Annotated in this window: 47 protein-coding genes and 1 riboswitch (1 of these 48 cut by a window edge); of the genes, 23 read left to right on the top strand and 24 right to left on the bottom strand. The window is 68.2% G+C overall.

The window, feature by feature from the left end:
* Positions 1-332 precede the first annotated feature (332 nt).
* Together sepH and ABLE92_RS11455 are read left to right on the top strand one after the other, a co-directional pair.
* On the top strand, positions 333-1451 hold the full coding sequence (gene sepH / locus ABLE92_RS11460; protein ID WP_348804872.1) for a septation protein SepH: 1119 nt from the start codon (positions 333-335) through the stop codon (positions 1449-1451).
* Between the two features lie 9 nt (positions 1452-1460).
* A complete protein-coding gene (locus tag ABLE92_RS11455) occupies positions 1461-2261 on the top strand; it encodes a DUF6928 family protein (RefSeq protein WP_348804871.1) in 801 nt (266 codons plus the stop codon).
* A gap of 12 nt (positions 2262-2273) precedes the next feature.
* Here ABLE92_RS11455 and ABLE92_RS11450 read toward each other — a convergent pair whose 3' ends face one another.
* Positions 2274-2645: a DUF2537 domain-containing protein gene (locus tag ABLE92_RS11450; protein WP_348804870.1), complete on the bottom strand. Its 372-nt coding sequence runs from the start codon at positions 2643-2645 to the stop codon at positions 2274-2276.
* On the bottom strand, positions 2642-3481 hold the full coding sequence (locus ABLE92_RS11445; protein WP_348804892.1) for a TrmH family RNA methyltransferase: 840 nt from the start codon (positions 3479-3481) through the stop codon (positions 2642-2644). Before ABLE92_RS11445 ends, ABLE92_RS11450 begins: the two co-directional genes overlap by 4 nt.
* Positions 3482-3634: 153 nt before the next feature.
* On the opposite strand from ABLE92_RS11445, the gene ABLE92_RS11440 reads away from it, so the two are divergent.
* Positions 3635-4876 (top strand): GNAT family N-acetyltransferase, encoded by a 1242-nt coding sequence (locus tag ABLE92_RS11440; protein ID WP_348804869.1) that lies wholly within the window; start codon positions 3635-3637, stop codon positions 4874-4876.
* Positions 4877-4890: 14 nt separating this feature from the next.
* Here the strand turns inward: ABLE92_RS11440 and ABLE92_RS11435 are convergent, their stop codons facing one another.
* Both ABLE92_RS11435 and ABLE92_RS11430 read right to left on the bottom strand, forming a co-directional pair.
* On the bottom strand, positions 4891-5268 hold the full coding sequence (locus ABLE92_RS11435; RefSeq protein WP_348804891.1) for a MarR family transcriptional regulator: 378 nt from the start codon (positions 5266-5268) through the stop codon (positions 4891-4893).
* Positions 5269-5431: 163 nt separating this feature from the next.
* Positions 5432-6817: an NCS2 family permease gene (locus ABLE92_RS11430; protein ID WP_425476186.1), complete on the bottom strand. Its 1386-nt coding sequence runs from the start codon at positions 6815-6817 to the stop codon at positions 5432-5434.
* A 196-nt stretch (positions 6818-7013) separates the two neighbouring features.
* Between ABLE92_RS11430 and ABLE92_RS11425 the strand changes: the two genes are divergently transcribed.
* Entirely contained in the window at positions 7014-7262 is a 249-nt protein-coding gene (locus ABLE92_RS11425) for a DUF2530 domain-containing protein (RefSeq protein WP_348804867.1), read from the top strand.
* 24 nt (positions 7263-7286) lie between these two features.
* Here the strand turns inward: ABLE92_RS11425 and ABLE92_RS11420 are convergent, their stop codons facing one another.
* The 4 genes from ABLE92_RS11420 to ABLE92_RS11405 all read right to left on the bottom strand — a co-directional run bounded on the left by ABLE92_RS11420 (position 7287) and on the right by ABLE92_RS11405 (position 9591).
* Positions 7287-8585, bottom strand: a complete 1299-nt coding sequence (locus ABLE92_RS11420) for an alpha-amylase family protein (RefSeq protein WP_348804866.1) — start codon at positions 8583-8585, stop codon at positions 7287-7289.
* A 10-nt stretch (positions 8586-8595) separates the two neighbouring features.
* Positions 8596-8865, bottom strand: a complete 270-nt coding sequence (locus ABLE92_RS11415) for an LmrA/YxaF family transcription factor (protein WP_425476183.1) — start codon at positions 8863-8865, stop codon at positions 8596-8598.
* Positions 8866-8947: 82 nt separating this feature from the next.
* A complete protein-coding gene (locus tag ABLE92_RS11410; RefSeq protein WP_348804865.1) occupies positions 8948-9367 on the bottom strand; it encodes a type II toxin-antitoxin system VapC family toxin in 420 nt (139 codons plus the stop codon).
* Entirely contained in the window at positions 9364-9591 is a 228-nt protein-coding gene (locus tag ABLE92_RS11405) for a FitA-like ribbon-helix-helix domain-containing protein (RefSeq protein WP_348804864.1), read from the bottom strand. Before ABLE92_RS11405 ends, ABLE92_RS11410 begins: the two co-directional genes overlap by 4 nt.
* Before the next feature lie 215 nt (positions 9592-9806).
* Here ABLE92_RS11405 and ABLE92_RS11400 point away from each other — a divergent pair, with 215 nt between their 5' ends.
* The 6 genes from ABLE92_RS11400 (at position 9807) to ABLE92_RS11375 (ending at position 16284) form a co-directional block, all read left to right on the top strand.
* Entirely contained in the window at positions 9807-10598 is a 792-nt protein-coding gene (locus ABLE92_RS11400) for an enoyl-CoA hydratase-related protein (protein ID WP_348804863.1), read from the top strand.
* Positions 10599-10631: 33 nt separating this feature from the next.
* On the top strand, positions 10632-11381 hold the full coding sequence (locus tag ABLE92_RS11395) for an SDR family NAD(P)-dependent oxidoreductase (protein WP_348804862.1): 750 nt from the start codon (positions 10632-10634) through the stop codon (positions 11379-11381).
* 36 nt (positions 11382-11417) lie between these two features.
* Positions 11418-13100: a class I adenylate-forming enzyme family protein gene (locus ABLE92_RS11390; protein ID WP_348804861.1), complete on the top strand. Its 1683-nt coding sequence runs from the start codon at positions 11418-11420 to the stop codon at positions 13098-13100.
* A complete protein-coding gene (locus ABLE92_RS11385) occupies positions 13097-14320 on the top strand; it encodes an acyl-CoA dehydrogenase family protein (protein WP_348804860.1) in 1224 nt (407 codons plus the stop codon). The genes ABLE92_RS11390 and ABLE92_RS11385 overlap by 4 nt, the downstream gene beginning before the upstream one ends.
* Before the next feature lie 79 nt (positions 14321-14399).
* Complete coding sequence (locus tag ABLE92_RS11380; RefSeq protein WP_348804859.1) at positions 14400-15545, top strand: acyl-CoA dehydrogenase family protein; 1146 nt, start codon at positions 14400-14402, stop codon at positions 15543-15545.
* A gap of 67 nt (positions 15546-15612) precedes the next feature.
* Positions 15613-16284: a TetR/AcrR family transcriptional regulator gene (locus tag ABLE92_RS11375; RefSeq protein WP_348804858.1), complete on the top strand. Its 672-nt coding sequence runs from the start codon at positions 15613-15615 to the stop codon at positions 16282-16284.
* A gap of 19 nt (positions 16285-16303) precedes the next feature.
* Here the strand turns inward: ABLE92_RS11375 and ABLE92_RS11370 are convergent, their stop codons facing one another.
* From ABLE92_RS11370 to ABLE92_RS11355, 4 genes are all read right to left on the bottom strand, one after another.
* A complete protein-coding gene (locus tag ABLE92_RS11370; protein ID WP_348804857.1) occupies positions 16304-16909 on the bottom strand; it encodes a hypothetical protein in 606 nt (201 codons plus the stop codon).
* 120 nt (positions 16910-17029) lie between these two features.
* Positions 17030-19432, bottom strand: a complete 2403-nt coding sequence (locus tag ABLE92_RS11365; RefSeq protein WP_348804856.1) for an outer membrane protein assembly factor BamB family protein — start codon at positions 19430-19432, stop codon at positions 17030-17032.
* Positions 19433-19618: 186 nt separating this feature from the next.
* Entirely contained in the window at positions 19619-20197 is a 579-nt protein-coding gene (locus tag ABLE92_RS11360) for a phosphatase PAP2 family protein (protein ID WP_348804855.1), read from the bottom strand.
* A gap of 18 nt (positions 20198-20215) precedes the next feature.
* A complete protein-coding gene (locus ABLE92_RS11355) occupies positions 20216-21358 on the bottom strand; it encodes an acyl-CoA dehydrogenase family protein (RefSeq protein WP_348804854.1) in 1143 nt (380 codons plus the stop codon).
* Positions 21359-21455: 97 nt separating this feature from the next.
* On the opposite strand from ABLE92_RS11355, the gene ABLE92_RS11350 reads away from it, so the two are divergent.
* Entirely contained in the window at positions 21456-22040 is a 585-nt protein-coding gene (locus ABLE92_RS11350; protein ID WP_348804853.1) for a TetR/AcrR family transcriptional regulator, read from the top strand.
* Here the strand turns inward: ABLE92_RS11350 and ABLE92_RS11345 are convergent, their stop codons facing one another.
* Positions 22041-24755: a sacsin N-terminal ATP-binding-like domain-containing protein gene (locus tag ABLE92_RS11345; RefSeq protein WP_348804852.1), complete on the bottom strand. Its 2715-nt coding sequence runs from the start codon at positions 24753-24755 to the stop codon at positions 22041-22043.
* A 110-nt stretch (positions 24756-24865) separates the two neighbouring features.
* On the bottom strand, positions 24866-25660 hold the full coding sequence (locus tag ABLE92_RS11340) for a DUF3027 domain-containing protein (RefSeq protein WP_348804851.1): 795 nt from the start codon (positions 25658-25660) through the stop codon (positions 24866-24868).
* A 108-nt stretch (positions 25661-25768) separates the two neighbouring features.
* On the opposite strand from ABLE92_RS11340, the gene ABLE92_RS11335 reads away from it, so the two are divergent.
* A complete protein-coding gene (locus ABLE92_RS11335; RefSeq protein ID WP_348804850.1) occupies positions 25769-27760 on the top strand; it encodes an MFS transporter in 1992 nt (663 codons plus the stop codon).
* Between the two features lie 3 nt (positions 27761-27763).
* Positions 27764-28300 carry a DUF2771 family protein gene (locus ABLE92_RS11330; RefSeq protein WP_348804849.1) on the top strand — a complete coding sequence of 179 codons (537 nt, stop codon included), beginning with the start codon at positions 27764-27766 and terminating at the stop codon, positions 28298-28300.
* A gap of 304 nt (positions 28301-28604) precedes the next feature.
* Here the strand turns inward: ABLE92_RS11330 and ABLE92_RS11325 are convergent, their stop codons facing one another.
* Complete coding sequence (locus ABLE92_RS11325; protein ID WP_348804890.1) at positions 28605-29030, bottom strand: cold-shock protein; 426 nt, start codon at positions 29028-29030, stop codon at positions 28605-28607.
* Between the two features lie 159 nt (positions 29031-29189).
* Here ABLE92_RS11325 and ABLE92_RS11320 point away from each other — a divergent pair, with 159 nt between their 5' ends.
* The 5 genes from ABLE92_RS11320 (at position 29190) to ABLE92_RS11300 (ending at position 32359) form a co-directional block, all read left to right on the top strand.
* Complete coding sequence (locus tag ABLE92_RS11320) at positions 29190-29399, top strand: hypothetical protein (protein ID WP_348804848.1); 210 nt, start codon at positions 29190-29192, stop codon at positions 29397-29399.
* Positions 29400-29433: 34 nt separating this feature from the next.
* Positions 29434-29970, top strand: coding sequence for a flavin reductase family protein (locus ABLE92_RS11315; protein ID WP_348804889.1), 537 nt, complete (start codon positions 29434-29436; stop codon positions 29968-29970).
* Complete coding sequence (gene moaA / locus ABLE92_RS11310; protein WP_348804847.1) at positions 29970-31055, top strand: GTP 3',8-cyclase MoaA; 1086 nt, start codon at positions 29970-29972, stop codon at positions 31053-31055. Before ABLE92_RS11315 ends, moaA begins: the two co-directional genes overlap by 1 nt.
* A gap of 3 nt (positions 31056-31058) precedes the next feature.
* Entirely contained in the window at positions 31059-31307 is a 249-nt protein-coding gene (locus ABLE92_RS11305; RefSeq protein ID WP_348804846.1) for a MoaD/ThiS family protein, read from the top strand.
* A gap of 260 nt (positions 31308-31567) precedes the next feature.
* Positions 31568-31738: riboswitch (cyclic di-AMP (ydaO/yuaA leader) on the top strand.
* Positions 31739-31744: 6 nt separating this feature from the next.
* On the top strand, positions 31745-32359 hold the full coding sequence (locus ABLE92_RS11300; protein ID WP_348804845.1) for a transglycosylase family protein: 615 nt from the start codon (positions 31745-31747) through the stop codon (positions 32357-32359).
* 111 nt (positions 32360-32470) lie between these two features.
* Here ABLE92_RS11300 and ABLE92_RS11295 read toward each other — a convergent pair whose 3' ends face one another.
* The 4 genes from ABLE92_RS11295 to ABLE92_RS11280 are packed head-to-tail and all read right to left on the bottom strand — an operon-like array spanning position 32471 to position 34198.
* Complete coding sequence (locus tag ABLE92_RS11295; RefSeq protein WP_348804844.1) at positions 32471-32905, bottom strand: molybdenum cofactor biosynthesis protein MoaE; 435 nt, start codon at positions 32903-32905, stop codon at positions 32471-32473.
* Positions 32906-33385, bottom strand: coding sequence for a MogA/MoaB family molybdenum cofactor biosynthesis protein (locus ABLE92_RS11290; RefSeq protein ID WP_348804843.1), 480 nt, complete (start codon positions 33383-33385; stop codon positions 32906-32908).
* A complete protein-coding gene (moaC, locus tag ABLE92_RS11285; RefSeq protein ID WP_348804842.1) occupies positions 33382-33975 on the bottom strand; it encodes a cyclic pyranopterin monophosphate synthase MoaC in 594 nt (197 codons plus the stop codon). Before moaC ends, ABLE92_RS11290 begins: the two co-directional genes overlap by 4 nt.
* A gap of 4 nt (positions 33976-33979) precedes the next feature.
* Entirely contained in the window at positions 33980-34198 is a 219-nt protein-coding gene (locus ABLE92_RS11280) for a hypothetical protein (RefSeq protein ID WP_348804841.1), read from the bottom strand.
* 153 nt (positions 34199-34351) lie between these two features.
* Between ABLE92_RS11280 and ABLE92_RS11275 the strand changes: the two genes are divergently transcribed.
* The 4 genes from ABLE92_RS11275 to ABLE92_RS11260 all read left to right on the top strand — a co-directional run bounded on the left by ABLE92_RS11275 (position 34352) and on the right by ABLE92_RS11260 (position 42299).
* Positions 34352-36787: a protein kinase domain-containing protein gene (locus ABLE92_RS11275; RefSeq protein WP_348804840.1), complete on the top strand. Its 2436-nt coding sequence runs from the start codon at positions 34352-34354 to the stop codon at positions 36785-36787.
* A 59-nt stretch (positions 36788-36846) separates the two neighbouring features.
* A complete protein-coding gene (locus ABLE92_RS11270; RefSeq protein ID WP_348804839.1) occupies positions 36847-39165 on the top strand; it encodes a helicase-associated domain-containing protein in 2319 nt (772 codons plus the stop codon).
* Positions 39166-39291: 126 nt separating this feature from the next.
* Entirely contained in the window at positions 39292-40488 is a 1197-nt protein-coding gene (locus ABLE92_RS11265; protein WP_348804838.1) for an RtcB family protein, read from the top strand.
* Between the two features lie 143 nt (positions 40489-40631).
* Positions 40632-42299: a DNA repair helicase XPB gene (locus tag ABLE92_RS11260; RefSeq protein WP_348804837.1), complete on the top strand. Its 1668-nt coding sequence runs from the start codon at positions 40632-40634 to the stop codon at positions 42297-42299.
* A 44-nt stretch (positions 42300-42343) separates the two neighbouring features.
* Here the strand turns inward: ABLE92_RS11260 and ABLE92_RS11255 are convergent, their stop codons facing one another.
* From ABLE92_RS11255 to ABLE92_RS11245, 3 genes are all read right to left on the bottom strand, one after another.
* Positions 42344-44152 (bottom strand): serine/threonine-protein kinase, encoded by a 1809-nt coding sequence (locus ABLE92_RS11255; RefSeq protein WP_348804836.1) that lies wholly within the window; start codon positions 44150-44152, stop codon positions 42344-42346.
* A 69-nt stretch (positions 44153-44221) separates the two neighbouring features.
* Positions 44222-44827: a pyridine nucleotide-disulfide oxidoreductase gene (locus ABLE92_RS11250; RefSeq protein WP_348804835.1), complete on the bottom strand. Its 606-nt coding sequence runs from the start codon at positions 44825-44827 to the stop codon at positions 44222-44224.
* A gap of 93 nt (positions 44828-44920) precedes the next feature.
* On the bottom strand, positions 44921-45469 hold the full coding sequence (locus ABLE92_RS11245) for an LppU/SCO3897 family protein (RefSeq protein WP_348804834.1): 549 nt from the start codon (positions 45467-45469) through the stop codon (positions 44921-44923).
* Positions 45470-45542: 73 nt separating this feature from the next.
* Between ABLE92_RS11245 and ABLE92_RS11240 the strand changes: the two genes are divergently transcribed.
* A complete protein-coding gene (locus ABLE92_RS11240; RefSeq protein ID WP_348804833.1) occupies positions 45543-46709 on the top strand; it encodes a pyridoxal phosphate-dependent aminotransferase in 1167 nt (388 codons plus the stop codon).
* Positions 46710-46716: 7 nt separating this feature from the next.
* Here the strand turns inward: ABLE92_RS11240 and ABLE92_RS11235 are convergent, their stop codons facing one another.
* Both ABLE92_RS11235 and ABLE92_RS11230 read right to left on the bottom strand, forming a co-directional pair.
* Positions 46717-47727: an NADP-dependent oxidoreductase gene (locus ABLE92_RS11235; protein ID WP_348804832.1), complete on the bottom strand. Its 1011-nt coding sequence runs from the start codon at positions 47725-47727 to the stop codon at positions 46717-46719.
* 30 nt (positions 47728-47757) lie between these two features.
* Positions 47758-47766 carry the end of a DUF1304 domain-containing protein gene (locus ABLE92_RS11230; protein ID WP_348804831.1) on the bottom strand. The gene runs 384 nt beyond the window's last position, so 9 of the gene's 393 nt are visible here — the last part of the coding sequence; its start codon lies beyond the right edge, outside the window — the gene reads right to left on this strand; the stop codon is at positions 47758-47760.

The following is a 47766-nucleotide window of genomic DNA, read 5'->3' as shown; positions in this document are numbered from 1 at the left end:
CGTTTCCACCAACCACCCACAGTCAAACGACCGCAGCAACGCGTCGCCATCAACCTGCACCACCAACCCACCGCATAACACAACAAAATCGGGAACTGACTCACCACAGCTTGACACTCACCGGTCAGCGTCGGCGGGAGCGCTGTCAACGCTGAGGTGAGCGCTGTCAGCGTCGGCGAGAGCGCCGTCGACGGGCAAGAGCGCTGTCAACGCGCACGTGAGCGCTGTCAAGCTGAACTGCGAATATCCCGCGTGTCCCGCGGTGTGCGCGTGTCGCGGTGGTCTACCCTGGCTCCAATGCCCGCACTCGTGGTCAACCAGAGGAGGAGCAGATGCGCGAGCTCCGAGTGGTCGGCGTCGGCGCCGACGGCTCCCAGGTCATCTGCCAGGATGCCGAGTCGGGTGAGAAGTTCACGATTGCCGCGGATGAACGGTTGCGCGCCGCCGCACGTGGCGACCTCTCCCGACTCGGTCAGATAGAGATCGAGATGACCAGCACGTTGCGTCCTCGCGAGATCCAATCACGGATCCGCGCCGGCGCAACCGTCGCCGAGGTCGCCGCGATCGCCGGGGTCGGCGTCGACAAGATCGAGCGCTTCGCCCATCCCGTGCTGCTCGAACGTTCCCGTGCCGCCGAACTCGCCGGGCAATCCCATCCGATCCGCCACGACGGTCCGGCCGCGGCCACGCTCGGCGAGGTCGTCGCCGAATCGTTGGTCGCGTTCGCACAGAACCCGCACGAGGTCTCCTGGGACGCCTGGAAGGGTGAGGACGGCTACTGGGCGGTGCAGGTGTCCTGGCATGTCGGGCACTCCGAGCACCGCGCGCACTGGCGCTACCTGCCCGGTTCGCACGGCGGTACCGCCGAACCCCTCGACGATCTCGCCGAGGAGCTCACCCACCCAGAACTCATCGAACCGCGTCGTCGGCTCACCCCGGTGGCCGCACCGCCGATCGCGCCCACCGTCGACTTCGACGACACCGGGCGTGAGCAGGTCACCTTCGACGCCGATTCCCTCATCGGCGAACAGACCACCCGGCGTGATCCGCAACGTGCACCGTTCGACCAATTCGGCACCTACGCACTCGACTTCGAGGCGTCGCCTCACGAGGCCAGGACGGGTGACTCCACGCGCCCCGAGGTGTCGCGCGAACCGGAGATCGTCGAGGCCGAGGTCGTCGAGATCGATCACACCGAAATCGACCGCACCGAGACCGTCGAGACGGCCACCGGCAACACCGAACCCGCCGACACCGCGATCAACCACACCGGGCCCGACCAGACCGGGACCGACCACACCGGCGCCCACGAGGCACCAGAACCCGAACCGGAACCTGCGCCACCGGCCCCCACCCCGGTGGATGCGCCGCGGCGCCGTAAGTCGCGGAAACCAGCGGTACCCGCCTGGGAGGACGTCCTCCTCGGCGTCCGAAGCCATCCGAACAACTAGAGGGGGACGATGTCGGCGCGCGCTGTCACACTGTGGTTCATCGACACCGACGATCCGGCCGCGATGATCCGCGCCGGCCTCGTCAACGACGTCACCGCGGCGGGGCGCCTGGCAACGGCCCTCTATGGCGATGCGACGCTGCTCCCGGTGATCGACACGGATCTGGCTTCGGCGATGACGGCCGACGACTCACACGTCTACGTCGGCCACTACGGCCCGCTGAGCGTGATCTCCTGCTCACTGTTCGCCACCGAACGGCCGGACGATCTCACCCGCACCATCGTCGGTATCCAGCCGAGCGCGGCCGCGGTCCTGCTCTACACCGACCCGGAAACCGGTACCGGGACGTTCGCGCGGTGGGAGAACGGGACCTTGAAGCGGTCGTTCTCGGCGACCCCGGTCGATCTCTTCGACGATCAGGGCCTGCCGGAGCCGTTCGAGCGACCCTTCTGGGCCGGTGAGCGCCCACTCCGCTACGCCGAGGGCACCGCACCCGATCCCCTCGCGCTGCCGTTCCATCCGCAGCAGATGGCCGAGGACGCCAATCGCGCCTGGCTCGGATTCCGGTTCACCCGTCCGTTGGCGCCGACCGACGCCGATCCGTCCCTGATCCCGGTGACCGGTTTCGCGATCCACCCGGCCGATTACCAACCGACGCCCGACGATCTGGCGCGCTATCACTCGGCATCGGCACGTACCGAGCCGACCACCGAACCCGGACCGGCCGACATCGATCCCGACACCGGGTTGCCGGTGGAGCCGCGTCGTCGTGGTCGACTGGCCCGCTACTTCGGTTTCGGGAAGGACTGACGGCCCGGCTGCTCAGCGTCCCAGCGCGAACAGCGCCACCGCCGAGCCGATCCCGGCCAGCAGACCGGTCAGCGATCCCCAGACGATCCAGCGCCACACCGGGCGGAAGCGGAAGTCCCACAGTGTCCAGCCGATCGCCGGACCGACGATGAACACCGCGACCAATCCTGCCCATCGGGCGAACGATCCGATCAGGGCGTAGAGCCCCAGCATCAGCATCGCCCCGAATGCGACACCGAACGCACTGACGATCAGCCCCAGCACCCACGGCGTCGGCTCGGTGTGCCGCCAGCCCTCCAGATCGGCGCCGGAACTCGACCCGGCCACGACCCGCTCGGGTTCGCGGGCGTAGATGGTCCATGCGGGTGGCTCGGGTTCGCTCACGCGTCCATCGTGCCCGATCGGGCCCGTTCATAGAAGGCGATGGCCGCGGCCGTGGCCACGTTCAGCGAGTCGGTTCCGCGGCTCATCGGGATCCGGGCGGTGCGGGTCGTGGCCTGCATCGTCGCCGCGCTCAGCCCGGGTCCCTCCGCACCGACCAGGAACGCCACCCGCGGTGCGTCGACGGCCTCGGCGAGCGGGACGGCCGCCGCATCGGGGGTCAGGGCGACGGTGGTGAAGCCGCGATCGTGGACGATGTCGAGATCGGCAGGCCAGCCATCCACGTGGGCGAACGGAACCAGCAGGACATGTCCCATCGACACCCGCACGCTGCGCCGGTACAGCGGGTCGGCGCAGCCCGCACCGAACAGCACCGCGTCGACGCCGAGTCCGGCGGCGTTGCGGAAGATGGCACCGATGTTCTCGTGATCGTTGACGCCCTCGAGGATCACCACGGTCCGCGACGAGGCGAGGACCTCGTCGACGCCGAGTGCCGCGGGCCGGCGCGCCACGCCGAGCACACCGCGATTGAGGTGGAAGCCGACGATCTGCGCCATCACCTCCGCGCCGACGCGATAGAACGGGACAGGTGCGTCCGGGTCGACGCGGATATGGCCGACCAGCTCGTCCAGACGCCTACCCACCCCGAGAAAGGCGTGCGGCGCGAACCGGGACGCGATCATCCGTTGCGCGACGAACACGCCCTCGGCGATCACCAGACCGCGGCCGCGGCCACCCCCGGGCATCGCGGGTAGGTCGGGACGGCGGTCGGCCGAACTGAGGTCGCGGAAATCGTCGACACGCGGATCGTCGGGATCCTCGATGTCGACGACACGCACCGGCAGCGGCCCATCGCCGGGTGCACGTACGGAGGTCACGGGTGCATCGGACACGGCAGTCCAGTCTGCCAAAACGCTTCGTCGGCGGGTTCATCGCCGATCGATGTGGGCCGATGTGCACCGCGGCGACCACGATGTGACACGGTGGATGGCGTGAGCAGCGCAGATACGACCATCGACGGACTGAGCTTGGCCCGGGCGACCGATGACGACTGGGACGACATCATCGACGCCGACGCCCGCGCATTCGCGATGCGCAATCCGCTCCCCGATGACGAGCGAAATGACTTGCGCGGCAAGGTCTCCGACGCCGACATCGTCGTCGTGCGCGACGATGACGCACCCGGGGAGCCACTGGTGGGTGTGTCGATGTTCTATCGGATGACCATGACGCTGCCCGGGGGCGCGCGGTCTGATGCGGCCGGTCTGTCGTGGGTGTCGGTGGCCGCGACGCATCGTCGACGCGGCATCCTGCGCCGGATGATCACCGAGTTGTTCACGCAGTGGCTCGACGAAGGGCAGGTCTTCGCCATCCTGACCGCGTCGGAGGGCACCATCTACGAACGCTACGGATTCGGTCCGGCGACCTTCGCGCACCGGATTCACATCGGTGGGTCACCCCGGATGCGGGCCGCGGCACCCGAACGCGCCGGCGTGCGATTCGCCCGTCCCGACGAGGTCCCCGCGGCGGTCGCCGACATCCACGACCGCTGGTGTGCCACCCGGCCGGGTGCGCTCGGCCGCACCACACAGTGGTGGGCACCGATCCTGGCCGATCGCGATTCCGAGCGGGCACCGGCGGCCAGTGGCCTGCACTATCTGCTGCACGAGGACGGATACGCGAGCTACCGCATCCTCAAGGGTGTCGCCGACGGCGAGGTGCGCGCGGAGGTGTCGGAGGTCGTCGCGGTCACCGACGACGCCCACACCGAACTGTGGCGCGTGCTCATCTCCCTCGATCTGGTGCCGTCGCTGACCGCCGCGATCCCCACCGACGATCCGCTCCCGTACAAGCTGCTCGACCTGCGCTCAGCGGAGGTCACCGGGATCGCCGACACCATGTGGCTGCGTATCCTCGATGTCCCGGCGGCGCTGTCGGCACGTCGATATGCCGCCGATCTCGATGTCGTCATCGAGGTGACCGACGCGTTCGTCGACCGCGGCGGGGTGTTTGCCGTCAGTGTACGCAACGGTGCGGCCGCGGTGATCCACACCGACGAGAAACCGACTGTGCGACTGGACATCTCGGTGTTGTCGAGCATCTACCTGGGCGGGATCCCGGCCCGGGAATTCGCGGCCGCCGACCGCCTGTGGACCGATTCGCCGGAGACATTGACGGCCCTCGAGCAGGCCTTCGCCACGGGGCGGGCACCGTTCGCCGGTACCTTCTTCTGACGTCCGCCGGGAGGTCAGATGTCGTTGACGATGATCTTCTCCAGCACCGGGATCGCGGCACACAGGGTGGCGCGTTCGTCGTCGGAGAGTTCGTCGAGACGATCGTTGAGCCAGGCCTTGCGGGCGGCCACCTCGTCGGTGATGACCTTCTCGCCGGCCGGTGCGAGCGTGACGATCGCCTGCCGGCCGTCGGTCGGGTGGGCCTCGCGGCGCACCATCCCCAGGTCGGCAAGGGAGGCGATGACCCGGGTCATCGACGGGGGTTTGACGCGTTCGGCGGCCGCGAGTGCGCCCGGCGACATGGAGCCCTCCTGATAGAGGGTGTTGAGCGCCGACAGCTGGGTCAGCGACACGAGTTCGTGGTCGCGGCGCAGACGCAGCCGACGCGCCATTCGGACGATGGCCAGGGCCAGCGATCCGGCGAGACGTTCATCGCTCGGCAAAGTTGCTTCCACGGGCTGAATATTAGATTTTATTCAGCCTCCTCGCAGCTTCCTCGGCGGTATTGTCCATCGTCCGGACCACGCCGAATAGCGTCTCATACTTTCTGTGTGATCATCCGATCCAGTCGGAGATCGGTTGCCGGGCGAAATAGGCGACGAACACGATCGCGACGAGCCACATCAGCGGATGGATGGTCCGCGCCTTACCGGCCGCCGTGGCCATCACCACCCAGCTGATGAAGCCCACGCCGATGCCGTTGGCGATCGAGTAGGTGAACGGCATCGTCACGATGGTCAGGAAGGTCGGTAGGGCGATCGCGAAGTTGGTGAAGTCGATGCTGCGGACCTGCGCGATCATCAGACCACCGACGATGACGAGCGCCGGTGCGACGGCCTCGCTGGGGATCACCTCGTAGATCGGGGTGAGGAACATCGCGATCAGGAACAGCACGCCGGTGACGATGTTGGCCAGACCGGTGCGGGCGCCTTCGGCGATGCCGGAGGCGGACTCCACGAACACCGTGTTCGACGACGAGGAGGCGACACCGCCGGCGATCGCACCGGTGCCCTCGACGACGAGTGCCTTGCCGATGCCGGGCAGGTTGCCCTTCTCGTCGGCGAGGCCGGCTTCCTTGCCGAGTCCGGTCATGGTGCCCATCGCGTCGAAGAAGTTCGACAGGACCAGCGCGAAGACGAACACGCAGGCGGCGAGGACACCGATGCGGGTGAAGGCTCCGAACAGGTCGACGTCGCCGACGAGACCCAGATTCGGCAGGCCGCCGAAGGAGTCGGGGATGGCCGGTACCGACAGTCCCCAGCCGTCGGGGTTGGTCGCGCTCGAACCGAGGTCGAGGACCGATTCCAGGATGATCGACACGACGGCGGTGACGACGATGCCGATCAGCAGTCCGCCGGGTACGCGCCGCACCACCAGCACTCCCATGAGCAGGACACCGATGACGAAGATCAGGGTCGGCACGGTGGTGATCGAGTTGCCGAAGCCCAATTGGACCGGCACGGTGGTCCCGGCGGCGTCGGGGATGCGTTTGACGAAGCCCGCGTCGACGAATCCGACGAAGGCGATGAAGCAGCCGATGCCGGCGGCGATGGCCGCTTTCAGTTCCGCGGGAACGGCATTGAACACCGCGGTGCGGAATCCGGTGACGGCGAGCGCCACGATGATGATGCCGTCGATGACCACCAGACCCATCGCCTCGGGCCAGGTCATCTCCGGCGCGATGGTGACCGCGAGGAGGCTGTTGATGCCCAGTCCGGTGGCGATGGCGAACGGGTAGTTGGCGACGAGACCGAAGATGATCGACATGACGCCGGCGACGAGGGCGGTGACGGCGGCGACCTGCGCGAGCGGGAGCACGTTGCCGAGGATGTCGGCGTTGTGCGGCTCGCCGGGGATGCCACCGATGATGATCGGGTTGAGGATCACGATGTAGGCCATCGTGAAGAAGGTGACGAGGCCGCCACGCACCTCGCGGGTCATCGTCGACCCGCGTTCGCTGACCTTGAAGAAGCGGTCGATGACGTTGGGCGGCGGGTTCAGCGCGGGCGACCCCGATTCGCCGTGTGGCGTCGCGGGCTCGTTCGGTTCCGGCTCGTTCGGTTCCGACTTGCTCAGCTCCGGCGGATTCGGCTCACTCGACGATTCGGTGGACACACCCGAAAGTTACCCTGAGCACATGTCCGATGCAGCCGACGTTCCCGAACTGCCCCGATCGTTGCGGGCGCCCGAACCGGTGATCGCGGTCGGGATGACCGCGTGGCTGATCGCCGCGATCGTCGTCGGGATCACCGGGTGGGGCGGTGGGCGCACCCTCGCCGTCTGCCTGGTGGGTCTGGGTGTGGGCGTGCTCGGGACGTCGATCTTCCTGATCCAGCGCGCCGCGTCCCGTCGTGGGGATCGCACAGCGCAGCGCGGGCTGGACTGAATTCTCGAGCGGACCCAGCGGCGATCAGCGGCCGCAGATCGCCCATCCGTGCGGTGCGACCGATCCGGGTGTGTCGCGGGTGGCGTCGTCGGAGTCGAGCAGGGCGGCGGAGTCGATGCCGACGGGTTGGTCGCCGAGGTTGAGGGTGAACTCCAGACGCTGCCCGTCGGCGGTCACCGCCCAGGTGGCGTGCTCGTTGGCCAGTGCGATCTGTTCGGTGACGGCCCGGTGTAGCCACGGGTAGCGTCGACGAAACCCGATGAGCCGCTGGTGAAGTCGGTAGATCCGTTCGTTTGGGTACTCGAGTTCGCCGGGGGTCGCCGGGAAGGGCGGCCGGATCGCGTCGTCGCCGCCGACCCGTTCGTCCTTGACGCCGGTGAAACCGTATTCGTCACCCGCGTAGACCGACGGTGTCCCACCGAGGAGCGCGAGCAGAACGATCGCATGGTCGAGGTGGCTTGCATCGGTGATCTGGCTGGCGATGCGGGTGACGTCGTGATTGCCGATGAAGGTGGCCGGGACGAAGGCCTCCAGCATCTCGCTGTGGCGGGTCATGGCCCAGGCGAGTTCGAAGAGGTTGCGGTCGTTGATCGCCGACCAGATCGCCTTCCACAGTTCGTACTGGGTGACGGTGTCGGCGGAGCTGTCGGCGACGAACCCGGCGTAGTCGCCATGGATGACCTCGGCCTCGAACCAGACGTCGGGGTGCGAGGTGCGTACCTCGGGAAGCACCCGTGCCCAGAACCGGGTCGGTACCGCGTAGGCGGCGTCCAGGCGCCAGGCGTCGGCGCCGCGGTCGAGCCAGTGCCGCATGACGTCGACGATGAAGCGGCGGACCTCGTCGTCGTCGTGATTGAGGGTGACGAGGATGTCGTGGCCCTCGAAGGGCACGAATCGCCGGTCGTCGCCGCTACCGGTGGTGCGCAGGTGCCGCGCGGCGTCACTGCCGGGTCCGTCCCGCAGTGCCGCCGCGGCGAGCGGGTGGCTTCGCCCGACGTGGTTGAACACGCCGTCGAGTTGGATCTTCAGTCCACGACCGTGGGCCTCGGCGACGAGGCGGTCGAAGTCGTCGTCGGTGCCCAGCCGCGGGTCGATCCGGAAGTGGTCGACGGTGTCGTACCCGTGTGTCTCTGAGGCGAAGATCGGGCCCAATGCGATTCCGGAACAACCCAATTCGATGGCGTGGTCGAGCCATCCGAGGATCCGCAGCAGTCGGTGCTCGTCGTGATCGTGGGGATCGGGATGGGCGCCGGTGAACCCCAGCGGATAGATCTGCCACCAGATGACGTGCTGCACCCAGTCCGGTTCTGCTCGTTGAGCCATGGTGGTCACGCTATCGCGCAACAGGGGTTTCGCGGGCCGCCGCGCCCATCACACGGCCCGCCGCGATCAGCGGTTCATCGGAACGCAGCGTCCGCGCGAGGACGAAGGCACCCTCGAGCGCCGAGATCACCGCGAAGGCCAGGTCGCGGGCATCGGCGTCGGCGAGACCCCGCAATGCGAACAGCGCCGACGTCCCGTCGACCCAGGAGCCGAAAACCTCGGCCGCGACCTCGCGCAACGCGGGCTCGGAGTCCGCGGTCTCCCCCGCGACCGGGGTCATCGCGATTCGAGAGTTCGCGTACCGCAAGACCTTCCAGGGCGAAGAACCCAGTCCTCCGGGCACCAACACGGATACCGCGCGTTCAGGAATTCGTCTCCCACGGGTTGATACACGCAACGCCCAACGGCTCGAAGTGCCTGGTATTGCGCGTCGCCACGGTCATCCCGGTCGCCTGCGCAACAGCAGCGATGAGCGCGTCGTCAAACGGCGCATGCTCGGGCACCCGGTAAGTGGCCAGCACCCGAGCAGCAGACAGATCGAACGGCAGCACACGGTCGGCGAAGGCGGGCAAGACCCGCTCCTCAAACCAGCGGCGCAGGATCACTCCCTGAACCCGGTCGGTTCGCTCTCTGGCGACCACACCTCGCTCGATCTCGGCAATGGTCATGGCCGTCACGAACTGATCCGCGATGGAAATCGACGCCGCCCAGGTCTCGACCGACCGGTTGCGCCCCCGCACTCGCAGCGCTGACACCACATTGGTGTCCAGGACATACCTCACAACTCAGGGGTCCGGCCGGTCACACCGAGACGTTCGGGCTCGAACTCGATGTCGGCCCCCTCATCGACGCTCAGCAGATCGACGAGCGTGGCCGGCTCCCGCTCGAGTGCCTCGCCGAGGATCTCGCGAGCCTCGGCCTCGACCGACCGGTGATGCCGCTCGGCGCGTGCCCGCAGGGCAGCCTTGGTTCCCGCGGGAAGGTTGCGGATGAGGATCTGTTCCACACTCATCACCTCCGATATCACCGGAACGATATCACGGCAGGTGCATGGATCGCGTCGGCGCAGCAGCACTCCCTTTGCTTCGGGTTGGTTCTTTACTTCTTCCCCAAGCTCTCGATGTGACCCTTGACACGCCCCACCGAGTGAATGTACGTTCATTCACCATGAAGTGCTGATCACCGCCCGGCGATCAGGGACCGAACACAGGGAGCACCGAGATGAACTACGAAGACATCGACTACACCGTCGAGGGACCGACCGCGATCATCACGATGAACCGGCCGCAGCGCTACAACGCCTTCCGCGCCAAGACCGTCGAAGAGATGATCAACGCGTTCCGTCGCGCCTGGGCCGACAAGAATGTCCAAGCCGTGATCCTCACCGGCGCCGGCGAGAAGGCCTTCTGCACCGGCGGCGACGTCAAGCAGCGCGCCGAGACCGGCGACTACGGCCCGTCCGAGAGCGGCATGTTCGAGATCGGCAACCTGCACAAGACCATCCGCGACATCCCCAAGCCGGTCATCGCCGCGGTCAACGGCCTGGCCATCGGCGGCGGCCACGTGCTGCACGTGCTGTGCGACCTGACCATCGCCGCCGACACCGCCCGCTTCGGCCAGTCCGGTCCCAAGGTCGGCTCCTACGACGCCGGGTTCGGCTCGGCCTTCCTCGCCCGCATCGTCGGCGAGAAGCGGGCCCGCGAGATCTGGTACCTGTGCCGCCAGTACGACGCCGAGACCGCCGAGCGTTGGGGTCTGGTCAACTGGGTCGTCCCGGCCGCCGACCTGCTCGACGAGGCCAAGAAGGTCGCCGCCGAGATCGCCGAGAAGAGCCCCACCGCGATCCGTTTCCTCAAGCAGAGCTTCAACGCCGACACCGACCACCAGGCCGGCCTGTCCAACCTCGCGATGAGCTCGCTGGACCTGTTCACCCACTCCCCCGAGGGTCTCGAAGGCGCCGCCGCATTCGCCGAGAAGCGGATGCCCGAATTCAACAAGTACGTCGGCGCCTGAGCCCCGACTCCACCCCACCACACCGGAGAAACCATGAGCAGCAACAACATCGCCGTCGTCACCGGAGCCGCATCCGGCATCGGCAAGGCCATCGCCCTCGCGTTCGCCGAACAGGGCACCACCGTCATCGCCGCCGACCTCAACCTGGACGCCGCCAAGCAGACCGCCGCCGAGAACACCAACATCGTCCCGATGAGCGTCGACGTCTCCGACCGCACCCAGGTCGACGCCCTGCGTGACGCCGTCAACGCCGAGGTGGGTGTGCCCGACATCCTGGTCAACGCCGCCGGCTGGGACCGCACCGACCAGTTCCTCAACGCCACACCGGAATTCGCGGAAAAGGTCGTCGCCATCAACTACCTCGGTCCGGTGCACATGGCCAGCGCCTTCCTGCCCGGCATGGTCGAGGCATCCAAGGTCGACGGTTGGCAGGGCGGCCGCGTGATCAACCTGGCCTCCGACGCCGGACGCGTCGGCAGCTCCGGCGAGTCGATCTACGCCGGCGCCAAGGGCGGCGTCATCGCACTGTCGAAGTCCCTCGCGCGTGAGATGGCCCGCTACCAGATCACCGTCAACGCAGTCTGCCCCGGACCCACCGACACCCCGCTGTTCCAGGCCCAGGACGAGAAGCTCAAGGCCGCTCTCGTCAAGGCGATCCCGTTCCGTCGTCTCGCCCTCCCCGACGAGGTCGCCGCACCCGTCCTGTTCTTCGCCTCCCCCGCAGCGTCGTTCATCACCGGACAGGTGATCAGCGTCAGCGGCGGACTCACCATGGCCGGCTAGGCCAACGGTCAACCGAGAGATCACTGGAGATCCGCCATGAGTTACGTCTACGACGCACACGCCTACCGCTCGTTCTTCGAGAATGAGTTCACCTATCTGAACGGCTTCCGCCGCAACGTCTCCCGCTACGCGAACGCGATCGCGATGATCGACCCGGTGACCGAGACCACCTGGACCTACGCGCAACTCGGCGCCGACGTCGACACGGTGGCGGCGGGACTGGCCGCGGTAGGCGTGAACACCGGTGACGTCGTCGCCTACCAACTGCTCAACGGCCCGGAGTTCGCGCAACTCTACCTCGCCACCCAGGTCGCCGGCGCGGTCGGATCTCCGGTGAACTTCCGGCTCGCCGCCGGCGAGACCGCCGTGATCCTCGACGTCAGCCGCCCCAAGGTGTACATCTACGACACCGACTACACCACCATGGTGACCGAGGCGATCGCGCTGGCCGACCACACACCGGAGATCCTGGTGGGCGTCGGCACCGGGGCTCTCGTGGACGGACCCGTTTCCATCCGCTTCGATGACCTACCCTCGGATTCGGCTGTGCCACAATCGGAGCGAGGAGTCTTCGACGAGACCACGCGGCTCTACACCTCGGGCACCACCGGCATGCCCAAGGCCGTGCCGATGAACAGCGCCATCGAGATCTTCTCCGCACACGACGTCATCATGGCCTTCCCGCTCTCGCCGGAGGACCGCACCCTCAACATGACCCCGTGGTTCCACCGCGGCGGCCTGTATTGCGCCGGGCCCAATCCCACCTTCTACCTGGGCTCCTCGCTGGTGCCGATGCGCGCCTTCGACCCCGAGGTGGTGCTCGACTGGGTGGAGAAGTACCAGCTGACCTTCCTGATCGGCGCCCCGACGAACCTCGCCATGCTCGCCACCGCACAGCAGGCCAAGCCTCGTGACCTGTCCAGCCTGCGGGGTATCGTCACCATGGGCGCACCGCTGGAACGTGAAGCCGCACTGCACTATCAGAGCGTCCTCACCCCGAGGATCTTCAACGGTTACGGCTCCACCGAGGGATTCTGGAACACCTTCCTGCGACCCACCGATCTGCCCGATCACGCCGGCACCGCCGGCCGCGCCTGCATCGACGACGATGTCCGGGTGGTCGTGGTGCACGACGACGGTCACCTCGCCGACCCCGACGAGATGGTCGCCCGCGACGGCTCCGAGGTGGGTGAGGTCATCATCCGTTCACCCAAGTGCGCTGCCGCCTATTACGATTCACCCCTTCAGGAGAAGGCGAAGTACAACGGCAGCTGGCTGCACATCGGCGATCTGGCCACCTGGGATGCCGACGAATTCGTCACCATCGTCGGACGCAAGGACGACATGCTGATCTCCGGTGGCGAGAATGTGCACCCGGTACAGGTCGAGGAGGCCCTCAACGGCCACCCGCAGGTCGCCGATTCCCTCGTCGTCGGCGTCCCCGACGACCGGTGGGGCCGACTCGTCGTCGCCTATGTCGTCCCCGTCGAAGGCGCCCACCCCACACCCGAGGAACTCGACGCCTACTGCCGCACCCATCCGATGCTCTCGCAGTTCAAACGGCCCCGCGCCTACCGGGTCATCGAATCCCTCCCCGTCTCGGCCACCGGAAAGAAGCTGCACTACAAGGCAACCGAATCCGCGGCCACCGAGATGGCCGCCGGACACTTCACCTCCCCCGACTCCGCACTCTCATCCTCGACAGGAGCCACCCGATGAGCGCCACCACCTCCGCACCCAAGTTCTCCGCGATCGATCCCCTCAACCTCGACCTCGGATACTCCGACGACGAACTCGCGGTGCGTGATTCGGTCCGCGGATTCCTCGCCGAACACGTCACCCCGCACATCGCCGACTGGTTCGAGGCCGGCGGCATCCCCGGCGCCCGCGACCTCTTCAAGGAATTCGGCCAGCTCGGCGTCCTCGGCATGCACCTCGACGGATACGGTTGCGGCGGAGCATCATCGGTGCACTACGGTCTCGCCAGCCTCGAACTCGAGGCGTGCGACTCCGGCATCCGCTCGATGGTGTCGGTGCAGGGCTCCCTGGCGATGTTCTCCATCTACAACAACGGCAGCGAGGAACAGAAGAACCGCTGGCTGCCGTCGATGGCCGAGGGCACAACGGTCGGCTGCTTCGGCCTCACCGAACCCGACGCCGGCAGCGACCCCGCCTCGATGAAGACCCGGGCCCGCCGCGACGGTTCCGACTACATCCTCGACGGCCGCAAGATGTGGATCACCAACTCCCCCATCGCCGACGTCGCCGTCGTGTGGGCCAAGACCGAACTCGAGGACGGTTCGGTGGGCGTGCGCGGCTTCATCGTGCCGACCGACACCCCCGGCGTCTCCACACCGGAGATCAAACACAAACTGTCGCTGCGCGCCTCGACCACCGGCGAGATCGTCCTCGACAACGTGCGCCTGCCCGCCGACGCCCTGATGCCGGGCAATGACGACCTGCACAAGGGCAAGGGCATCAAGGCACCACTGTCAAGCCTGACCGAGGCCCGCTACGGCATCATCTGGGGTTCCATCGGCGCGGGCCGCACCGCATGGCAGGCAGCCGTCGACTACGCCGCGCAGCGAACGCAATTCGGCAAGCCCCTCGCCGGGTTCCAACTGACGCAGGCCAAGATCGCCGACATGGCACTGGAACTGCAGAAGGGCCAGTTGCTCGCCCTGCATCTCGGTCGTCTCAAGGATACCGTCGGCCTGCGCCCGGACCAGGTGAGCTTCGGCAAGCTGAACAACACCCGGGAAGCCATCAAGATCTGCCGCACGGCACGAACCATTCTGGGCGGCAACGGCATCTCGCTGGAGTACCCGGTGATCCGGCACATGGTGAACCTGGAATCGGTGCTCACCTACGAGGGCACCCCGGAAATGCATCAACTCGTCCTCGGCCAGGCCTTCACCGGCGAGAACGCCTTCCGCTGAGCCGGCGCCTACCCCCGCCGGTCGAGTAGCCCCGAGGAACAAGGGGCGTATCGAGACCCCCTATCCCAGGAGACCCACCATGACATCCCTCACCCACGACATCGAGCACAAGCACTTCCGCGAGACCGTCGCACGGTTCGTCGCCGAACAGATCACGCCGCACCACGAGGACTGGGAGTCCGCGGGCCTGTGGGATCGCAGCATGTTCACCGAGGCCGGCAAGAACGGCCTGCTCGGATTCCCGGTGGCCGAAGAGTTCGGCGGACCCGGCGTCGACGACTTCCGATACAACGCCATCGTCATCGAGGAAACCGCGAAAACCGGTGCCGCAGCGGAAGCCATCTCCTTCTCGCTGCAGAACGACGTGGTGCTGCCGTACCTGGTGGAGATGACCACCGACGAGCAGAAGTCGCGGTGGCTGCCCGGCGTCGTGTCGGGCGAGACGGTGCTGGGCATCGCGATGACCGAACCCGGCACCGGCAGCGATCTCACCGGCATCCGCACCTCCGCGGTACGCGACGGCGACGACTACGTCGTCAACGGGTCGAAGACCTTCATCTCCAACGGCCGCAACGGTGATCTGTTCGTGGTGGCCACCCGCACCAGTCCGGACAAGCACAAGGGACTCACCCTGCTCGTCGTCGAGGCCGACACGCCGGGCTTCGAACGCGGCCGCAACCTCGACAAGATCGGTCTGCACGCCCAGGACACCAGCGAGTTGAGCTTCACCGACATGCGCGTGCCGGTGGCCAATCGGCTCGGCGAGGAGGGGCAGGGCTTTTACCAACTCGTGCACAACCTTCCGCAGGAGCGGTTGAGTCTGGCCATCGGTGCGGTCGCGGCCGCCGAAGGTGTCTTCGCCCGGACGATGGACTATGTCAAGGAGCGCACCGCCTTCGGTTCGCCGATCAGTTCCTTCCAGAACACCCAGTTCGTGCTCGCCGAGATCGCGACCGAACTCGACATCGCCCGAACATTTCTCGACGACTGCATCGCCGAGCACGTGAAGGGTGAGCTGACCGCCGCACGGGCGGCGAAACTGAAGTGGTGGGCCACCGAACTGCAGTTCCGCACCGCCAACCGCTGCCTCCAGTTGCACGGCGGCTACGGCTACATGCGCGAATACGCAGTGTCCCAAGCGTTCATCGACGCCCGCATCCAGACGATCTACGGTGGCACCACCGAGATCATGAAGACGATCATCGCCAAGGACCTCGGCATCTGAGGCGTTCGTCGTCGTCGCATACACTGTGAACGGCGATTCCCCGGCCCAACCAGCAGAGGAGACACGGATGGCCAAGACAGCCGCGGCCCGATCGGTGGCCGACACCGCGGTCGAGGATGCGGTGCGGGCGGTCCGGGTGTCCTCACGTCAGCGGCAACTTCTCGACGCCGCGGTGGCGGTCATGGAGCGCACCGGCTTTCACCAGATGTCGATGCAGGCCCTCGCCGAGGAGGCGGGCGTCAGCGTCGGACTGTTCTACAAGTACTTCGGCGGCAAGGAGGACATCCTGCTCGCCGCGATCGTCGACATCCTGGAGAAGTTCCGGGACCGGCTGCAACCGGCGATGGACGTCGCCGGTGACGATCCGGTGCGTCAACTCATCGCGGGCTTCCGGCAGTACCTGCAGATCGTCGATGAGAATCGCGACGCCGTCGTCCTGACCTACCGCGAGAGCCGGACCCTCGATGCCGACGGCCGCGAGGCGATCAAACAACTCGAGGTCGAGACATCGGCCCCGATGCGGGGCGCCATCGAGGCCGGCGTCGCGGCCGGACTCATCCGTGCCGACGTCGACGCCGACCTCGTGGTCTTCGATCTGATGATGCTGGCCCACGGCTGGGCGCTCAAACACTGGCATTTCGCGCCGCACCTGACGATCGATGCGTACACCGAAAGCCAACTGCGCCTGGTGCTTCCGTCGCTCGTCGTCCCCGAGCGGGTGGCCGACTACCAGCCGTAGCCGAGTCGGCCGGGAGTTCTCAGGCCGTCTGGCCGGCAGATTCGAGTTGGAGGACGTGGCGCAGCCCACCCGAGAGCACCGGCTTGGCGAACGGTGCGCCCCAACGCCAGGGCAGGAAGCCGATCCACTTCGGCGAGCCGCCGACCTCCCACCGGACCGTCAGCGTCCCCGCCCGCGGACCGTCGACGATGGTGAACCGCTCGGCCGCGTCACGTACCGCCAGCGGAATCGAGACACCCGAACCCACGAGGGACAGCCGTTCGCCCGCAACGGATTCGACGACGCGCAGCTCGGCCGACACGAAGGTGCCCGACGCGGTGCACCAATCCCCGACCGACACCCCGGCACCGCCGGCGTTCCACACGGGGCCGGTGAACAGCGGCAGCGCCGACAGGTAGGGGCTTTCGGTCAGTCGCTGCCAGACCTCGGGCCGCGACAGCGCGGTGGTCACCTCGACCGAGGTACCGAAGCTCGCCCTCGTGCCGAAGTAGGAATCGAGTTCGGCCACCGGCACATCCCGCAGTTTCGCCCGATCGGGACGCTTCGCCAACGCGCGCGCCACGAGGAGCCCGAGGACTCCGAGGATGCCGATGGCGAGAACCGCCCCGACCACGATTCCCGCCACCGTCACACCATCCACTTCGACCCTCCCGGGAAGTCATCCGTGTATCAAATATGAAATTTGACGGTAGCGGGTGAGCTCTGTCACGCAACCCTGTGAGGCTGACCGCTCTCCGGGAGATGCTCAGCGGTAGCGCGTGGAACCGTCGGCGGACGCCGTCGTCGACACGAGCTTGGCGAAGCAGTGATCCCCGTCGAAGCCCTGCGCCGAACACCACGCGTTGGCCTGATCCGGTCCGGGGAACGTCAGCGCGGCCACCGTGACCCACCACCCCGGCTGACTGAACACGCTCCACTCGGTCGAATAGAGCAGACGGACGTCGTTGAATCGGAGCCGCAGACCCAGGAATTCGTCGAGGATCGCCTGGTTGTCCCACGTCTTGCCGTCCGCGTACAGGCCCGGTCGTTTGGAACTGAGTTGCGCGACCCACCGATTGTTGAGGTTGGCGAGGATGAAGGCGCGGTCGGAGTCGGCCTGCGCCCGCAGCGCGTCGCCGGTGGTGGCGACGATGTCGGTGCCCGCGGGTACGGCCGGGCCGGTCGCGGTGATCGGGGGCGCCGTCGACCCCGACTGCGGTGCGGGGAGCTGGTTGGTGGTCTGCGCACCCGGGTCGCAGTCGACGGTGAACTGGCCGCTCGCGGTGCCATTAGCCTGACCGAGGGTGTCCGGCGTCCGATAGAACGACCCCGGCGGATAGGTCAGATCCAACGTGATGCTCGCGTCGTCGTCACTCGACGGGATGGCCGTCGGGGCGCGGGAGAAGTCGAACAACCCCGACGCCACCAGCTTTCCGGCGTCCGAGATCGAAATGCGGGTGGCTGCACCGGACATCACGTCCCCGTCGGGGCACGTCGCCACCACCTTCATCGTCGCCACCAGCCCGGCGGAGGTGGTCCGGAACTTCTCCGGCGTGAACGTCGGAGCCGAACTGCAGTGCGTCACCGAACCTTCCGGGGCCGGTGCCTGGGTTGTCGGCGCGCCGGGGACGGTGGCGTCGCCACCGGTGGGGGCGAAGCCGGTGATGGTGGTGCCGGTCAGGGTCACCAGATTCTTGCCGACCGCGAACACCTGCGGTGCCGTATTCGACGTCGCGCCGAGCGCCGATGACGGCAGGTTCCACGCGGACGACCCGTCCGTCAGATTCACCGCCTGGAGGCCGGACACGGAATCGCCGGCGATGAGCCGGGCGCCGTCGGTGACGCCGGTGTTCTGGTAGCCCGATCCGGTCCCGAGATCGGACGTCCAGATCTGGCGACCGGACACGGTATCGCTCGCGACGATCTGCTGCCCCACCCGCGTGAGGATCTCGCGGTTGTCCGCGACGATCACCTCGGCGGCGCTCAGTTCGTAACTCTCCCCGGAAAGCGAGGTTGCCCACGAGCTCTGGGCCGTGCTCGCCGAGGTCCACTTGCCGGCCACCAGCAGGTGATCCCGCTGCTCCGGGGTGGCCACCGTCGCGGCCGCCACCGCTCTTCCGGGGATCTCGACGACGGTGCCGTCGGGGCGCACCACCACGACCGGGCCCGCCTGGAACGTCCCGCCCGAGCCGGTTCCGGACACCGCCGCAATGGACCCATCCGGGAGTGTTTCGAGGGTGGAGAAACCGGGTCGATTGAGGATCTCACGGCCGTCGACCGCCGAGACCACCACCAGGGAGGTCTGCGCACTGGCCACCAGCGCGGGCGTCGCCGTGAACGACGAGGAGTCACCGCCGGGCGCGCCTTCCATCAGCGTGTATGCCTTGGTCCACTCGGCCTGTCCCTGCCGGGAGATCTTGCTGATCCGCATGCTTCCACTCCCACCGCCGAAGTCCCGCAGGTAGGCGGCGTCGCCGTTGAGGGCGATCTCGTACGCCGTGGAACTGGGACTGGCTGCGGTGGCGGTGACGCGTCCGGTCGCCGCGTCGAAGAAGGTCACCGTGCTCTCGTCGTAGCACGCGATCTGGCCGTCGACGATCGCATCCGAGCATCCCTTGACGGCGCGGGCCGCGGTCCAGTGCTCGCCGGTGGCCGGGTTGACTCCCACCACCCGCCGGCCCTCGCTCGACGATCTCGACCCGACCATCGTCACCAGGTGAGTGCCGTCGGTGACCGCGCCGACGGTGCCGTATGCGGACCGGCTCGGATCGACCGACAGGAACTGCTCACCACCCGCGTCGGAGGCGGTGACCGTCCACGCCGCACTCGGCGCGCTGGGGTAGGCGCCGGTGAGTTGCCCCGGCAGCAGCGCCTGGCGTTCGGCGTCGTTGTCGTCGCCGGCCACCCAGCGGATGACGCCACCGACCACCAGACCGACCACGCACAGCAGGGCGACGCCGGCGATCGCCCACGGCCAGATACGGCGACGCTGCGGCTGCTGGGATGGCATTTGCGGCGGCTGGGATCCCGGCGGATACCCGTAGAACCCCATGCCGGACTGCGGGTATTGGCCGGACTGCGGGTACTGATCCTGCGCCGGGAAGCCACCCGTGGGGATCGGGCGCGCCATGGTCGGTTCGTAGTTGCCGACCGGAGGCGGTGGAGACATCGGCTCCCCGGTCCCCGGTGGCATCGGGGCCATGTTGGTGGGTGGCGCGGGTCGCGGGATGAATTCGGTCGAGTCGTTGCGCCCTGGCTCAGGGTGTCCTGACGGCCATTCCGAATCCGACATCGACCCAGTAAATCGCATCGTCGATGTCCGTGCCCATCGTCCGAGTGGATCAATCTGTGTGGTTCACATCCGGGAGGCCGACGGCCGCAACGTCACCCTGGTGGACAACCACACGCAGAGCAGTACCCACAGCGCGCCGCATGCCCATCCGGCGAGGATGTCGGTGGTCCAGTGGACACCGAGGTACACGCGTGTGATGCCGATGGCGACGGACAGGATCGGCGCCGCGAGCATGGCCCAGGGGTGTTCGCGGACCCACGGAATGGTCCGGTAAGCGACCACCGCGAGCAGGCAGTAGACGATCATCGACATCATCGCGTGGCCGGAGGGAAACGAGTAGCTCTCGATGTGCAGGAGACGGTCGTCGACGGGCGGGCGGGTCCGCGCGAAGAGATGTTTGAGCGCGACCATCACCACCGATCCCATCAGCGCGCCGACGCTCAGCAGAACGGCCTCGGCGTAGTGACGGCGAAACGCGAGCAACGCCACCACGATGGCGGAGATGACGGTCATGGTGAGTGAGTTGCCGAGGAAGGTGATCGCGTGCGCGATCCCGATCCATGGTTGCGAGCGCCCCTGCACCATCCAGCCCGTCACGGTGTCATCGATCCGGAGTTCGCCGAAGGCCAGGGGTGCGGTCATGCCCTCACCGTAGGCGACTCACGCGGTGGCCAGTGACCGGCTGATCACCAGGCGCTGAATCTGGTTGGTGCCCTCGAAGATCTGGGTGATCTTCGCCTCCCGCATGTAGCGTTCCACCCGGAAGTCACGCGTGTAGCCGTTGCCGCCGAGCACCTGCACGGCGTCGGTGGTCACCTTCATCGCGGCATCGGTGGCGACGAGCTTCGCGGTGGCCGCGGCACGCGAATACGGTTGTCCGGCATCGCGCCGGCGCGCCGCGTCGAGGTAGGTGGCGCGTGCCGCGTCGACTGCGGCGGCCATGTCGGCCAACAGGAATCCCAGGCCCTGATGGTCGATGATCTTGCGGCCGAACGTGGTCCGCTCCTGCGCATACTCGACCGCGGCATCCAGCGCCGACTGCGCCAGCCCTGTCGCGCAGGCGGCGATACCGAGCCGGCCGGAATCGAGGGCGGAGAAGGCGATCGGCAGACCCTGACCTTCGGCCCCGAGCAGCCGGTCGGCGGGCACCAACGCGTCGTCGTAGGTCGCCGACGTCGTCGGCACGGCGTGCAGACCCATCTTCTCCTCGGGCCTGCCGAAGCTCAGCCCGTCGGTGTCGCGGGCGACCAGCAGACACGAGATGCCCTTGGACCCCTCACCGGTGCGGACGAAGACGTTGTACACGTCGGCGATTCCGCCGTGAGTGATCCACGATTTCGTGCCGGTCACCCGGTAGCCGCCGTCGGCCGGGCGGGCCCGGCACACCAGTGCCGCGGCATCGGATCCGGCCTGCGGTTCGCTGAGACTGTACGCGCCGATCAGCCTGCCGTTCAACAGGTCCGGCAGCCAACGCCGCTTCTGTTCCTCGGTGCCGAAGGTGAACAGTGGATGCGCGGCCAGGCCGTGCACACTGACCGCCACCGCCACCGCGGCCCACCGGGCCGCGAGTTCCTCGAGCACCTGCAGGTAGACCTCATACGGCTGCCCACCACCGTCCCACTCGACCGGATACGGCAATCCGAGCAGGCCCGCCTCCCCCAATTCCGCGAAGAGGCCGTCGGGGTAGGCCTCCCGCTTCTCGTGATCGTCGACGATCGGCGCCAGTCGCTTGTCGGCGATGTCGCGGGTCAGGGCGATCAGGTCGCGGGCATCGTCGTCCGGAAGCAGCCGGTCCACCGCCATGTCATCACCTCTCGGGCTCACAAATAGTACTCAGGTACGCCTGACAGTACTATTCTCGGACGAGAGGCATCAACCCCGTCGACGCAGAGGAGGCAGCATGCCCCGCCCCGCCACCGACTTCGCGACCCGGCGTCGCGGCGTCCTGTTCGACGCGCTCCTCGCCCTGGTGCTCGCGGAGGGTTTCGCGCATCTGTCGGTGGCCGATCTCGCCGCCCGTCTGACCTGTTCGAAGTCGACGCTCTACACCCTCGCCGACAGCAAGGAGCAGTTGGTCACCAAGACCGTGACCCATTTCTTCCGCACCGCAACCGATTCCGTCGAGGACAAGGTCGCGCAGGCGTCGTCCGCGCGCGACGCGGTGATCACCTACCTCATCGCGGTCGGCGAGGCGCTCACGCCGGCGTCGCCGAGGTTCATGGCCGATCTGCACGCCTTCGCCCCGACCCGCGAACTCTACGAACGCAACACCGCCGCCGCGGCGTCGCGGGTCCGGGCACTGATCGATGCCGGCGTCACCTCCGGCGAATTCCGGGATGTCAATGCCGCCTTCGCCGCCGACCTGGCGGCGTCGATGATGAGTCGCATCCAGCGCCGCGAGGTCGCGGCCACCACCGGTCTCGACGACGCGCAGGCCTACCGGCAGCTGGCGGCCATTCTCACCACCGGTATCGACGCCCGCTGATCAGCGTCCGGCGTCGAGATGGGTGACACCCCGATCGTCGACCCACCAGCGCACCCGAATCGATCGATCGCGCCCGGTACCGTTGCGCGACAACGTGATCCACAGCTCATCGTGTACCCGGACCTGTCCGACGAGTTCGCGGCCGGTCTCCGCGGTGAACAGCACCGCCGCCGTCGACGACCCGGTGGCCGGTCGCCCCTCATCGTCGACGCGGGCGGAGAAGGCCTCCCCGACCGTGGGGAGGTCGAGGATGTCGGCCAGCAGGGAGGCACCGTCGGCCTCGGCCGGCCCGACGACGAGGTCGTCCGGGTCGATCGCCTGCGCCCACCACGGGTCGTCGAGGATCGCCGATCCGGTCGCGGCACCGGATACCGCCCGGACCCCCTCGGATTCGGCGATGTCGCGCCAGTCCACCGCACCGGCGCGGCAGGCGTCCACGACGGCGGCATACACCCCGCGGGCCACGCCGGGGCTGACCTGCCGCCGCGGATCGCCCACCCGGATGATCAGCAGCGATGCCTCGTCGGAGGACGCGGGCGGCAGCGACGCCACCGCGGCGGCGAATTCGTCGGCGTGCGGGTGATCGAGCACATCCAGGACGCCGTCGAGGGATTCGTCCTCCGGGGCCCGGTACTCGCCGAGGAGCAGCCCGTCGACTTCGGCGAAGTTCCGGAGCCACCAGGCGGTGTAGCCGGCGCGGTTGTCGACGATCGCGGCGATCTCCGGATCGGTGGCGAGCAGCGTGAGGGCCGCCGGCCACCTCTCCGGATCCACGAGATCCAGATCCCGTACTGCACAGAGACTCTCGGGGATGTCGGCCAGAGACTCCCACCACTGTTCCTCATCGGGCAACTCGTGGTCGGGACCGGTCGGCAGGTCGTCGCGCACCACGGCGAACCCCCATCCGACGCCGAGCCGGCGCAGCGTCTCGACGCCGAAACGTCCGGCCACCCCGTCGGCGACGAGGGAGAACGGATGATCGTCGACCAGTACGGCCAACAGTGGGGAGTCGGCGAGCAGCATCTCGTCGGCGCTGCGGAACTCTCCCTCGCTGTCGTGCAACGGAATCCGGGACAACCACTCCGGGGTCGGGGCGTCCGGGTCGGCGGCGAGCAGGGCGAGCACCTCCTCGGCGAGACCGGTGACATCGTCGTCATCCTCGCCGGTGTCGGCGAGGTCGACGGCCGCCTCGACGAGGGCTCGCAGGGCCGGATCGGCGAGCGCCTCCGGGATCGAGAGCGGCTGCGCGCCCAACCGCATCAGGAGGGGGTGGTCGGCCTCGGGTGCGATGGTGTGGATCCAGCGCAGCGGGGTACTCACCGCGCCGACCGAGAACAGGCCCCGCACCCCGTAGTTCATCCGTCCATCGGTTCGCGGAACCGGCAGTGCGGCAAGCTCTTCGACGTCGATCGGGGTGGCCACCAACGGTGCGAGCGCCTCGTAGAGCCGTCCCCACCACCGCGGTTCACGCTCGACGCCGGCCAGTCGCTCCGCCAGACCGGCCAGACCCAGCCGCTGCACGCCGAGGGATTCGAGCAACGCAAGATGGTGCGCCAGAGACAGATCCGGGGATACGAGATCGGCGAATGCGTCACCCAGCAGTTCCGCGAGGGCATCGGTGAGGCCGATCAGCACCACGGCACGCGCAGGCACCAGCGATGACTCGTCGACGCCGGGTAGCCATGACGTCACGCGGAGTTCGTCGAGTACCGCCTCGATCAGTTGCGCGTCGACACGTCCGCGTGCGCGGTGCGCGGATGGCACCAGCGACAACCGTTCCGCGCCGGCGACCGTGCGCATCACATCGGTGTATCCGGCTGCGGCCGAGGATATGTCGGCATCCGGGTGGAGGTGCCGACGGTCCGGCGTGAGCGGCAGGCCGGCGATCAACCGGCACGGCAGCGACAACTCGATCTCGGTGGGTGTGGGTGCCCACAGCACGTCGCGGGAGATCGGCTCGACCGACTCCCCATCGGCGCGATGCGCAATGAGCCACCGCGACGGCGGGTGGGTGACCTCCGTCCAGACCTGGGGTGTCCGGGTCTGGACGCCGTCGGTCCGGGAGATCACCAGTCTGTGCACCGTCGCCCCGACTGCCGCATCGGTCCCCGGCACCACGGCGCGTTCGATCTCGACATCGTTGTCGGCCACCGTGATCCGATCCACACCGGCCAGTGCGAGCAGCAGCCCGGGCGCCTGATCCGCGGCAGAGTCGAGGAGTGCGCCGGTGTCGACGTCGGGTCGCGGATGCAGCACGACCTCGGTGTCGAAGGGTTCTGCCGGCGCGCGATCGGTGGGCCAGGCCAGGCGCAGGACCGGGACGGCGGCGGTCTCAATGCCCGCCGCTGCCGCGGCGCTCGCCGCACGTTCCCGGTCGAAGACGACAGATCCACTCCGCGAACGGATCTCGATCCGATCGGCGACGGTGGCGGTCGCGGTGAACCCGACACCGAACCGCCCGACCACATCGGGATCGTGGGCATCCCCCTTCGCCGACACCCGCAGCGCCAGCAACGACCGCACACCCGAATCCGTCAGCGGCGCACCGGTATTGGCCACGTGCAGGGCCCCGTCATCGTCGGCCCAGATGGCCACCCTGCCGGCCACGGCGCCGGCCCCGGCCGCGTCGGCGGCGTTGGCGATCAGTTCGACGAACAGCCGATCCCGGTATCCGACGGTGGCGAGATCGGCCTCGGCGGCGCGGTCCTCGGCCATCCGGGTCGGTGAATCACGCCACGCGGCGAGGGTCGCCGCACGCAGGGACGCCGTCGCGAAGGGATCATCGGCGGTAGCGCCGCGATCGCCGGCACCGCGCTCGTCCCGGTTCAGGACGACGGGTCCGCCTGGGCGCCGGTTCCCGCACCGACCGCAACGATCTCGAGAACACCGTCATCGAAGGCGTCGTAGGCCGGTGATCCCTCCCCCGAGGGGCCAACGACCGACGAATGTGCCCCACAACCGAATTCGGCGGAGACCACCTGGGCGTCGGCGGCGTATTCGTTGGCGCAGGCGCCGAACGCCACCCGCAACGTCCCGGACAGCGGGATGTAGAAACCGCAGGTGCAGCACGCGTACGGTGCCGCCTGCGCCATCTCGGAATCGGGACCGCGGTCGCCCTCGTACCAACGTGTGGCGGCCTCGTCGCGACCTTCCCGGCTCAGCACGCGTTCGCGGCCGAGGCCGAGTTCACCGGCGACCTCGGCGACCTGATCGGGATCCGCACCGTCGGCGAGGTCCACGTCGTCGGCGGTGTCCACATATCCCGGAACCAGCCGCACATCGTCGGCGTCGGCGGCCAGCAGGTCACCCGCGGACAGGTCACCGGCGGCGACCCGCTCATTCCACGGCACCCACTGCGGCGCCAGCAACGCGCCCTCGCCGGGCAGCAGCACCACTTCGCTGACGGTCACCGTGTCGGCGCCGGGAGCCCCCGCCACCACCACGCACCACTGCCATCCGCGGTATCCGACCAGGTCGGCGTCGAAATAGTGGGCAGCCGCCCACTCCCCTTCCGTCACCGCCGCACGATGCGCCCCCGGCTCGTGTCCATCATCGATGAGCGCGCCCCGGGCGATGTCCACGGCGTCGAGCAACCGCGGCCCGTCCACTACTCCAGTCACCGTTCCAGTGTGCCTCACTCGGCCACGTCGAGGCACACAAGGTCGCCCACGACACCACCGGATGACGGCATGCGGCGGGCCCGGCCACCGATGAGGAACAATTGACGCGTGATCGGACGGACGCCGAAGGACAACGCCACCGCGCCTGGGGGGAACGACACCCCGCAGCCCGCCGCGCGTACCCGACGCAACCTCGTCGACCATCCCGGTGCGGCCAACTACCCCGCCGACGGTCCGCGTCGCCGCGGCGGCAAGGGCACCGGCACCGGCGCCGGCCCGCACGGGAACCCGCCGGGCGGAAACCGTGGTGAGGCGTACCTGCCGCCGCGGACCCACAACCCGCATCTACCGCCGCTGCACGACGCTCCCACCGATCCCCACGAGACCTCGCACCGCCCGTCGGGCTCGACCGCGGCGCTGCCCACCGACCCCGAGCAAGAGCGGATCCCCAAGAAGATCACCGTGGCGCGGGTCGCGGCCATGCGCAGCAGGCAACTGACGGCCAAGGGAATCGGCAAGATCCACCGGGCCGCCACCGCCGACGGTGCCGACCAGTCCGGGCTGACCGCCCTCACCCTGCCGGTGATCGCCAATTTCGCCGTCGACGCCGCCATGGCCGTCGCCCTGGCGAACACGTTGTTCTTCTCGGCCGCGACCGCCGAGTCCAAGGTCAGCGTCGCGCTGTACCTGGCTCTGACCATCGCGCCCTTCGCCTTGATCGCCCCGCTGATCGGGCCGGCCCTCGATCGCCTCCAGCACGGACGGCGGGTCGCGATGGCCGCGACGTTCGCGGCGCGTGTGGTGCTCGCACTGCTGATCATGGCGAATGTGTCGTGGGACGTCGCGGCCCAGCAACTCACCTACGACCCCTGGGTCCTGTATCCGTGTGCGCTCGGGCTGCTGGTGCTGTCGAAATCGTTCGGGGTGCTCAAATCGGCGGTGACGCCCCGCGTGGTGCCACCGACCATCGACCTGCCGAGGGTCAACTCGCGGTTGACCACCTTCGGCCTCATCGGCGGCACGATGATCGGCGGCGCGGTGGCCGCCCTGTTCGAGCTGCTGCTCGCCAAGGTCCTGCCCTTCCACCTGCCAGGCGCGATGCTGTGGCTGGCGATCGTCGCCGCGATCGGCGCCTACCTGTGCATGCGGATTCCGTCGTGGGTGGAGGTCACCGAGGGCGAGATCCCGACGACACTGACCTATCACGCACCCGATTCGCACACCTCGACCCGTGGCAGCGTGCGGGGCGGCGCCAAGGCCATCGCCGCCAAGATGCGCCAGCCGTTGGGCCGGCGGGTGGTGGCCGCGCTCTGGGGGAACGGCACCATCCGCATCCTGACCGGCTTCCTGACGCTCTACATCGCCTTCTACGCCAAAGCCCAGCAGGGGGTGCACTCCGACTGGCGTCAGCTGGCAATGCTCGGCGCGGTCGGCGCCGCGGCGGGCGTCGGCAACATGATCGGCAACGGTGCCGGCACCCGCCTGGAGCTGAAGAACCCGGCGAAGATCGTCGTCTACGCGACGGCCGCCTGCTTCACGATGGCCGTGCTGGCCGCCATCTTCGGCAACATCCTTCTCGCCGTCCTCACCGCGTTCGTCGCATCCGGGACCAGCGCGATCGGCAAGGTGTGTCTGGATTCCTCGATCCAGGACGACCTTCCGGAGGAGTCGCGAGCGTCGGCGTTCGGCCGGTCGGAGACCGTGTTGCAGTTGTGCTGGGTGCTCGGCGCGGCGCTGGGCGTGCTGTTGCCGACGACCCTGTGGATCGGGTTCACGGTGGTGTCGGTGTTGCTCGGTCTCGGGCTCGTCCAGACCGTCATGACCGACCGCGGCCGGTCGCTGGTGCCCGGGCTCGGTGGCGAACGTCCCGAGCAGGCGGCACCGACCATGCCGTTCGGTGCGACCCCGAACCCACAACCCCACAACCCGCAACCCCAGAACCCGCGGCACCCGAACCCCCACGCATCGACGCCACACCAGCCGAACCCGCACCCCAACCCCTCGCCGCCGACGCCGGGACAGCCGGGTTCGGAGGCTCCCACGACGCGGTACCCGTCCGGACCGGGTGACGCCTCGACCAAGCGGATGGGATATCACTAGAGCGTGCTCAACTCCGGTGACAAGAAGGCCATCGCGATCATCCTCGCGGTCGTCGTGGTGTTCGTGGCGGTGGTCGGGACGACGGTGGGCATCCTCGCCGCGACCGGCACCTCACACAAGGACGCGGCGTATCTGCAGCTCGCCGTCGGCGACGAACTGCACACCGTCGAACCGGTCAAGTGGTGCGACGTCTACCTCAAGGAATGCGACCCGCCGCTGCTCAGCCCGCAGCGCGAGACCCCGCACATCCCGATCCCGGCGGGCCAGACGATCCTGCTGTCGGTGTCCGACGAGATCGCCAAGGGGCCCTGGAATCTGACGACGCTCTACTGGACCCCCGAGGGTCTGGCCGAGAACGAATCGCCGTTCGCCTCGGGCACCACCTTCACCGTGCCGCTGCGGACCGAACCCCAGCACATCCTGCTGGGCATCACCATCACCGCGGCGTCGGTGGTGGCCTCCGACGACGGGACCACCAGCTTCGCCCGCGGGGTGCTCACCGTCGACACCTCACCGGCCAACGTGCCACAGATCCGCTGACACGGCGTCGGCGGCCACGTCGGGGACGGCGCGGCTGCGGTTCACGCGGGTCGAGCTCGTTCACGCGGCACGCCCACCCTCGCGCGGTCATTGCACCGCGCGCGTGAATGCGCGGATGCCGCGTCGGCATGAACCACCCGCGCGAAACGACGACTCCGGAACGCCTCGCCCCGCGGTTTACGCGGGTCGAGCTCGCCCGCGCGGCACGCCCACCCTCGCGCGGTCATTGCACCGCGCGCGTGAATGCGCGGATGCCGCGTCGGCATGAACCACCCGCGCGAACGACGATCCCGAACGTCGGCGACTAGCGGTCGAGTTCCCGGGCGACCGCCCGCACGACCTCGGAAATGCGTTGCGCGGTCTTGCGATCGGGATACCGACCCTTGCGCAGGTCCGGCTGCACCTTGCCCTCGAGCAGGGTGATCAGGTCGGCGACCATGCCGTGCAGTTCGTCGGGGCTGTGGCGCTTGACCTCTTTGCGCGCGGCCTCGCGATCACGGTCGCGGGTGTTCTTCGCCACCGACGGCGCCGGTTCGAGGACGCTGACGGTCAGTGCCTGCGGGCCGCGGCGTCCGGCGGCCATGCCGAACTCCACGCGCTGACCGGGCTTGAGCGCATCGACACCCTCCGGGAGTGCCGACGAACGGACGTACACGTCCTCGCCGTCCTCCTGCGCGAGAAAACCGAAGCCCTTCTCGGCGTCGTACCACTTCACCTTGCCGCTCGGCACTGTGCTCACCCTCATCTGATGGTCGAAATCCGTCACAAGAAAAGACGCGGAGACACACGACTTGAGCATTTCCGCGCCTGGTATCCACCATTCTAAACACTGGGCCAAGCGGTTTCTGACCACCCGTCGGGCCACCGACGTGCTCTACCGTGGAAGGTTATGGATCAGAATCGTTCCTCGCGCCTGCTGGCGCTGGCCGGCGTGGTCTTCGCGATTGGACTGTTGGCCATCGTCGCGTTATTCGTCACGCCGCTGGTCACCGACGGTGACACCGCACCGACCGCCGTGTATCTGCTGACCATGTGCGCACCGTTGGGTTTCCTCCTCGGCCTGGTCTACGCGCTGCGCTCGGGTCGACGGACCCGGTGACGCGGTGTCGGCATCCTACGACCCGGTCCCGGCGATGATCGATCGTCGGCCCGATCTGTCACCGGCCTCCGACGAAGGCGCGCTCAAACGTGCCTTCAGTTGCTTCCCGTCCGGTGTGGTGGCGGTCTGCAGTCATCGTCACGGCACCGAGCCGGTGGGGATGGCGGCAAGCGCCTTCACCGCAGTCTCCATCGATCCCCCGCTGGTGAGTGTCTGCGTCCAGAACACCTCGACGACGTGGCCGCGGCTACGCGACGCCCACATGCTCGGTGTCAGCGTGTTCGCTCACGATCAATCGCGGCAGTGTCGTCAGCTCGCCGGTCCCGCGGTACATCGATTCGACGACATCGCCCCCCTCGCCGCCGACGACGGCTCCCTGTTCATCCCCGGCGCGGCCGCGCACCTGTCCTGCAGTATCGAGCAGGAGATCCCCGCCGGCGACCACATCCTCGTCCTGCTGCGCATCGAACAGTTGCAGGCCGATCCCAGCGTCGAACCACTCGTTTTCCACGCGAGCACCTTTCGCGCCCTGGCGACCCGGGCCGACGTCATCGAGCCGCGGGATCGCTGATGACCGCCGTCGACCTCGGGCTCCCGCTGCCGTCGCTGATCCCCGCCTCGCGCGCCCCGGCACCGGTCGACGGCCCGCTCCGTGACACCTTCGGCCGGGTGGCCACCGACCTGCGGGTCTCGGTGACCGACCGCTGCAATCTGCGCTGCACCTATTGCATGCCCGCCGACGGCCTCGACTGGCTACCGACCGACGGGGTGCTGAACACCGAGGAGTTCGTCCGTGTTCTGACCGTCGCGGTCCGTGACCTGGGGATCCGCACGATCCGGTTCACCGGCGGCGAGCCACTGCTGCGCCGGGATCTCGAGGAGATCATCACCCGGGTGTCCAGGCTGCCGGAGCGTCCCGGGATCGCGATGACCACCAACGGTCTGGGCCTGGGCCGTCGGGTGCACGGCCTCACCGCAGCCGGACTGACCCGGGTGAACGTGTCGCTGGACACCGTCGACCCGGCTCGATTCGCCGAGATCACCCGGCGTGATCGCCTGGCTGACGTCCTCGACGGACTCGCCGCCGCCCGCGCGGCCGGGCTCGACCCCGTCAAGGTCAACGCCGTCGTCCCGGACCGGAGCGATCTCGATGGACTGGCGGCACTGTTCGGGTTCTGTCTGCGCGAGGGATATCAGTTGCGGGTGATCGAACAGATGCCGCTGGACGCCGATCACCGCTGGGATCGCACGGCGATGGTGACCGCGGCGGAGATCCTCGAGGCATTGCGCCACGTCGCGGATCTGACGCCCGACGACGTCCCGCGTGCCGGCGCGCCCGCGCAGACGTGGCTGGTCGACGGCCACACCGACGCCGCGGGCCGTCGCGCGCGGGTCGGTGTCATCGCCTCGGTCACCCGCCCGTTCTGCGGCGACTGCGACCGCACCCGTCTCACCGCCGACGGCGCACTGCGCAACTGCCTGTTCGCCGAGAACGAGACCTCGCTGCTGCCGGTCCTGCGGGGCGGTGAGGGCGACGTCGACGCCGCGATCGCCCGGCTGTGGCGCGAGAACACCTGGGCCAAACGGGCCGGGCACTCGGTGAACTGCGGCGATTTCCGTCAGCCCGAGCGTCCGATGTCGGCCATCGGGGGCTGATCGGTGCGTCTGACGATCCGCTATTTCGCGGCTGCGCGAGCCGCCGCGGGCCGGGAAACGGCCGCCGTCGAAGTCCCCGACGGGGCCACTCTCGGTGAGCTGGAACACATTCTGGCAGCCGACAATCCGGCCCTGCGACAGGTGCTGGATCGATGCTCCTATCTCTGGGATGAGATCGCGGTGTGCGACCGTGACCGAAGCCTCGGCGCGACGCGCACCGTCGACGTCCTGCCGCCCTTTGCCGGCGGCTGAAACGCCGCCACGCCGATGTGAGCTTAATCACATAACGGATGGATAACGAGATGGACACGAGAAGACCATCATGCCCGTGAACTGCGACGACGATCGAATGGGGGCGAAAGTCCCACTCGCAGACACGAAAACCGTTGTGGAAGAAGGTGTGATTCGTCGGCGTCGAGGCCGTACTGTACGAAGCGTCCTTCCAAGAAGGTCACAGCACAGCAACCAAGACACACAACTTCCACCGGTCGCGCCGAGCCTCGTTCCACCGGTGGAATGACGAGCAACATCTGGGAACGAGGACGGGGGACCCACCCTTCCGCAGGGAAGAACGGACGTCAACGACGTTCTTGGGGTTAAGTCCGACGGCCACAGCCGACGCGACCGAGCACCTCTCGCTCGAACCCGACAGCTGACTTCGCAGGCGCGTGGAGAGAGGTAACACACTCATGTCCGGACGTCATCGCAAGCCGACGACCACCACTGCCACCAAGACCTTCGCGAAGGTCGCACTGACCGGGGCTGTCCTCGGCGGCGGCGGCGCCCTGCTGGGCACCGGTTCCGCACACGCGGCCTCCGACGCCGAATGGGATCAGGTCGCCCAGTGTGAGTCGGGTGGCAACTGGGCCATCAACACCGGCAACGGCTACCAGGGCGGACTGCAGTTCAGCCCGAGTACCTGGGCCGGCCACGGCGGCACCGAATTCGCACCGACCGCCAACCAGGCCAGCCGTGAGCAGCAGATCGTCGTCGCCGAGCGCGTCCTGGCCAGCCAGGGCCCGGGTGCATGGCCGACCTGTGGCACCGGATTGTCCGGCGCCACCCCGCGTACCGCGCCGACCACCACCCCGCGCCTGCCCGCCGCTCCCGCCCCCCAGGCACCGAGCACCGGCAGCAGTGACGCCACGAGCACCGACGATGCCCTCGCCACCCTCCGCGACAAGACCACCGACCCGAGCCTGCTGGCTCTGCTCGATGCCGCCAAGAACAGTGGATACCAGCTCACCCCGGATCAGCTGAACCTGTTCAACGAGCACCAGGGCCAGATCCCGAATCTCCCCTGAGCCTGACGAAGGCCCCCTGAGCAAAGGGCCCCGCACGCTGCTTCGCGCCGTGCGGGGCTCTTTTCATGCTCGGGCCTTCTCGTGATCGGGCCTCTTACGATCCGGCCACCCTCAGGCCGAACCCACCCATTCGTCGCGACCATCGGTGAAGAACTGGTGCTTCCAGACGGGGAGTTGGGCCTTGACCTCGTCGACGAGCCGTGCGCACAGTGCGAATGCCGGACCACGGTGATCGGCGGCGACCGCGACGACGAACGCGACGTCACCCACGGCCAGGTCTCCGATCCGGTGCGAGACAGCCACTGCCCGCACCCCGTCGGCGTCCTCGGCGACCTTCGCGACAATGCCACGCAGCGCCTGCGCGGCGGTCGGGTGCGCCGAATAGGACAGCCGGGTCACGCCGTTGCCACCGTCGTGATCGCGGACCGCGCCGACGAATCCCACCACGGCGCCCGCCGCGCCCTGCGCGGCGTCGGTGACCAGCGCCTCATGGTCGGCAAGACTGATCGGGCCCTCGGAGATCTCCGTGCACACAATCAGCGCCATCTAGTGATCCTCGCCATGGATCTGGTCGAGCGCGTGGTCGAGGACGGTACCCATGACGCGGAGGCCATCCCGGACGCCCCCGGTGGACCCTGGCAGATTGATCACCAGGCTCCGGCCGGCCACTCCCGCGATCCCACGCGAGAGAATCGCCGTGGGCACCTCGGGCAGGCCCGCCGTACGGATGGCATCGGCCAGCCCCGGCAGTTCGATGTCGAGCAATGGCCGGGTCTGTTCGGGAGTGCGGTCGGTGGGTGAGAGCCCGGTACCGCCGGTGGTGACGACGAGATCGACCTCGGCGTAGATGCCGGCCCGGATCGCATCGCCGACCGCCGGCCCGTCGACCACCACGTCGACCTCGTCGACGGTGATGCCACGGTCGGCCAGCCAGGCGGAGATCAGCGGTCCGGTGCGGTCGGGGTAGACACCGTTGGCCGCCCGCGTCGAGGCCACCACGACGCGCGCCACCCGTTGGGCGCTCATCGGTCACTCGCCGGATCGTCGGTGCCGGTGTCCGGAGTGACGGTGTCTGGAGTGACGGTGTCTGGAGTGACGGTGTCTGGACCAACTCCGTCTCGAGTCCAGTCGCCCGAACGGCCACCGAACTTGGCCAGCAGCCGGATCGCGTCCATCTGGGCATGCCGGTCGACGGCCTTGACCATGTCGTGCAAGGTGAGGCCGCTCACCGCGACAGCGGTGAGCGCTTCCATCTCGACGCCGGTCGGTCCGGCGGTGGTCACCGTGGCGGTGACGTCGATGGTGTCCTCACCGATCACGAAGTCCACGTCGACGGACGACAACGAGAGCTGATGACACAGCGGGATGAGGGAGTCGGTGCGTTTGGCGGCCATGATCCCGGCGATCCGTGCGGTGGCCAGGACGTCGCCCTTGGGCAGCGACGAGGACGTGAGGAGGTCGATCACTCGACGGGTCGTGCGGAAGGTCCCACCGGCGACCGCCCGGCGGCGGGTCGGTGGTTTGTCGCCGACGTCGACCATCCGCGCGGCGCCGGAGTCATCGACGTGGGACAGTCGGTCCGTGGGCCGCGATCCATCCGGATCGACGTCGGTCACCGCGTCAGCGGTTGATGACGGTCTTGGGATTGATGTAGTGGACCTCGTCGGCCGGCAACGGGAACTCCACGTCGCCGAACGGGGACAGTGCACCCGCGAGATCGGCCGCGAATTCGGAGACCGCGTGCTCGGGTCCGTCTCCCTCGGCTGCCTTCGGCCAGCCGTTGTCGACGTAATGCTTCTTCGAAGTGCTCTCAGCCACGGATGTATTGTGCCATGCCATCGCCGCCCCCACGTGATCGCGCTCGCACATGGTGGCCGATGACACCGACTTCGACCGATCACCCACCCATCGTTCGAATGATAAGACGACCAATTCGGGGGGCACTTCGGTAAGGTCACACACCATCGTCCGAGACAGTCGAAGGGGTTTGTCGTGCCGCTCAGTCCAGGTTCACAGGTCGCCGGATACAAGGTGATCTCGCTGCTGGGATCGGGCGGGATGGGCGAGGTGTACCTCGTCGAGAATCCGCACCTGCTCCGCAGGGAGGCGCTCAAGGTCATCTCATTGGCCGGCGCCCACGATCCCGACTTCCAGAAGCGATTCACCAACGAGGCACGCACCACCGCGTCACTGGATCACCCCAGCATCATCTCGATCCATCAGTACGGCATCAACGACGAGGGCACGCCGTGGTTCACCATGAGCTACCTCGACGGACGCGATCTCAGCAGTGGCCCCACCTCACCGGCCGACGTCGTCGCGGTGACCGCGCAGGTCGCCGATGCCCTCGACTACGCGCACCGGCACCATGTCATCCATCGAGATGTGAAGCCCGCCAACATCATCGTCAGTCGGGATCCGTCCACCGGCGAGGTCGAGCGAGTCACCGTCCTCGACTTCGGTATCGCCAAGCTGGTCAACTCCACCTCGTTGACGGCCACCAGCGCATTCATCGGAACCCTCGCCTATTGCGCACCCGAGGTCATCGAGGGCCACGACGCGACCGCGATGTCGGATCAGTATTCGTTGGCGTGCACCGTCTTCCAACTCCTCACCGGCCAGGCCCCGTTCACCACGACGACGCCGTCGGCGCTGGTGATGGCGCACCTGACCAAACCGATCCCGCCGATCAGTTCGCTGCGACCGGATCTCGCCGCCTTCGACCCGGTACTACACAAGGGCCTGGCCAAGAATCCGGCCGACCGCTACCCGAACTGCCGCGCCTTCGCCGCCGCGCTGAAGCAGGCGCTCGACACCCGTCCCGGTCCGGGGCCGAGAACCGGGCCGACCGCCGTCACCAACCCACCGTCGTTCGGTTCCGGGCAACAGACCCGACCGCCGTCACAGCCGACGCCGGCCGGATTCTCCCCGGTAGGCGCAACCGTCCCCGGCCACCCCCCGGTGGCACCGACCCCACAGCCGTCGTATCCCGGTGTGGGCCAGCCGAACCCGGGAATCCCCTACACGTCGCAGCCGAACCCATCAGCCCCCTTCGGCGCTCCGCCGGCAGCGACCACCCCGGTGACAGCCGGATTCGCCGGCGGTACCCCACCACCCGGATACAATCCGGCGCAACCGAATTCATTGCTCGGCGGTGGGGGCTACCCGTCGCAACCGGGTACGGTGCCACCGAAGAAGAAGCGCACGGGCCTGATCATCGGGGCGATCGCCGCGGCGCTCGTGGTCGTCGTCGTGGCGGTGGTCGGAATCGGTTTCGCCACCGGCCTGTTCGGTGGCAGCGATGAGCCCGCGGCTGTCGTCGCGCAGCCCAATACCGTTGCCACATCCGGTAATACGACATGCGCGGTCACCAACGAGGCCCTGCACTGCTGGGGCAACAACGCCAACGGCCAGCTGGGCAATGGGACCTCGACCGATTCCACCACTCCGGTCGCGGTCAGCCTGACACCGGTCACCTCGGTCAGCATCGGCAACTACGTCAGCACCGACGACAAGTACGTCACCACCGCCTGCGCGATCTCCGACCGGCAGGCCTACTGTTGGGGCGCCAACAACTACGGTCAGATCGGCGACGGCAGCACCGATTCCAGCGAGACACCGAAGAAGGTCTCCACGCTGAGCGACGTCACCGCCATCTCCACCGGATTCGGATCGACCTGCGCGATCTCGGCCGGCGAGGTGTACTGCTGGGGCGACAACGATCAAGGCCAGCTCGGTACCGGCGGCACCACGGACTCCACGACACCCACCAAGGTCACCGGGGTGACCGGAACCGCCACCGACGTGGCCACCGCACGCGGCACCACCTGCGCGATCGCCGATGGCACCGTGTACTGCTGGGGCAACAACGACAGCGGGCAGATCGGCAACGGCTCGACGAGCCGCCAGGCCTCTCCGGTGCAGCTCTCCCTCACCGACGCCACCGACATCGCGATCGGCTCCTACAAGCACAGCGAGACCGAGTCGACCTATCCGCAGACCGCATGTGCGGCGGCGGCGGGCAAGGCGTACTGCTGGGGCGACAACGCGTACGGCCAGATCGGCGACGGAACCACCGCCGCACGACAGACCCCGACCGAGGTGGTCGGACTGACCGACGTCACCGATGTCGCCACCGACTGGGGTACCTCCTGCGCGGTCGCCAGTGCCGAACTGAGGTGCTGGGGTGACAACTCCGACAAGCAGCTCGGCGACGGTTCGACGTCGGATTCGTCGGCCCCCAAGCAGGTCACCCTTGCCGGCGCCGTGGACGCCGTGTCCACCAACTCGGGTACGACGTGCGCGCGGGTCGACACCACCGACGTCTATTGCTGGGGATACAACGTCGCCGGTCAGGTCGGCAACGGAGCGAGTGGGGAGAACAACGTCGTCGCCACTCCGTTCCGGGTCAACATCTCCACCTCATAGAGCGTGCACCGGGCGCGGGCCGATCCCAACGGGCCGACCCGCTCGGTAGAATCGGTCGAATGAGTCCGGACAGTCGCGCGAGTGCACTCGCCGATGACCTGGCGTCGCGTTCGGATGCGGAGTTGGCCGATCTGATCACACTGCGGCCGGATCTCGCCTCACCCCCACCGCAGGGCACACAGGTGCTCGCCCAGCGCGCACTGTCGCCGGCGTCGGCGGCCTTGGCGGGTGAGAGTCTGGATCTGCTCGGCCTGGCGGTCCTGGAGGTGCTGATCGATCTGGGCCCCCCGGAGTCGGACACGGTGTCGCTGCCCGCCGTCCGATCTGCTCTGGCCGACCGCGCCGATGCCGACGAGGTCGAGGTGCGCGTGGATCTGCTGCGACGGCTCGCGCTGATCTGGGGACCCGACGATGCGCTGCACATCGGGGCGCACGCCGCGTCCGCACTGCCGTGGCGCGGATTGCACCTCATCGGCCCGCCGGCCGAGCGCACGGCCGCCGAACTCACCCGACGGCTCGCCGCGCTCGACGAACGGGAGCGGGAATTGCTCGGCGCACTGTCGCGTGGTCCCGCACTCGGACGCAGCCGTGATGCCGCTCCCGACGCCGACCCCGCCGCGCCGGTCGCCCGCCTCATCGCCGACGGCATGCTCGCCCGCATCGATCACCAGACCGTCGAGCTCCCACCTCAACTCGGCCAGTTGCTGCGCGACGAACCGCCGTTGCAGACCGACAACCTGCGTCGCCCCCGGCCCGAGGACGACTCCGGCTCGCGCCGCTTCTCCGCCCGCGACGTCGACGCAGCGGCCGGCGGTGAGGCGCTCGAGGCCATCCGTCACGCGACGGCGTTGCTGCGCGTCCTCGGCGCCACACCCGCGGCGGTGCTGCGGTCGGGCGCGCTCGGCGTGCGGGAGTTGCGCCGCCTCACCAAGGCCACCGGACTCGATCAGCAGCGGGTGGCGTTGCTCATCGAGATCCTCGGACATGCACGACTGATCGACGCGGGATTCCCCGATCCGCCACCGCCGGGCGACACCGGTGAGCACGTGTTCGCACCGACCACCACCGTCGACACCTGGCTGCACCAACCACGAGAACGCCAGTGGTACACGCTCGTCGAGGCCTGGCTGACGATGCCGCGCCGCGCCTGGCAGGTCGGCGAGCCCGACCGCGACGGCACCGCGATCCCGGCACTGTCGGGTGACAACTACGACGCCCACGCACCCGCCCAACGGCGCACCATCCTCTCCGCGATGGCCCTGGGCCCGACGGCGGCACCGGTGTCGGTGGCCGGCCTGGTCTCCCTGTTGGCCTGGCAGCACCCACATCAGATGCGGCGCTTGGGTTCTCATGTCGTCGAACACACACTTCGGGAAGCCCGCGAGATGGGACTCGTCGCCCACCACGCCCTGAGTTCGGTCGGACGCGCGATCCTCGAGGCCGATGCCGGCGCCGACGACGCACCGATCGTCGCCGCGATGCGCACGGCACTGCCGGAACCGGTCGATCACTTCCTCACCCAGGCCGACCTCACGATCACCGTCCCCGGCCCGATGACCCCGGAACTCGCCGAACAGGTCGAGATGGTGGCCGATCTCGAATCCGGCGGCGCCGCATCGGTATACCGCGTCAGCGAGGTGAGTGTGCGGCGCGCACTCGACGCCGGGCGCTCCAGCAGCGAACTCATCGCGATGTTCACCGCGCACTCTCGTACACCCGTCCCACAATCACTCACCTATCTGATCGAGGACGTCGCCCGTCGGCACGGACAGTTGCGCGTCGGCATCGCCTCGTCGTTCATCCGCTGCGAGGATGCGGCCACCCTGGCGGCCGTGTTGCGCAGCGAGGCCGCCGCGCACCTGTCGATGCGCGCGCTCGCGCCGACGGTTGCGGTGTCCCCCAGCGAGATCCGCGACGTGCTCGACTCCTTGCGTGCTGCCGGGTTCGCGCCGAGCGGGGAGGATTCCTCGGGCGAGTTGGTGGACATGCGTGAACGCGGCAGCCGGGTCCCCGTCACCCGCGCGCGACGTCACGCCATCCCGCCGCGGCGGGCCGCGCTGAACGACGACCAGGTATTGGCGGTGATCGGCCGTCTCCGATCCGGCGATCGGGCCGCGACCGCACGCCCGGCGTCGGCGTCGGCGTCGGTACGGGCCGGCGGAAACGGCGAAACCGCCACGGCCCTCATCCAATTGGCGCTACGCGCCCATCGCAGGCTGCGGGTCGGCTACGTCGACGCACACGGGTCGGCCAGTCAACACGTCGTCACCCCGCAGGCGTTGGGTTCGGGCCAGCTGATCGGCGTCGAGGACGGCACCGATGACGAACAACGGTTCTCCTTGCACCGCATCACCAGTGTCGAACTGCTCGACACGTAGCCCACGTCGGGGTGCCCGGTTCCGGCGTCCCGGTCCGAAAATGGTTCGCCCTCGCCGGGATTCGCGCGTACCGTTGCCACGCCCCGGAAACCGCCGGAGCAACAGACACGAGCAATGGAAGAAGCCATGGAACCGCAGTTCCCCGTATCCCTTTCGGGCACCACCGCATCGACCCTCATGTGGGCCGACGAGGAATCGATCGAGCATCAGGCGCGCAATCAGCTGCGCCGGGTCTCGACGCTGCCCTGGGTGTACGGGGTCCGTGTGATGCCCGACGTGCACGTCGGCAAGGGCGCGACCGTCGGATCGGTGATCGCCATGCGTGATGCGGTGTGCCCGGCCGCGGTCGGCGTCGACATCGGTTGCGGCATGGCCGCCGTGCGCACCGACCTGACCGCATCGGACCTGCCCGACGATCTGTCCGGGCTGCGTTCGGCGATCGAGGCCAAGGTGCCGGTCGGATTCCGGGGTCATGCGGAGCCGGTCAACGTCGTCCGCCATCGCCTCGGCGGCGGCTGGGACAGCTTCTGGGAGCGTTTCGCCGGCCTGCATCGTGGGGTTCGGCAGCTCGACACCCGCGCGCAGCGTCAGATGGGGTCGCTCGGTGGCGGCAACCACTTCATTGAGATCTGTCTCGACGACGAGCAGCAGGTGTGGATCATGCTGCACTCCGGGTCCCGCAACATCGGCAAGGAACTCGCCGAACGGCATATGTCGGTGGCGGCCACCTTGCCGCACAACGCGGAGCTGCCCGACCGTGATCTCGCCGTGTTCCTGACCGGGACCGCGGAGATGGACGCCTACCGTCGTGACCTCGACTGGGCGCAGGAGTACGCGGCACGCAATCGCCGGGTGATGCTGGCGCTGGTGTGCGAGGCGGTCCGGCAGAGCTTCGCCGACCGCGTCGTCCGATTCGACGAGCCGATCAGCTGCCACCACAACTACGTGGCCACCGAGCACATCGACGGTCTGGAGTTGTTGGTGACCCGCAAGGGTGCGATCCGTGCCGGCGCCGGCGACCTCGGTCTCATCCCGGGATCGATGGGTACCGGCTCCTACGTGGTGCGGGGGTTGGGTTCGGAGCAGTCGTTCTACTCCGCGTCGCATGGTGCGGGGCGTCGGATGAGCCGGTCCCAGGCACGCCGGCAGTTCACCGCCGACGACCTCATCGCCCAGACCCGGGGCGTCGAATCCCGCAAGGATTCGGGCGTCGTCGACGAGATCCCGGCCGCCTACAAGGACATCGACGACGTGATCGCCGCCCAGACCGACCTCGTCGAGGTGGTGGCGCACCTGCGTCAGGTGGTCTGCGTCAAGGGGTGAGGGCGCACCCTCACCACGTTGACAGCGCTCTGGTCCACGTTGACAGCGCTCGGCTGAGCGCTGTCAGTGAGATACAGAGCGCTGTCAACGGCCGTGCGGGGTCTGGCTCGACGGGACTTGCACCGATCTGGACAATGGATCGGGTGACTGATGGACCCCTGATCGTGCAATCCGACAAAACGCTGCTGCTCGAGGTCGACCACCCCGACGCCGCGGCGGCTCGTGGTGCGATCGCCCCGTTTGCCGAACTCGAACGTGCACCCGAGCACGTCCACACCTATCGGGTGACCCCACTCGCGCTGTGGAACGCGCGGGCGGCCGGGCACGACGCCGAGCAGGTCGTCGACGCCCTGGTCACCTACTCCCGGTATGCGGTCCCGCAGCCGCTGCTGATGGACATCGTCGACACGATGGGCCGGTTCGGTCGGCTGCAGTTGGTCAAGAGTCCGGTCCACGGCCTGACGTTGGTCAGCCTCGACCGCGCGGTCCTCGAGGAGATCCTGCGCAACAAGAAGGTCGCGCCGATGCTCGGCGCCCGCATCGACGACGACACCGTCGTGGTGCATCCGTCGGAGCGGGGACGCCTCAAGCAGGTGCTGCTGAAGGTCGGCTGGCCGGCCGAGGACCTCGCCGGTTACGTCGATGGTGAGGCTCATCCGATCGCACTCGATCAGGGCGACTGGCATCTGCGCGACTATCAGGAGATGGCCGCGGACTCGTTCTGGGCGGGTGGTTCGGGTGTCGTCGTGCTGCCGTGCGGTGCCGGTAAGACGATGGTCGGCGCGGCGGCGATGGCCAAGGCGGGCGCGACCACCCTGATCCTGGTCACCAACACCGTGGCCGGCCGCCAGTGGAAACGCGAACTCATCGCCCGCACCACGCTGACCGAGGACGAGATCGGTGAATACTCGGGTGAGCGCAAGGAGATCCGGCCGGTGACGATCGCGACCTACCAGGTGATGACCCGGAAATCCAAGGGCGAGTACAAGAATCTCGATCTGTTCGATTCCCGGGACTGGGGCCTGATCATCTACGACGAGGTGCATCTGCTGCCCGCTCCGGTGTTCCGGATGACCGCCGATCTGCAGTCCCGTCGCCGTCTGGGCCTGACCGCGACGCTGGTCCGCGAGGACGGCCGCGAGGGAGATGTCTTCTCCCTCATCGGCCCCAAGCGGTACGACGCGCCGTGGAAGGACATCGAGGCGCAGGGCTGGATCGCGCCGGCCGAGTGCATCGAGGTGCGGGTGACCCTCACCGACGAGGAACGCCTGCAGTATGCGGTTGCCGAGGCGGAGGAGAAATACAAGCTCTGTTCGACCGCCCACACCAAGGTCAACGTGGTGCGGTCGATCTTGGCCCGCCACAGCGAATCCCAGACGCTGGTGATCGGCGCGTACATCGATCAGCTCGAGGAACTCGGCCGTGAACTCGACGCCCCGGTGATCCAGGGAGCGACCAAGAACAAGGAACGCGAGATCCTGTTCGACCGCTTCCGGTCCGGTGAGATCCAGACGCTCGTGGTCAGCAAGGTCGCCAATTTCTCCATCGATCTCCCCGAGGCGTCGGTGGCGGTTCAGGTGTCGGGCACGTTCGGTTCCCGGCAGGAGGAGGCGCAGCGCCTCGGCCGGCTGTTACGTCCCAAGGCCGATGGCGGACAGGCGCACTTCTACTCGGTGGTCTCCCGCGACACCCTCGACGCCGACTACGCCGCGCACCGTCAGCGGTTCCTCGCCGAACAGGGGTACGCCTACCGCATCACCGATGCCGACGACCTGCTCGGACCCACCATCGGCGAGGAATCGGCGGGCTGACGGCCCCGGCCTCCGAGAACGGTCCGTCGAGGGCGAACCTCAGATCAGGAACCGGATTCCTGGGTCAGGCAGTACCCCAGGGATTCGGGCTGGGCGAAGATCCACCGCAACTCCCCCGTCGCGCAGCTCACCGCGCTCGTCGACCGGTTGGTGATCCGGAATGCGACCGTTCCCGCCGCCGCGGCCGCACCGCAACTCAACTCGTGGTAGTCGGCGAGTGAACCACCCGAACTGGGGATCTGGTAGCACTGCCCTGGCGTGAAATTGGGTGCCAGACAGAGCTTTTGGGCGGTCCCACCGAAGGACAGACTGGCGTTGTGGTCGTTGGGGCACTCCGCGGAGGCGGCGACGAATTCGGCGGCGTAGAACGTCATCGCCGACGTGGCGCAATCGACGCGACTGGTGTCGACGTTGCCGGCGGAGTCGGGCTGCCGACCGATCTGCACACAATCACCGACCGCGATCTGGCCGGGACCGGAGATCTGCGTCGGTTGCTCGGTCACCGGGGGGCGGGTGAACGGCGTGGAGGTGGGCGTCCCCGCGACCGCCGTGGTGGTGACCGAGTTGCCGGCGGCGGTCGAGGTGCCCGAATCCGACCCGGACAGCAGATTCGCCACCCAGACACCGGCGACGATCACCAGGACCAGCGCCAGCAGGGCGCCGAGGACCGCCAACGCGGTCTTCGACGACGATCCGCGTCGAGGCGTCGGCGGCAGCGGGTAACCGCCGGTGCCGCCCGGCTGACTCGGATACGACCCCACCGGCAGGGGCGCGCTGGGCGGGCCGTACGGCGGAATCGACCCGGGCGCCACGGCGCCGGGATACGACGCTCCGGTGTACGGGCCCGCGGGCACCGGCGGAACCTGCGAGGACGGGATCGGCTGCGCATACGAGGGCGGTACCGACGTCGAGGGCGGTGCCGATGCCCGCGCCGGGATGATCTCCGTGGGACCCGGCGGCGGCCCCGACTGCGGTGGTCCCGACTGGGCGCCGCGCAAGGCCCGATCGAGGTCGGCGGCGAGATCGCTGCACGACGGATACCGCTCGTCGGCGGTCTTGCCGAGTCCACGCCGCAGCACCTCGTCGACGGCGTTCGAGGTTCCCGGCCGCAGCCCGGAGAGCGCCGGCGGATCGGAATTCAGGTGCGCGGCGATCACACTGGTCTGGGTACTGCCCTCGAACGGCGGGACCCCGCAGAGCAACTGGAACAGTGTGGCAGCGAGGCTGTACTGGTCGGCCCGCCCGTCGACCTCGGTACCGAGGAGTTGCTCGGGAGCGACGTAGGCGACCGTCCCGAGGAACATGTTCGCCGAGGTCAGGTTGGTGACGTCGGCGGTCGACTTGGCGATCCCGAAGTCGGCGAGCAGCACCCGCGGCGGCTGCCGGCCGATGCGGGTGGCACCTGCGCCGTCGGCGCCCTGCACCAGGATGTTGGCCGGTTTCACATCCCGGTGCAGCAGCCCGCGGGCGTGCGCCGCGTCCAACGCCGACGCCACCGACATGGCGATCGCCGACACCAGGGCGGGGTCGAGTCCTCGGGGGTGACGACGCAGCAGTTCACTGCCGTCGACGCCGTCGATGAACTCCATCGCCAGCCACAGGTGGCCGTCGTCCTCACCGGAGTTGTAGATCGTGACGATCGCCGGATGCACCATGCTGGAGGCCAACTCGGCCTCCCGGATGAAGCGCTGCCGGAACATCGGGTCGCGGCTGAGATCGGCCGGCAGGATCTTGACTGCCTCCTTGCGGGGCAGTTTGGGGTGGCGGGCCAGATAGACCTCGCCCATGCCACCGCGGCCCACGAGCCGCTCGATCGTGTACCCGGCGAAGGCATCACCCGGTGTGTAGACCACCTCAGCCCTCCTCGACACCGGCGGCACGTCAGGCCCGTAACCTTACCTGCTCCCTGCGCCTTCCCCGGATCAGACGACAGTCCGCAGGCAGTAGCCCACCGATTGCGGCCGGGCGAATGACCACATCGTGTCGTCGGCATCGCAGGTGATGGACCCGTCGCCACGGTCGACGGCCCGCGCCACCACCGTTTGCTCGGCGGCCTGCGCGTCGCAGGTCACCTCGCGGTAGTCGACGAGGTCGCCGCCGATCGGGATCTGATAGCAGCGTCCCTCGGCGAAGTTCGGTGTCAGGCAGAGACTCTCACGATTCTCACCGAAGGTGAGGGTGGAGGTGTTGGCGGCGTCGCAGCCGGATTCGGCGGCCACCGTCGATGCGGCGTAGAACGTCAGACCGTCGGTGCGTTCGCAGTCGACCTTGGAGGCGTTCACCTTCCCCGGCTCGTCGTCGGCGCCGATCGACAGGCATTCGCCGACTTCGATGTCGTTCGGGGATTCGATGGCGTCGGTGCCGAGGCTGACACTGCACGCGGCGACGAGCATGAACCCGAGGCAGCCGAGGATGACGGCACCGTTGTAGGCGAGCCGGAGCAGTGGCCGGGCGGGCCGGCCCTCGAGGTCGGGGTCGTGGTTGGTGTGGGGGTCGTGGTCAGGATGGTGGCGATCGGTGGTGAACATGACGGGTCCTTTCGGCAGCTGTGGTGTGCTGCCGACACGGTCGTCGTCGTGGCTTGTCGCGCGCTTGACGAACGCTTGGACGGCGTCGGTCGTTCAGCTCACCCGCAGGCAGTAGCCGAGCGGTTGAGGCTCGGTGAACTCCAGGGCGGTCAGACTCGCATCGCAGGTCACCGTGCCGTTGGAACGGGTGACGACCTCGACCACAGCGGTGCCGTCGGCCGTCGTCGCGCCACAATCGACGGCCTTGAAGTCGGTCAACGACCCGGCACCACCCGAGGGCACCTCATAACACTTGCCCTGCGCCATGTTGGGCGTCAGACACAGTTGCTGGTCGCCCTCCTCGAACGTCAGTCTTGATTCCTGACCCGGGCATTGCGATGTGGTCGCGGTCGTCGACGCGACGTAGAAGGCGAAGGCGTCGGTGGTGTCGCAGTCGGTCTTGGTGGCCTCTACCTTCCCGTCGGAACTGTCCGCGACGGACACGCACTCGCCGACGTTGACGTCGTCGGCCGAGTCGACGGTGTCGCTGCCGACGCTGACCGAGGCACTGCAGGCGGTGAGCAGGCCGAAGGCCAGGCAGGCGCATGCGACGCCGAGGCGCCGAGCCCACCGCGATGTGTTCTGACTCACTTGCGTTCCCATGGCGGGGAGGTTACTCCGGACAACCGACGCAATCGTCGCGATTCACCCGACCGGGGTGTGACAGCCTGAATCCATGCCCCCTTCTCCGGCCACCGTCACGCGCCTGCGCCCGTTCTCCGCCACGATCTTCGCCGAGATGTCGGCACTGGCACTGCGTCACGACGCGGTGAACCTGGGTCAGGGTTTCCCGGACACCGACGGACCCGAGGCGATGCTCGAGGCGGCCCGGGTCGCCATCTCGACCGGCCAGAACCAGTACCCGCCGGGGATCGGGGTGCCGAGCCTGCGCCACGCCGTGGCCGGCCACCAGCGCGATCATTACGGCCTCGACTACGACCCCGACACCGAGGTCCTGATCACCGTCGGCGCCACCGAGGCCATCGCGGGCGCGGTCGTCGGTCTCACCGAACCCGGCCGCGAGGTGATCATGATCGAGCCGTACTACGACTCGTATGCCGCGACCGTCGCGATGGCCGGCGGTGTGCGCCGCACCGTGCCGTTGATCCCCGACGGCGACGGGTTCCGCCTCGACCGCGACGGGCTGGCCGCCGCGTTCGGACCCGACACCGCCCTGATCCTGGTGAACTCGCCGCACAATCCCACCGGGACCGTGCTCTCCGACGGCGACCTCGCCGAGATCGCGCGCCTATGCGTCGAGCACGACGTGATCGCGGTGACCGACGAGGTGTACGAACATCTGCTGTTCGACGGACGCACCCACACGCCACTGGCCACACTGCCCGGGATGCGCGAGCGCACCCTCCGAATATCGAGTGCGGCAAAGACATTCAACTGCACCGGCTGGAAGGTCGGCTGGATCAGCGGTCCGAGCGAACTGGTCGCCGCCGCGCGTGCGGCCAAACAGTTCATGACCTACGTGGGTTCGGGACCATTCCAGCCGGCCGTCGCGGTGGCACTCGAGCAGGAGATGGCATGGGTCGCCCGCAGCGCCGCCGAACTCCAGAACAAACGGGACCTGTTGTCCCGGGCGCTCTCCGATGCCGGGTTCGGCGTGCACCGCAGCGAGGCAACCTATTTCGTGTGCGCCGATCCGCGCCCGCTCGGATACGCCGACGGCGAGGACTTCTGCCGGTCGCTGCCCGAACGGATCGGGGTGGCCGCCGTGCCGGTCAGCGTGTTCGCCGACCACAAGGACCCGTGGAATCACATGGTGCGCTTCGCCTTCGCCAAACGCGACGACGTGATCGCCGAGGCCGCCGACCGGTTACGGCGTCTCTGAACACATCTCAGACACGCACGACCATCTTGCCGATGTTCTCCCCGCGCATCATGCCGAGGAAGGCGTCGACGGCGTGGTCCACCCCGTCCACCACGGTCTCGTCGAAGACGATGTCGCCGCCCGCATACCACTGCGACATCTTCTCGTTGAACTCCGCGGCGAAGCCGAGGTAATGCCCGAGGGTGAAACCTCGCAGGGTGAGTCCGCGGGTGATGATGTTGCTCATGTTGCGGGGGCCGGGCTGCGCCTCGGTGGCGTTGTAGGCCGAGATCGCGCCGCACAGGGCCGCGCGCCCACCGTCGTTGAAGACGTCGAGCGCGGCCTCGAGGTGCTCGCCGCCCACATTGTCGAAGTACACGTCGATACCGTCGGTGGCCAGCTCCCGCAACTGCTTTCGCACCGGACCGGCCTTGTAGTCCAGCGCCGAATCGTATCCGTAGCGGGAGGTCAGCAGATCCACCTTGGCCGGCCCGCCCGCGGAACCGATCACGGCCTTCGCGCCGAGGAGTCGGGCGATCTGTCCGGCGGCGGTACCTACCGCGCCCGCGGCGCCCGAGATGAACACCACGTCACCGTCTTTCAGCTTCGCGATCTCGGCGAGCCCGACGTATGCGGTGAGTCCGGTCAACCCGAAGATGCCAAGATACGCCGAGGAGGCCACACCATCGGGCGGCTCCGGCAACCGGGTGAAAGCCGTTGCGGGGCCTTGTGCCACGTCGCGCCACCCCAGTTGGTGGCTGACCAATGTGCCGACCGGGAGGTCGTCGGCGCGCGACTGCATCACCCGGCCGACCGCACCGCCGGTCATCGTCTCCCCCAGCGCGAAGGGCGGGATGTAGCTTCGGGTGTCGATCATCCGGCCGCGCATGTACGGATCGACGCTGACGAACTCGTTGGCGACGCGCACCTCACCCGCGGCGAGGTCGTCGAGTTCGATTGTCGCCACACGGAAGTCGTCGGCGGTGGGCCAGCCGACGGGTCGCGACACGAGTTGAACCTGCGTGCTGGTGACGGTCATGAAATCCTCCTTGATTCAGCGGAAATGATGTCAGTTCAC

The organism is Gordonia oleivorans, assembly GCF_040044975.1.
Lineage (GTDB): Bacteria > Actinomycetota > Actinomycetes > Mycobacteriales > Mycobacteriaceae > Gordonia > Gordonia oleivorans.
Note: the sequence above shows the minus strand (reverse complement) of the source record. Positions and strands in the feature narration are given on the sequence as shown.

Coding starts and splice junctions, on each gene's coding strand:
- sepH (WP_348804872.1), top strand. CDS start 333: ATGCGCGAGCTCCGAGTGGTCGGCGTCGGCGCCGACGGCTCCCAGGTC.
- ABLE92_RS11455 (WP_348804871.1), top strand. CDS start 1,461: ATGTCGGCGCGCGCTGTCACACTGTGGTTCATCGACACCGACGATCCG.
- ABLE92_RS11435 (WP_348804891.1), bottom strand. CDS start 5,268: ATGGCGCGTCGGCTGCGTCTGCGCCGCGACCACGAACTCGTGTCGCTG.
- ABLE92_RS11430 (WP_425476186.1), bottom strand. CDS start 6,817: ATGACCCGCGAGGTGCGTGGCGGCCTCGTCACCTTCTTCACGATGGCC.
- ABLE92_RS11425 (WP_348804867.1), top strand. CDS start 7,014: ATGTCCGATGCAGCCGACGTTCCCGAACTGCCCCGATCGTTGCGGGCG.
- ABLE92_RS11420 (WP_348804866.1), bottom strand. CDS start 8,585: ATGGCTCAACGAGCAGAACCGGACTGGGTGCAGCACGTCATCTGGTGG.
- ABLE92_RS11415 (WP_425476183.1), bottom strand. CDS start 8,865: ATGACCCCGGTCGCGGGGGAGACCGCGGACTCCGAGCCCGCGTTGCGC.
- ABLE92_RS11400 (WP_348804863.1), top strand. CDS start 9,807: ATGAACTACGAAGACATCGACTACACCGTCGAGGGACCGACCGCGATC.
- ABLE92_RS11395 (WP_348804862.1), top strand. CDS start 10,632: ATGAGCAGCAACAACATCGCCGTCGTCACCGGAGCCGCATCCGGCATC.
- ABLE92_RS11390 (WP_348804861.1), top strand. CDS start 11,418: ATGAGTTACGTCTACGACGCACACGCCTACCGCTCGTTCTTCGAGAAT.
- ABLE92_RS11385 (WP_348804860.1), top strand. CDS start 13,097: ATGAGCGCCACCACCTCCGCACCCAAGTTCTCCGCGATCGATCCCCTC.
- ABLE92_RS11380 (WP_348804859.1), top strand. CDS start 14,400: ATGACATCCCTCACCCACGACATCGAGCACAAGCACTTCCGCGAGACC.
- ABLE92_RS11375 (WP_348804858.1), top strand. CDS start 15,613: ATGGCCAAGACAGCCGCGGCCCGATCGGTGGCCGACACCGCGGTCGAG.
- ABLE92_RS11365 (WP_348804856.1), bottom strand. CDS start 19,432: ATGTCTCCACCGCCTCCGGTCGGCAACTACGAACCGACCATGGCGCGC.
- ABLE92_RS11360 (WP_348804855.1), bottom strand. CDS start 20,197: ATGACCGCACCCCTGGCCTTCGGCGAACTCCGGATCGATGACACCGTG.
- ABLE92_RS11355 (WP_348804854.1), bottom strand. CDS start 21,358: ATGGCGGTGGACCGGCTGCTTCCGGACGACGATGCCCGCGACCTGATC.
- ABLE92_RS11350 (WP_348804853.1), top strand. CDS start 21,456: ATGCCCCGCCCCGCCACCGACTTCGCGACCCGGCGTCGCGGCGTCCTG.
- ABLE92_RS11345 (WP_348804852.1), bottom strand. CDS start 24,755: ATGGCCGAGGACCGCGCCGCCGAGGCCGATCTCGCCACCGTCGGATAC.
- ABLE92_RS11320 (WP_348804848.1), top strand. CDS start 29,190: ATGGATCAGAATCGTTCCTCGCGCCTGCTGGCGCTGGCCGGCGTGGTC.
- ABLE92_RS11315 (WP_348804889.1), top strand. CDS start 29,434: ATGATCGATCGTCGGCCCGATCTGTCACCGGCCTCCGACGAAGGCGCG.
- moaA (WP_348804847.1), top strand. CDS start 29,970: ATGACCGCCGTCGACCTCGGGCTCCCGCTGCCGTCGCTGATCCCCGCC.
- ABLE92_RS11300 (WP_348804845.1), top strand. CDS start 31,745: ATGTCCGGACGTCATCGCAAGCCGACGACCACCACTGCCACCAAGACC.
- ABLE92_RS11295 (WP_348804844.1), bottom strand. CDS start 32,905: ATGGCGCTGATTGTGTGCACGGAGATCTCCGAGGGCCCGATCAGTCTT.
- ABLE92_RS11290 (WP_348804843.1), bottom strand. CDS start 33,385: ATGAGCGCCCAACGGGTGGCGCGCGTCGTGGTGGCCTCGACGCGGGCG.
- ABLE92_RS11280 (WP_348804841.1), bottom strand. CDS start 34,198: ATGGCATGGCACAATACATCCGTGGCTGAGAGCACTTCGAAGAAGCAT.
- ABLE92_RS11270 (WP_348804839.1), top strand. CDS start 36,847: ATGAGTCCGGACAGTCGCGCGAGTGCACTCGCCGATGACCTGGCGTCG.
- ABLE92_RS11265 (WP_348804838.1), top strand. CDS start 39,292: ATGGAACCGCAGTTCCCCGTATCCCTTTCGGGCACCACCGCATCGACC.
- ABLE92_RS11250 (WP_348804835.1), bottom strand. CDS start 44,827: ATGTTCACCACCGATCGCCACCATCCTGACCACGACCCCCACACCAAC.
- ABLE92_RS11245 (WP_348804834.1), bottom strand. CDS start 45,469: ATGGGAACGCAAGTGAGTCAGAACACATCGCGGTGGGCTCGGCGCCTC.
- ABLE92_RS11240 (WP_348804833.1), top strand. CDS start 45,543: ATGCCCCCTTCTCCGGCCACCGTCACGCGCCTGCGCCCGTTCTCCGCC.
- ABLE92_RS11235 (WP_348804832.1), bottom strand. CDS start 47,727: ATGACCGTCACCAGCACGCAGGTTCAACTCGTGTCGCGACCCGTCGGC.